Genomic DNA, 56,652 nt, shown 5'->3' with positions numbered 1-56,652 from the left:
GACCTGCTGGCGCCCAAGGTCGCCGCCTTCCTGGGTGCCAGAATGAGCCGGTGAGCACTGCGCGCGTCCAGTCGATCCACGTCTACCCCACGCACGGCGAGCCCGGGCAGGACCTCACCGCCGTCGAGGTCGGCGAGGCGGGCCTGGCCGGTGACCGGCCGAAGAAGGCGCCGGTCATGGTGCTGTCGCACGAGGACACCAGCGGGGCGCGTGCCAACTTCGTCGTCGGCCTCACCGCCGAGGAGCTGGCCGCGGCGATCGACGGCGTCATCGAGGTGGGCGAGGTCGAGCTGGCGGTCACCGGCACCGCGGGCACCTGCCCGGGTGTGTATGCCGCGGTGGGCCGCGGCGGGACCGTGCGCGTGGGTGACGTGGTCACCGTCCGAGAACCCGGGTGACGGGGCTTCCGACCGGGGCATAGTCTCGGGGTCGTGCCTTCGTTCATCGAGGTGGAACCGGGGAAGATCGTCCGACTGAGCGACGACCCATGGGTCGCGCACCAGCAGGGCGTGGCCCAGCTGGTGCGCAGCTACCGGGCCATCCCGGCAGGGCAGCCGGTGCGCCTCGCGAAGAGGACGTCAAACCTGTTCCGTGCGCGAACGGCGACCGACGTTCCCGGTCTGGACGTGAGCGGCCTCGGTGGCGTGATCGAGGTCGACGCCGACGCGCGGACTGCTGACGTGCAGGGGGTGTGCACCTACGAGGACCTGGTCGACGCCACGCTGCCCCATGGCCTTGCGCCACAGGTGGTTCCGCAGCTCAAGACCATCACGCTGGGCGGTGCCGTCACCGGTCTCGGCATCGAGTCGAGCTCGTTCCGCGCAGGCCTGCCGCACGAGTCGGTGCTCGAGATGGACGTCCTCACCGGCGCGGGTGAGGTGGTGACCGCCCGTCCGGACGGCGAGCACGCGGACCTGTTCCACGCCTTTCCCAACTCCTACGGCACGCTCGGCTACGCCACCCGCCTCAAGATCGCACTCGAGCCCGTCGAGCCCTACGTCTCCCTGCGGCACGTGCGGTTCCACGACCTCGAGACCCTCGTCTCCGCCATCGGTGACATCGCCCGCCGCGGGGAGCACGACGGCATACCGGTCGACTATCTCGACGGCGTCGTCTTCTCGGCCGCCGAGTCCTACCTGACGCTCGGCACCAAGACCGCCGTTCCCGGGCCCGTGTCCGACTACACGGGCCAACGCATCTACTACCGCTCGATCCAGCACGACTCGCCGCTGCCGAAGGTCGACCGGCTGACGACCCACGACTACCTGTGGCGCTGGGACACCGACTGGTTCTGGTGCAGCCGCGCGTTCGGCACGCAGAACCCCACGATCCGTCGGCTCTGGCCAGACCGCTGGAAGCGCTCGTCGTTCTACTGGAAGCTCGTCGCCCTCGACCGCCGCTACGACATCGCGGACAAGCTCGAAGCCCGCAAGGGGCAGCCGCCGCGCGAGCGGGTCGTGCAGGACATCGAGGTGCCGCTGGACCGCACCGCCGAGTTCGTCCACTGGTTCCTGCGCGAGATCCCGATCGAGCCGATCTGGTTGTGCCCCGTGCAAACTCGCGCCAGCTGGCCGCTCTACCCCCTCGAGCCCGGCGAGCTCTACGTCAACGTCGGCTTCTGGTCGACCGTGCCGCGCGACCCCGACGACCCGGCGGCCGCGAACAAGCTCATCGAGGACGAGGTCAGCGCCCTCCACGGACACAAGTCCCTCTACTCCGACGCGTTCTACGACGAAGAGACCTTCTGGCGCCTCTACGGCGGCGACGCGTATGCCGCAGTGAAACGCCGTTACGACCCCGACTCCCGACTCCTCGACCTCTACTCCAAGGCGGTGCGACGCAAGTGACGATCCTCAGGACCAACCGGAACGACTCCCAGCACGTGGAGCGCCTCTCAATGGCGCAGATCCTCGAAGCGGTCACCCCCGACAACGTGCCGTTCCGGTTCAGCGCCTACGACGGCTCGAGCACCGGTCCCGAGGACGCGACCTTCGGCATCAACCTGCGCACGCCGCGTGGCGCCAGCTACATCGCCACGGCTCCGGGCGACCTCGGCATGGCGCGGGCCTACATCGCCGGTGACCTCGACCTCGAGGGTGTCCACCCCGGCGACCCCTACCCGCTGCTCACCGCCATGGGCGACATGCACTTTGCGATGCCGCCGGCCCGCACCGTGGCCGCCATCGCCCGAAGCCTCGGCATCGACCTGCTCAAGCCGCCGCCGCCCCCGCCCCAGGAGGCGCTGCCGCGGTGGCGCCGCGTCGCAGAAGGCTTGCGGCACAGTCGAACTCGCGACGCCGACGCGATCCACCACCACTACGACGTGTCCAACCGCTTCTACGAGATGGTGCTCGGCCCGTCGATGACCTACACGTGCGCGTGCTACCCGACCGACAACGCCACCCTCGAGGAGGCGCAGGAGAACAAGTACCGCCTCGTCTTCGACAAGCTGCGGCTCAAGGAGGGTGACCGGCTCCTCGACATCGGCTCCGGCTGGGGCGGGATGGTCCGGTATGCCGCGCGGCGGGGTGTCCGGGTCATCGGCGCCACCCTGTCGCGCGAACAGGCGCAGTGGGCCCAGGACGCGATCCGCCGCGAGGGCCTGCAGGACCTGGCGGAGGTGCGGTTCAGCGACTACCGCGACGTCGCAGAAAGCGGCTTCGACGCCGTCTCCTCGATCGGCCTCACGGAGCACATCGGGGTGCGCAACTACCCGGCCTACTTCCGCTTCATCAAGGACCGGCTGCGCCCGGGCGGTCTCGTCCTCAACCACTGCATCACCCGCCCCGACAACCGGGGTCGGGCCAGCGCGGGCGCGTTCATCGACCGCTACGTGTTCCCCGACGGTGAGCTCACCGGCTCGGGCACGATCATCAGCTCGATGCAGGACGTCGGCCTCGAGGTGCGCCACGAGGAGAACCTGCGAGAGCACTACGCCAAGACCCTCGCCGGCTGGTGCCAGTACCTCGTCGACAACTGGGACGAGTGCGTCGCCGAGGTCGGCGAGGCCACGGCCCGCGTCTGGGGTCTCTACATGGCCGGCTCGCGAGTGGGGTTCGAGCGCAACGTGGTTCAGCTCCACCAGGTGCTGGCCGTCAAGCTCGACGGGCAGGGCAAGGCGGATCTGCCGCTGCGTCCGTGGTGGCAGGCCTGAGGTCGTGGAGCAGCGCGTCTCGCTGGTCACCCTGGGTGTTCGTGACCTCGAATGGTCCGAGCGGTTCTACGCCGACCTCGGCTGGCAGCGCGGCAACGACGCCGACGACGTCGTGTTCTTCCAGTGTGGCGGCCTCGTGGTCGCCCTGTGGGACAGGGACGCCCTGGCTTCCGACTCCGAGGTGGAGGACTCGGGCGGCTGGGGCGGGGTCACCCTCGCGCTCAACGTGCGCTCACCCGAGGAGGTCGACGAGGTCCTGGGCCAGGCCGTCGCGGCCGGTGCGGTGATCGGGCGCCCCGGCGAGGAGACCTTCTGGGGCGGTTACTCCGGCATCTTCATCGATCCGGACGGACACCCCTGGGAGGTCGCGCACAACCCGTTCTGGAGCATCACCGACGATGGTCGGACGCTGCTGCGCGACGAGTAGCCGCGTGCAGGGCACCCGCGGTCAGGCGACCCACTGACGGGTCGCCGCGGCATACGTGGCCAAGGCCAGGAGGGGCACGCAGGCGACGACGACCGCTCGCCAGGCCCACCGCGCGGCCCGGCTCTCGCCGAGGGTGGTCAGGGCGAGGTACACCGGGAACCACGTGAGCGCGTAGCGTCCCGCGGACACCCACAGGGTCGAGCAGAGGATGACGCCCACCGACGGCACGAGGAAGGCCGTCTCGGCCCAGCGTCGTTGCCACACCAACACGGCGATGACCACGATCCCGAGCAGGACCGCCGCGATGTCGCCGACGCGGGATGCAGCGAGGAACCACGAGTCCGTGGCCCCCACCTGCGCGACCGCGTGGGACAGCCCGGTCCATGGCGTGGCGAGGACCCGGCCCCACCCCAGGTGCTCGGCCTCGCGCCACGCGTTCCACGAGCCGGTGCGTGCGTGGAGGTAGGCCATGTAGCCCAGGACGGGCAGCGCCGGGACGGCGAGGGCAGGCAGGGTCGACCACCGCGGCCGTGCGACCGGGGTGTCACCATCCGCGCCAGCGCCCCACCGGGCCAGGGCCCACATCACGGCAAGGCCCAGGGCCACGAACAGGCCGTTGACCCGGACAGCCGACGCGCACGCGGCCAGGCTCGCCGCCCACCACCAGTGCCCGCGCCGGGCGAGCAGCCAGGCGCCGACGGCGAAGGCGAGGAACGTCGCCTCGGTGTAGACAGCCACGAGGAAGTACCCGAACGGTGCCAGGGCCAACAGGAGCACTGCGTGCCGCGCACTCACCGGCCCGCCCCGCGGGTCCTCGCGCACGAGCTGCCACAACAGGACCGCGGCCGCGGTGCCGGCGACGAGCGTGATGACGATGCCCGCCACGATCTGGCTGCCACCGACGAAAGGGGCCACCGCGGTGATCAGCAGCGGGTACCCGGGGAAGAACGCCTGGTCGCAGCACTCCAGCCCGGGCGGCAGGTAGCCGACGCTCGCGATCCGGGTGAAGTGGTAGCTGTCCCAGTACGCGAAGCGGTCGGCGACCCAGTTGCCGGAGGCGAGCGGGTGCACCTCCGGGCCGATGCCGGCGAGCCGCGCGATGACCAGCACCGCCACCATGAGGGTGAGGCGGGAGACCAGCCACGCCAACGCGACCCGGGCGCCCGGGCTGACTTTCCCCCACATGGGGGAAACCCTAGTGGGGGCGAGCGTGATGGCCGGTCAGCCGGCGACCGGCTCGAGCAGCTCGGTGCCGAGCCAGGAGGTGGGGATGCCGAACGCGTCCACGAGCGTCTGGGCGTGGGGCGCCAGCGCCGCACACAGGTCACCGACCGCTGCCCTCACCTGCTTGCTGCGCGCCGGCGTGATGCGTCCGTGCTCGAGGTGCCAGCCCTTGTGCGCCTCGATCGTCGAGAGGGCGTACAGGTCGCAGACCCGGCTCAGCATCTCGCGGGCGGGTGCGTCCTGGCAGCCGTCGATGGCGGCGACGAAGGACTCGAGGACCACCCGGTCGACGTGGGCGCGCGCGGCCTCCACGACGTGGTCCTGGCACTCGTTGAAGACGGCGAACAGGTCGGCGCCGGGCTTGCCGGCCTTGCGCAACCGGAGCGCAACGGTCTCCAGCAGGTGCCGCTCGCGGTCCTCGAACAGGTCGAGCTGCCAGCCGCGGTCGGTCGGGCCCTTGTCGCTGTCGCGTCCCGGGGCGGCGTCGATGAGCCGTTGCACCAGCCCGCGCGCGGCGGTGCGCTCCACGAGCTGGCCGGCGAACTGACGGGCGCCGAACTTCACCATGCCCAGGGTGTCGAGGTCGCCGAAGCTGTCGCGGTAGCTCGTCAGCAGGCCCTTGGCGACCAGCTGCAGCAGCACCGTGTTGTCGCCCTCGAAGGTGGTGAAGACGTCGGTGTCTGCCTTGAGCGCCGGCAGCCGGTTGACCGCGAGGTAGCCCGCGCCACCACACGCCTCACGGCACATCTGGATGGTCGCAGTGGCGTGCGACGTCGAGGCGACCTTGATGCCGGCGGCGCGCGACTCCAGCTCGCGCTGCTTCTCCTCGTCGAGCTGCTCAGCGCCCTGGATGTCGTGCATGAACGCGACGAGGTCGTTCTGCGCGAACTGCAGGGCGTAGGACGTGGCAAGGGCCGGCAGGAGCTTGCGCTGGTGCACGCGGTAGTCGAGCAGCCGCACCTCCTCGTCCCCGCCGGGCGCAGCGAACTGGCGCCGGTGCCCGGCATACGTCACCGCAAGGGTGAGGGCCGTGCGGGTCGCAGCACCGGCACCACCGGCGACGCTGATGCGTCCTCGGACGAGGGTGCCGAGCATGGTGAAGAACCGGCGGGTCTGGTTCTCGATGGGGGAGGTGTAGACGCCGTTCTCGTCGATGTCGCCGTAGCGGTTCAGGAGGTTGGTGCGGGGGACGCGCACCTCGTCGAACGTGAGCCTGCCGTTGTCGACGCCCAGCAGGCCGGCCTTGGCACCGCAGTCGCCGATCGTGACACCGGGCATGGGTGCGCCGCTCTCGTCGCGGATGGGCACGAGGACGCAGTGCACGCCGTGGTTCTCGCCGTCGACGACCAGCTGGGCGAAGACGGCGGCCATCCGGCCATCGCGAGCTGCGCCCCCGATGTAGTCCTTGCGGGCGGCCGGGGTGGGGGTGTGGACGACGATCTCGTCCGTGTCCTTGTCATAGGTGGCCGTGGTGCCGAGCGACTGCACGTCCGAGCCGTGGCCGGTCTCGGTCATCGCGAAGCACCCCGGGAGCGTGGCGTCGATGATCGAGGGCAGGTATGCCGTGTGGTGCCGCTGCGTGCCCAGGTTGCTGACCGCGCCCCCGAACAGGCCCCAGTGGACGCCGGCCTTCACCATGAGCGACAGGTCTGCGTGACCCACCACCTCGAACGCGGTGACAGACCCGCCGAGGTCGCCGGATCCGCCCTGTGCGACAGGGAATCCGCGTCGTGGGTGGTCGGTGGCGGCGATCTCCCGGACCTGCTCGGCGACCCGCGCGCGGTACTCGTCCATGGTCAGCTCCTTGGTGGGAGGCATGTACATGGCGGGGTCGAACTCGGTACGGGCCTCGTTCTTGAGGTCAGCCCAGCGGCCGTCGAGGGTGGTGCGAAGGGCGGTGGTGAGGTCGGTCATGGTGGTCAGTCCTTCGAGGGGGTCCAGGCGGTCGAGAGCCCGCTCCAGGCGAGGTCGGTCAGGTGGGTGGTGAGGGTGCTGCGCGTCATCGCGTCCGGGGCGGTGAGCCACTGGTCGGCGGCCGCGCGGACCATGCCGACGAGGCCAGCGGCCCAGACCGTTGCGGGTGCGGTGTCCTGGCCGCCCGCCTCCAGGGCGGTGGCGATGACGACGGACAGCTGGGCTGCGATGTGGTTGGTGACCGGGCTGGCGGGGTCGCCGTCGGCCGGGGTCTCGAGCAGGGGGGCGTTGACGACGAACCGGTAGACCTCGGGGTCCTTCTCCACGAGGCCGAGGTAGGCGTCGATCGAGGCACTGATCAGGCCGCGCGGGTCGCCGGGGGAGGCGGCGAGCTCGCCGTCGGCGGCGCCCATGGCCTTGCCCAGGTCGCGCAGGATGCGCGCGTCCACGCTCTCGCACACCGCGGCATACAGGCCCTGGCGGTCCGTGAAGTGGCGGTAGACCACGGTCTTGGACGTGCCGGCCTCGGCGGCGATGTCGTCCATGCCGACGGCGGCGCCGTGGTTGCGGATGGCGCGCAACGTCGCCTCGACGAGCTCGCGGCGCCGGCTGGCACGGTGCTCGTCCCAGCGGGTGCTGCGGCCGTCCTGCGACGGTGTGGTGGTCGTGCTCACAGCCCGGACAGTAGCAGGTACTGGGCGTACCTGCTACTGTCGGTATCGAATACGCGGACGGGCCGGGCGGCCCGACCTCACCCACCCGAGGAGCATCCAGTGGCCACGAGATCCACGCCGAGAAGCACCCAGCAGTCCAGCAGCGCGCCGCGTCGTGCAGCGGTGATCGGCGGTAACCGAATTCCCTTTGCCCGCGCCAACTCCACGTACTCGCACGCCTCCAACCAGGACATGCTGACGGCCACGCTCGACGGCCTCGTGGCGCGGTTCGGGCTGGCAGGGGAGCAGGTCGGTGAGGTCGTCGCGGGCGCAGTGCTCAAACACAGCCGCGACTTCAACCTGACCCGTGAGTCGGTGCTCGGCTCGAGCCTCGCGCCGACGACACCCGCCTACGACGTCCAGCAGGCGTGCGGCACCGGGCTCGAGGCGGCCATCCTCGTCGCCAACAAGATCGCGCTCGGCCAGATCGACTCCGGCATCGCCGGTGGCACGGACACGGCGTCCGACGCGCCGATCGCCCTCAACGAGGGCCTGCGCCAGACGCTGCTGGCCGCCAACCGCGCCAAGACGCCGGTCCAGCGGGCCAAGGCCCTGACCGGGCTGCGGCCCAACCAACTCGTGCCCTCCATCCCGCAGAACGTCGAACCGCGCACCGGGCTGTCGATGGGTGAGCACATGGCCCAGACCGCCAAGCAGTGGGGCGTCAGCCGGGAGGCGCAGGACGAGATCGCGGCCGCGTCGCACCAGCACCTGGCGGCCGCCTACGACCGCGGGTTCTTCGACGACCTGCTGACGCCCTTCAAGGGACTCACCCGCGACCAGAACCTGCGACCCGACTCCTCCGTCGAGAAGCTCGCCAAGCTGAACCCGGTGTTCGGCAAGGGCCCCGACGCGACGATGACCGCCGGGAACTCGACCCCGCTCACCGACGGTGCGGCCGCGGTGCTGCTGGGCTCCGACGAGTGGGCGGCCGAGCGCGGGCTGCCCGTGCTGGCACACGTCGTCGACGCGCAGACGGCCGCGGTGGACTACGTCACGGGGCACGAGGGTCTGCTCATGGCACCGGCCTACGCCCTGCCCAAGCTGCTCGAGCGTCAGGGCATGAAGCTCCAGGACTTCGACCTCGTCGAGATCCACGAGGCGTTCGCCTCGACGGTGCTGTGCACGCTGGCCGCGTGGGAGAGCGAGGAGTTCTGCCGTGACCGGCTGGGTCTCGACGCTCCGATCGGCGAGCTCGACCGCAGCAAGCTCAACGTCAACGGTTCGTCGCTGGCGGCGGGGCACCCGTTTGCCGCGACCGGTGGGCGCATTGTCGCTTCCCTGGCAAAGGCGTTGCACGAGAAGGGATCTGGCGCGCGTGGCCTGATCTCGGTGTGCGCTGCTGGTGGGCAGGGCGTCATGGCGATCCTCGAGGCGGCCTGAGGTGGCCGGGGTGTACGCGGGGTTCGTGTCGAGCCCGATCGGGAAGAAGCTCGCGACGCAGCTGGGCCTGCCGCGCCCGGTGCGCCTGCGCCGGTATGCCGCAGACGCACCTCTCGTGGACGGTCCCGTCCTCGTGGCTGGGCTGGGCTCGGCGCCGATAGCGGCGCGGGTCCGTGACCTGCTCAAGGCGCAGGACGTCGACGTGGTCGGCGAGGTGGCCCAGGGTACGAAGCTGGGGGCGGTGGTCGTCGACCTGACCGAGGCGGCTACACCGGCCGACCTGGAGGTGCTCCGCTCCACGGTCGCCCCGACCCTTCGGTCCCTGCGCCCGAGCGCCCGCGTGGTCGTCGTCGGCCGGGACCCGCGTGACGCGGACGGGTTCGCCCAGTCGGCGGTTCGCCGGTCGCTCGAGGGCATCACGCGCTCGATCGGCAAGGAGCTGCGGGCAGGTGCGACCGCCAACCTGGTGCTGGTGCGCGATGGCGCCGACGGGGGCGTCGACTCGACCGTGCGGTTCCTGCTGTCGGGGCGGTCGGCGTACGTCGACGGCCAGGTGATCCGGGTCGGTGAGGGCACTCCGGCCGAACCGGCGGACTGGGCCGAGCCGTTGGCGGGCAAGGTGGCCGTCGTCACCGGAGCCGCACGAGGAATTGGCGCGTCGATCGCCGAGGTGCTTGCCCGGGACGGAGCCACCGTGGTCTGTGTCGATGTGCCGTCCGCGGGCGAGGCGCTGGCCAGGACGGCCAACAAGGTCGGTGGCACGGCGCTCCAGCTCGACGTCACGGCTGCGGACGCAGGCCGGCGGATCCTCGAGCACGCGCAGTCGCGACACGGCGGGCTCGACATCGTCGTGCACAACGCGGGCATCACCCGCGACAAGCTCCTCGCCAACATGGACGACTCGCGCTGGGCCTCGGTGCTGTCGGTCAACCTCGAGTCCATCCTGCGGATGAACGAGACCCTGTTGGGGGACAACGGCATTCGCGACGGCGGTCATGTCGTGCTCGTGTCGTCGATCGCCGGGATCGCCGGCAACCGCGGCCAGACCAACTACGCCGCCTCCAAGGCCGGGGTGATCGGGCTGGTCGACGCCATGTCCACGGACGAGCGTCTGCGCAAGCGCGGCATCACGGTCAACGCGGTCGCGCCCGGCTTCATCGAGACCGAGATGACCGCCAAGGTGCCGTTCGCCACGCGCGAGGTCGGCCGCCTGCTCAACTCGCTCAGCCAGGGTGGGCTGCCCATCGACGTCGCCGAGACGATCGCCTACTTCGGCCAGGACGCCAGCGCGGCGGTCAACGGCAACGTCGTCCGCGTGTGCGGCCAGAGCCTCCTGGGGGCCTGACCGTGCCTGAGTCGACATCGCGGGTCCTGACCGAATCGCCTTCTCTGGCACCACTGTTCGTCAAGGCCGCCCTGACCTCACGGGGACGGGGTGGGGCGCTGCCGGACACGGTCCTGCGTCGCGAGGCCGTGCAGGTGGACCGCGACCACCTGCTGGCGTACCAGCGGATCTGCCGGTTCACCGGCACCGACGTCCTGCCGCCCACCTACCCGCACGTGCTGGGGTTCCCGCTCCAGGTGTCGTTGATGAGCGGGCGCGACTTCCCGCTGCCACTGCCCGGGCTCGTGCACCTCGAGAACCGGATCGTGGTCCATCGGCAGCTGACGGCGGATGACCGGCTCGACATCTCGGTCCACGCCGAACAGCTCGCGTCGCACCCGAAGGGGCAGGTCGTCGACCTGGTCACCGAGGTCGACGTCGCGGGGCAGCGGGTCTGGGAGGGGCGCAGCACCTACCTGCGCCGCGGTCGCGGTGGCGACGACGCGGCATACCGGGAGAAGGCACCCGCCCTGCCGGACCGTCCGCCCGCTGCGGTGCTGCGGCTGCCCGAGGACCTCGGTCGGCGGTATGCCGCGGTGTCGGGTGACGTGAACCCGATCCACCTGCACCCGCTCACCGCCAAGGCGATGGGGTTCCCGCGCGCGATCGCGCACGGCATGTGGACGTACGCGCGGACGCTGGCCGCGTTGGGGCCCAAGGCAGTCGAGCCGGGGGAGTCGAGCGTGTGGTTCGGCAAGCCGGTGCTGCTGCCGAACACCGTCGAGGTCGTGGTCGACCCCGACGCGTCGCCACTGGTGGCAGGGCTCAGGTCGCGCAAGGACGCGTCGAAGGTGTTCCTGACACTGACCCTGTCGTGACGCTCAGCCGAGGGCGGCGACAGCTTCCGCGACAGGCACCTTGCCGCCGACCAGGTTGACCTGACGTCCCACGCCAGCACCCGTCGTCAGGAGGGCAGCCAGCACCGAGGCGACGTCGGCCCGTGCCACCGAGCCGCGTTCGGCCTCCTCGGTCAGCTCGACGAGGCCGGTGCCGTCGTCGTCGGTGAGGGCGCCGGGTCGCACGACGGTCCAGTCCAGTCCGACCCGGCCGCGCACATCGCGGTCGGCGTCGGCCTTGGCGCGCAGGTAGACCTGGAACACGTCGTCGGAGTCAGGGTCCGCGTCGTCGGCACCGATGGCCGAGACCATGACGTAGCGGCGGATGCCGGCCTGCTCGGCTGCGTCGGCCAGCTTGATCGCGCCGTCACGGTCCATCGAGTCCTTGCGGTCGGCGCTGCTGCCCGGTCCGGCCCCGGCCGCGAAGACGACCGCGTCGGCCCCACGGATCGCGGCGGCGACGTCCTCGGTGGGCGCGTGCTCGAGGTCGACGACCTCACCCCGGGCGCCGTTGCGCTCGAGGTCGGCGAGGTGGTCGGCGTTGCGTACCAAGCCAATTGGCTCGTGGCCCTGTTCGGCGAGCTGGCGCTCGAGCAGCTGGGCGATCTTCCCGTGTCCTCCGGCGATGGCGACGATCATGCGTCCTGTCTACCAACCCCGGTGGACTCTGGCGCGGCAGGCAGGGGAGTGCCGGTGAGCGAGCGGCCGTAGTAGCGGGAGGTGTCATGGATCGCGTAGTGGCCGAACCGCAGCGTCGGGGTGTAGCCCGCCGCCTGGTAGAGGGCGATCGCGTCGCGCTGCGCCGCTCCCGTCTCGAGCACGAGCAGCTCGACGCCCGCCTCCCGGGCGGTGCGCTCGAGCTCGGCGAGCACGCCCGCGGCATACCCACGCCTGCGAACCCGTGGACTCACGAACATGCGCTTGACCTCGGCGACCGGGGCGCCGAAGTCATCGGTGAGGTCGGGGCGGCTGCGCCACCCACCCATGGCGACGGGCTCACCCGCGACGGTCCCGAGGACGAACGCGCCGACCGGCGGCGCGAACTGCGCCGGCTCGAAGGGAGACTCGTCGGGCCCGCCGTAGATCTGCACGTAGTAGGCCTGTACCTCCTCGACGAGGGCGCCGACCCGGGTGTCGGTGAACGGCACCGGCTCGAGGACGAGGTCGGTGGCGGGGGTGGTCATGGCCACAGTCTGGCGCGTCGCCGTTGCCGGGCTGGCGAGCGGGGCCCTGGCGTGGTGTGGTCGAAGGATGGATTCGCGGCGGGAGACGGCCGTCATGCTGCTCAAGGCAGCGTTGGCGACCGTGGTGGCGTGGCAGTTCACCGTGCTGGTGTTGAAGAGTCCGCAGCCGTTCTACGGACCCATGGCAGCGCTGCTCGTCGTGGACAAGACGATCGTCCGGTCGCTGGGGGCGAGCGCACAGCGGCTGGGCGCCGTGGTGGTGGGCATGCTCGTCGCGTGGGCGGTCGGCTCCGCCGTCGGGGTGCACTGGTGGTCGATGCTGCCGGTGCTCGTCATCGCGCTGTTGATCGGACGGTGGCGACGCTTTGGCGAGCATGGCATCCAGGTGCCGGTCATGGTGCTGCTGTCGCTGCTGACGGCGGGTGGGACCGACACGCACTTCACCTACCTCACCATCGTCGAGACGTTGGTGGGCGGTGTGATCGGCGTCGTCACCAACGCCTTCGTCGCGCCGCCACTGCACGTGCGGCAGCCACGGGCGCAGCTGCAAGCCCTGACTCGACGGCTCGGAGAACTGTTGGGGCAGATGGCAACCGGGCTGCGCGAGGGCTGGGACGCCGAGGACGCGCACCGGTGGTACGACGAGAGTGCCGAAGCGATCCGGTGGGCGCCGCAGGTCCAGGGGGAGATCGAGACCGGGCGGGAGAGCACGCGGTTCAACCCGCGCGAGACCCTGTCGCGCCTCGACATCGACTGGGGTGGCTACGCCGACACAGCCGAGGCTGTGCGCCGCACCCAGTGGCAGATCTCTGGCGTGGCCCGCACCCTGGTCGACGCCGCGGACGACGAGCCCTGGCTGCCGCCGCCCTCGCAGGAGTTCCTCGACTCGTATGCCGCGGCTCTGGACCACATCGGCGTTGCGGTTGGGCACTTCGGCCTCGTCGAGGACTCGGAACGGGCCACGGTGCGCCACGAGCTGGTCGCGGCGTCGCGCATTCTCGACGACCTCGGCGACCGGGTTCGCGAGGCCCGGCTCGACGACCCCCGCGCGTGGCCGGCATACGGGGCGCTCATCGTCCACGGCAAGCGGCTCGCACGCACCCTCGACCAGCACCACGACAGGGCGGTCGTGCCCACCGACAGTGGCCCGATCCGTCAGGTCAGGCGATGGCGCACCCACACGCCGGGCTCGACGTAGACGGCGTGGTCGTGCTCGAGGCTCACATGGACGGGGTTGAGCGCGAACGGGACCACCACGTCCCCGGTGGTGTCGAAGGGGAGGCCGGTCCATTCGCGCCACTGCGCGAGGGTGCCCGAGATCGTCATGGCTCGCGGGCAGATGCCTTCGATCGTTGCGCCGGCACGGACGTGCAGGCGCAGCCACGGGTCCTCGGGGAGTCCGTCGCCGCGCACGCGGGTCGCGTAGTCGGTCATAGGAGTGTGCGGTTCGTGCGTCTTGAGACTGGGGCGCACGGGTGCGACGAGCTCGGTGAAGCCCAGTCGAATCGCGTTGCGGCGCTTGGCTTCGAGCATGATGGCGGCAAGGCCGGAGCCACGCCGGTCGGGCCTGATGGCCACCTCCAGAGCCGACAGGTGAGTGGGTCGGCGCTGAGCCAGGTCATCGTGCCAAGCCCACCGGATCACGCCATCCCAACCATCGTCGGGCAGGTGCGGGCGGCCCAGGCCCTCGCCCATCGCGAACGGGACGGAGCACGAACGCGCCACTGGGCGGTCCAGGTCGTGGGGTTCGAAGGCAAGGATGCAGAACTCGGGGTACCTCGTCGTGGCGCGCGAGTAGAACAGGTCGCTGACCGGGTCCTCCGTCATGAACCGCGGCCACAGGCCCTCGATGCCCCACATGCGGTCGGCGAGGTCGGGGCGCTCAGCCAGCGTGGTGATGAACAGGTCCGGCATGGGCCACAGGCTAGGTGCGAAAGCGCTTGGTGTGCCTGCCATTTCCGCGATGGCCTGGCTGCCTTGATGGCGGTTGACGGGGGCTGGGTTGGCGGGGCTGGGTTGGCGGGGGAAGGAGCACAGGCCGGGGCGGTCGGGTGCTTGGCGCGTGGTTGGCTTGCCGGGCGGGACTGGGTCACGGGCTCGCTGGCGCTTGCGACTCACGGGTGGCGCCGGTCCGGTCGCGGGCGCTGGGACGGAGGGGTGGTGGGCGATCGCGGTCCGTGGCTCACCGTTAGCCGTGTCCATCGGCTTGGTGGTTGGCCGGGTTTCAGGCGCCGGGGTGGACCGGCAGAATCGTGTGCTCAGCTCTTGCTCGTCCGTTGCCTTCCTCGTGCCCCGTCGGCTTGGTGGGTGGGCGGGTTTCAGGCGTTGGGGAGGACTGGCTGATCGGGCGCAGGTATGCCGCGTGGCCGGGTCTCGGCGCGGCGCACCTTGGGGTGTGGTTGGGCTGAAAAGGCGCTGGGGAGACCGGCTCATCGTGCGCGCTGCTGTTGCTGGTCCGTGCCCTCTTGCTCGTGGCGCGGCGGGCTTGGGTGCCGTGGCGTGCGTTCGTCGATGGGGGCCTTGCGCGGCCTTCGATGGCCATCGACTTTGTGAACGAATTCTCTTGGAAACACACAGGATTCGGTGTGGACAAGTTCTTGTCGCTGTCGGCGGGTCCGAGTACAATCGAACACATGATCGATATCGTGGAGCTGTTGCGGACGGTGAGCGCTGACGCTGCCCGTCTGGCGGATGCTCCACGGCGGGAGTCGATCGATGACTTCGTCCAGCTCGTCGGCGACACCCAGCGCCTGGTCAGCATGGTGCAAGCCGTGCAGACCCTGGCGATCGCGAACGTGTCCGCGATCGAGGACGTCGTCGACCCGGGCACCGGTGAGGTCGTCGAGCAGTTCCGCGGGTACGGCCACCACCGCATGGACGCCGCCGCCCTCGTCAGCGACGAGCTCGGCGTGACCGCCCGCGGTGCGGAGACCAGGGTCGGTGTCGCAGCCCAGCTGGCAGGGCGGTACCCGTGCGTGCTCGAAGCGATGGGTCAGGGCCGGATCGACCCGTACCGGGCCAGCATCATCGAACACGAACTGGCCGATGCCCCCGACAACGCCGTGGAGGCGGTGCTGGCCAAGATCGAACCCCACCTCGGCAAGGAGACCGGTGGGCGGTTGCGGCAACGCGTCCGCCGCGTCCTGGGACAGGTCGCGGCCGAGTTCCTGCGCCAGAAAGCCGCCCAAGCGCGTAAGGAGCGGTCGCTGCAGCGCTGGCCCGGTGACGGGCCCGGCGTCGACACCTGGGTCGCGTCGCTGCCGGCAGAGCAGTCACAGAAGGCGTGGTCCGCGATCGACTCCCTCGCCCGCGAGTACGTGCGCGCCGGACACAACACGTGCATCGAGCAGGCCCGGGCGGACGCGATGCTCGCGTTCATCGACGGCAACACCCGCGCCGAGTACGTCATCCAAGTCGCCGTGCCCGAGTCCCGCCTCAATGGTGCGCTGGCAAACGTCACCGAACGCCGCGCACGCCCGCACGCCACAGGTCAGCCGGCCACCAGCGCCGGTACGGACGGTGTGGTTGTCGGTGGCACCACCTCGACCACTGCAACTCAAGTCGGACGGGCCGACCGTGGCTTTGGTGCTGTAGCCGGCGCACGCAGCGGCCAAGGTGACGCCGTGCCGCCGCTCGTCGCATCGCCCGGCGCCGGCCAAGTCGGGAGTCCAAGGGTCACTGCCAGGAACGACGTCGACGCACACTCCACAACCGGCACGTCCATCGACGCGGTCGACACCACCGATCTCGATGCCTGGGTGCGGCAAGTACTACGCGACACCGGAATCGGCCAAACCTGCACCGCGACCCGGCCACCCCCACGCACAGGACCCCCAACCCTCACCGAACCCGACGACCGGACGCCCGGCGCTCGGATACCCGGCGCACAAGCCACTAGAGACAACACAATCGGCTTCGGCAACGACAACCGCAAGGCCAAGGGCAAGGGCCGCAAGAGGAAGAAGCTGCGTGCCACCGACCCGAGTGCACCCGCGACCGCAGATGGTCGACCGGTAGCGCTGCCGGCGCTGGCTCCTCGGCGGGTGCGGATCGACATCCTGCCCTGCGACGAGTCGACCGGCGCCTACACCTCCACCCCGGTCAGCAGCTGGACCATCACACCCACCCGTCAGGACCAGGCCGGTCGTGGCAGCGACCACGCCACCGCAATGGCAGCCACCAGCCGGAACGGCAACGCGGACTCGAGCGGAAACACCGGTGTGGCCGGCACGTCAGCGGTGGCCGGGATCGAGACAGCCTTCGCCACCGCGGTCGTGCGGCGGTGCGCGGTCCCAGAACCGGTCGTGATCGGGTACCGGCCCACCGAAGCCATGATCCGCACCGTCAAAGCCAGGGACGGGCACTGCCGGTTCCCCGGCTGCACCGTCGCCGCCACGTTCTGCGACTTGGACCACGTCACCCCCTGGCGTGAAGGCACCACCCTGACCCGGGTGAGCAACCTGATCTGCCTGTGCCGACGCCACCACCGCACCAAACAACTCCGCCGCTGGTCCGTACGCATGCTCCCCGGCGCCGTCGTCGAATGGACCGACCCCACCGGCCGCACCCGAACCACCCACCCGGTCGACCACCTGGACCCCGACCCCGAACCCTGGCTCGATGACGACGGCCAACCCCTCGCTGACGACACGGGCGCTGCAACAGACCGCCCGGTCGAGCTGCCCTCACTGCTCGACGAACACCTCGAGTACCTCACCGACCACCGCGAACGCTTCGGCCCCCAACACCGCAACCTGTTCGACGAGTACGGCAAACCCATCGGCCAACTGATCACCCCCGGCAGCCTGTGGACCGTCAACCTCACCGACGAATACGCCACCCACCTCGCGAGCCACCACCCCACCCGCCACCGGTCCAACGCCGACGACCCACCACCGTTCTAAGTAGGCGCCGCGCTGCGCCCCTGCGTCCACCCCGCGCCCACCCCCACCGGAACTGCGTCGCACCCGTGCGATGTCGGCCGATAGCATCGGTGAGGCCCGTGCGCGAGGTGCGCACGCGGCATACCGAGCAAGTCACCACGACAGAGCTCGGCACCGAACACCGAACCCAGGAGAAGCCAGCGTGTCTGCCCAGATCACCGTCAACGTCGCCGGAGACGAGCGATCGGTGCCGGAGCAGACGACGGCTGCCGACCTGTTCGGCGACGACCGTGCGGTACTCGTGGCCCGCGTCAACGGTGAGCTGCGCGACCTGGCCCACGTCCTGGCCGACGGCGACTCCGTCGAGCCCGTGACCGCGCAGGAGCAGGATGGCCTCGACGTCCTGCGGCACAGCGCCGCCCACGTCCTCGCGCAAGCCGTGCAGGAGGTCAACCCCGAGGCCAAGCTCGGCATCGGACCGCCCGTGCGCGACGGCTTCTACTACGACTTCGACGTCGACAAGCCGTTCGAGCCCGAGGACCTCAAGAAGCTCGAGAAGGTCATGCAGCGCATCGTCAACGAGGGCCAGACCTTCGTGCGCCGCGAGATCAGCGACGAGGACGCGCTCGTCGAGCTCAAGGACGAGCCCTACAAGGTCGAGCTGATCGGCCTCAAGGGCGGCTCCGCCGGCGACGCGGCCGAGGGCGCCGACGTGGAGGTGGGTGGCGCCCAGCTGACCATCTACGACAACCTGAAGAAGGACGGCGAACGCGCCTGGGGCGACCTGTGCCGCGGCCCGCACGTGCCGACCACCAAGGTCCTCGGCAACGCCTTCAAGCTCATGCGCAGCGGTGGCGCCTACTGGCGTGGCAGCGAGAAGAACCCACAGCTGCAACGCATCTACGGCACCGCGTGGCCGACCAAGGACGACCTCAAGGTCTACCTCGACCGGCTCGCCGAGGCCGAGAAGCGCGACCACCGCAAGCTCGGCGCCGAGCTCGACCTGTTCTCCTTCCCCGACGAGCTGGGCTCGGGCCTGCCCGTGTTCCACCCCAGGGGCGGCGTCATCAAGCGGGAGATGGAGGACTACGTCCGCCGGCGCCACATCGAGGAGGGGTTCGAGTACGTCGGCACCCCGCACATCTCCAAGGAGACCCTGTTCCACACCTCGGGTCACCTGCCGTACTTCGCCGAGGGCATGTTCCCGCCCTTCGACCTCGACGGCACCGACTACCGCCTCAAGGCGATGAACTGCCCGATGCACAACCTCATCTTCCGCTCCCGCGGCCGCTCCTACCGTGAGCTGCCGTTGCGGTTGTTCGAGTTCGGGTCGGTCTACCGCAATGAGAAGTCCGGCGTGGTCCACGGCCTCACCCGTGTGCGCGGCCTGACCCAGGACGACTCGCACTCCTACGTCACCCGCGAGCAGGCCGCGGACGAGATCAAGCACCTGCTCGACTTCTGCCTCGGACTCTTCCGCGACTTCGGCCTCGATGACTTCTACCTCGAGCTGTCGACCCGCGACGAGGAGGGCGAGAAGAAGGACAAGTTCATCGGCACCGACGAGCAGTGGGAGGAAGCCACGAGCATCCTCGAGCGCGTCGCCACCGAGTCCGGCCTCGACCTCGTCCCCGACCCCGGTGGCGCCGCCTACTACGGCCCCAAGATCTCGGTGCAGGCGCGCGACGCGATCGGCCGCACCTGGCAGCTCTCGACCATCCAGTACGACTTCAACCAGCCGCACCGGTTCGGTCTCGAGTACCAGGCGTCCGACGGCTCGCGCCAGGAGCCGGTGATGATCCACTCGGCCAAGTTCGGCTCCATCGAGCGGTTCATCGGCGTCCTCACCGAGCACTACGCCGGTGCCTTCCCGGTGTGGCTCAGCCCGGTGCAGGTCCTCGGCATCCCGGTTGCGGACGAGTTCAACGACTACCTCTGGGATATCCTGAAGCAGATGAAGGCCAAGGGAATTCGCGTCGAGCTCGACGAGAGCGACGACCGTTTCCCGAAGAAGATCCGTAACGGGTCCAAGTCCAAGGTGCCCTTCATTCTCATCGCCGGCGAGGAGGACCGCGCCAACAACGCCGTGTCCTTCCGTTACCGCGACGGCTCGCAGAAGAACGGCGTGCCGATCGAGGATGCGATCGCCGAGGTGCTCACCGCGATCGAGACCCGCGCCCAGGTCTGAGACAACATTTCGACGGTATGCCGCGTCTGCAGTAGTGAGGGCGGGCCGACGACCCGCCCCGCTACCGCAAGGGGGAAGCATGTCCCGCACGACCTTCCGCACCATCGGGGCGGCACTGCTCGCGACGGCCACGTTCGCCGGGGGAGCGACGAGCGCGTCGGCCGCACGCGGCATACCTGACGTCGCACCGGACACCATGGCGGGCCAGCCGATGCAGTACGACTTCGGCAACTACGCCAACACGCCCACGGCCACCGGTGCGCAGATCTGCGACCCGGCCAACGAGGGAGCCACCATGCCCCGGAACGGCCGGCAGTGGACGTACTACGACGGCACCAACTCGCTTGCGCAGCTCACCGCCGACCTCACCATCACCAGCTGGAAGAACGCCGAGGCCGCCCTCGCCGACGTCGCGGCCAACACCGGCATGTGCTCCCTCGACACCGGGTGGCGCACCGTCGCCTGGACCGGTCAGGACCCGAGCACGCACCTCCTGCTCACGAACGGCGACGACTACGCAGCCCTCGCCGTCGAGGGCAAGTACGTCGTGGCCGTCGTCGCCACCGACTGGGACGGCCGCACCGCCACGCTCGCCGAGGCGCGCGCCGCCGCGATCGACGGCGTCGAGGCCACCCTCGCGAACCTCTGAGGTATGCCGCGTGGCCGGATCGCCCCGGCCACGCGGCACCGGGGTGGGCATGGGGCGCCACCCGGCTGGGTAGGGTCGGGGCCATGAGCGGGGAGCCCGGGATCGAGACCGACGCCGACTTCGCGCGCGAGCCCGACGGCTTCGAGCGCCTGTGGACCCCGCACCGCATGGCCTACATCACCGGCGAGCGGCCCAGCGACCAGGCGGGGGAGGGCTGCCCGTTCTGCGCCGCCCCCACCAAGGACGACTCCGAGGGCCTCATCGTCCACCGCGGCGAGCACTGCTACGTCGTCATGAACCTCTTCCCCTACAACCCCGGCCACGTCCTCGTCTGCCCCTACCGCCACGTCTCCCTCTACGTCGACCTCACCGACGAGGAGACCGCCGAGTTCACGGCGCTCACCAAGCAGGTCATCGCAGCGATCGACGCCGCCAGCGCCCCGCACGGCTACAACATCGGCATGAACCAGGGTGCGGTCGCGGGCGCCGGGGTCCAGGCGCACCTGCACCAGCACGTCGTGCCACGCTGGGGTGGCGACTCCAACTTCCTGCCCGTCATCGCCCAGACCAAGGCGCTGCCGATGCTGCTCGAGGACGTGCGCACCCGACTCGTCGAGCACTGGCCGGGCTGACCGCCCAGCCTGATCTCCAGCCCCAACCGCCACACCTGACACCTCCGGTCACGCAGGTGCGTGAGTCGTAGCCCGATCGTGTCCCAGCCATGCCTTGCACGTGACCTGACCTGCATAGTTTCGCGACGCATGCGGAGGGTTCACCTGGGGACGGACGGACTGGCAGGGGTGCGGTGGCAGGTGTCACCGCTGGCGGATTTGGCCGCGCTCATGCGCCTGGGCGTCGCGGGCCAGCGTCACCCGGTCTTCGGCTGGGTCCGTCCTCGGGTATGCCGCGTGCTCGCCGACGCTCGGGCCGAACCCGTGCGCGTGCTGCTGCCCGAGCAGGGGCGGGGGCCGTTTCCGCTCGTGTCACCGCCCCCGTTGCGTGGACACGAGAGCATCGACGACGAGCTGGCGATCGTGGACGCGCTCGACCACGACGCCATCACGACCTCGTGCGAGTGGCTCGACCAGCCCGAGCCGGTGCGCCGCCGCCTCGACCCATGGGTCGAGGACGACAGCCTCGGGCACCGGCTCGCTGCGAGCCTGGCCTTCGTGTGGCGTGAGCTCCTGGCGAGCGACTGGGCCATGCTTCAGCGCCGCCTCGAACGGCACCTTGCCGACACGTCGATGTCGTTGGCTCGCAACGGAATGGCCGACACCCTGGCCCACCTGGCCCCCGGTATCGAATGGGTGCCGGGTGGCGACCTGCTGATCGACAAGCCGTGGCCGGGCGACTACGACGGCAGCACCAAGGACTTCGTCCTCATCCCCAGCCTGTTCGCCCTGGCCGAGCCGCTCACGGACTTCGACAACGACACCGCGCTGGTGCTCCAGTACGGCATCGGACCGGTGGACCACGCAGCCGACGCCCATGCCCTGACCGACGCGCCGGCGGCCAGCGCCCAGCTCATCGGGCGGACCCGGGCCGAGGTGCTCGACGCCCTGACCGAGCCTGGTACCACCTCACAGCTGAGCAGGCGCCTCGGCCTGCCCCTGTCGACGGTGTCGACGCACCTGGGCGTGCTACGACGCGCCGGTCTGGTGACCCGCCGCCGGGAGGGCCGCTCGGTCGTCTACCACCGGTCCGCGTGGCGGGTCGCGTCGTTCGAGGCGGGCTGAGCGGCCACGCACGCGGTCGCGGACCGAGCCGAGCCGTTCGAGCGGCAGGAAGGCGAAGAGGCACACCACCAACGGCAGGAAGTGGATCTTGAGCATGACGTAGGTGCTCAGGTGGAAGCCCGCCCAGAAGAGCAACGCGGCATACAGTGCTCTTCCCTTGAGCCACAACAGGATTGGCGCGCAGAACTCGGCGATGAGCACGGTCCACTGCAACGCGTGGGTGAGCGCCGGGTGAGAGCCCACCCATGGCCCGATGCCGTTCGGGCGGCGGGTGAGTGCCCAGATCAGCGTCGCGCCGTTGGCCCAGCCCCACCCGCCGAACCGCATCTTCGCCCAGGCCGACAGGGCGTAGATCGACACGGCCCCGATCTGGACCATCCGGATCGCCCACCCGGCGGCCTCCGACCGTACGTCGACGTCACGGGTGCTGGCCCGTCCGACGGTCGGCAGCACGAACAACGCCACCATGAGGGCGAAGTGGTCGTGGTCGACCTTGGAGTAGGCGAACGCGTTGCTCACCCAGTCGAGCATCCCGACCGCGCAGACGAACCCGGCCAGCCGCGGCAGCTTCCCGAACGCCGCCACCGCGGAGCTCACGAGGATCACGACGAGCAGCACCCGGACATACGTGTGCGACGGCGCCGGCATGCCGAGCAGCGACCGCACGGCCAGCCCGCGGTAGAGGCTCGGTGGCACGTCCCCGTGGGGAATCGGGTCCGTGACGATCCACAGCACGTCGAGCCACACGAAGGGATAGATGATCCGGCGCAACCAGGCGACCCGCGCCAAGGGCAGGGTGGGTGCGAGGAACGAGCGGAGCGCGTTCACCTGGTCACCGCGCGTCCTGGGGTATGCCGCTGGGCTGCGGGTCGAGCGGGTCGACGACGTTCCACGTCGCGAGGGTGAGGACGGTCTCGGACCGCGTCCGGATGTCGCGCTGGGTGTTGCGCAGCCAGATCGTCCGGTATGCCGCCTCGTCCGGCAGCCGGCGGCGGTGCAGCACCGCGACGTCCTGCAAGAGCCCGGGGTTGTTGACGATTCGCGGCGCCTGGCCCTCGATCTCGGACCGCTCGATGCCGATCTTCTCCTTGGACAGCGGCACCCGCACCACCTCACCGTCGACGGTGAGCGCATCCATCGTCAGCGAGTTGATGACGCCGTCGTTCTTCACCGAGAACGCGTACTGCGACATGGGCGCAAACGGCCACCAGCCGTCGTTGCCGACCAGCGTGCCCAACGCCACCGTCACGACCACGGCGAACGTCACGACGAGCCGCCACCCCACGGCATACCAAGGGAGGCTGCGTGACCCGGCCCCCGTCATGGCGCCCATGCTGACACACTGGTGGCCATGATTTCCGGCCCCACACACCGCAACCCCGACGGGCCGGTGCTCATCTTCGACGGCGACTGCGGCTTCTGCACGACCAGCGCCCGGTTCGCCGGCCGGTGGGTCGACCGCAAGGGCCGTTACGCGCTGCGGCCGTGGCAGGAGCTCGACCTCGCGCCCTACGGACTGACCGAGGCCGACTGCATCGAGGCGGCGCAGTTCGTGCGGGCCGACGGGAGTGTGCACCCCGCCCAGTTCGCCATCGCCGAGGGCCTCGCCCACGGCGCACCCGCATGGCGCCCACTCGGGTGGCTGGTCAGGGCACCGGGCATCAGCTGGGTGGCCGGCAAGGTCTACACCTGGGTCGCTGACCACCGGTACCAGCTGCCCGGGGGCACGCCGGCCTGTGCGCCGAAGCAGCCGAGCAGCGCCGCTTAAGTAGGCTGGCGCCACCATGCTCAACAAGTACGCGCGCGCCTTCTTCACCAAGGTCTTCACCCCCGTCGCCCGGGCGTTGCTCAAGGCCGGCATCAGCCCCGACGTCGTGACGATCGTCGGTACCCTCGGCGTCTGCGTCGGCGCCCTGGCGTTCTACCCGCGGCACTCGTTCTTCTGGGGCACCGTCGTCATCACGCTCTTCGTCTTCAGCGACACCGTCGACGGCGTCATGGCGCGCATGTCCGGGCGCTCGGGCAAGTGGGGTGCCTACCTCGACTCGACCCTCGACCGGGTCGGCGACTCGGCGATCTTCGGTGGGCTCGTCCTCTGGTATGCCGGCGGGGGAGACGACTTCCTCATGGCCGGGCTGGCGTTGGCGTGCCTCATCCTCGGCAGCGTCGTGTCGTATGCGAAGGCGCGCGCGGAGGGCCTCGGCTTCACCGCGAACGTCGGCATCGCCGAGCGCGCTGACCGCCTCGTGGCCGTGCTCGTGACGACCGGCCTCGTGGGCCTGGGGCTGCCCGAGGTGGTGCTGACCGTCGTGCTCGCCCTGCTGGCCGTGGCCAGCCTCATCACCGTGGTGCAGCGGATGCTCATGGTCCGTCGCCAGGCGCTGGCCGAGACCGCCTGACCCGTGCCCTCGCTTCCCGACGTCCTCGCGGTGGGCGGCTACCGCCTCGGCTGGTCGGCCGTGCGACGCCTGCCCGAGCGCGCGGCATACCGGCTCTTCGACGGCATCGCCGACCTCACCGTCGCCCGCGGCGGCAAGGGCGTGCAGCGGCTGCGCGCCAACTACGCCCGGGTGCGCCCGGAACTCGACGACACCGCACTCGACGCCCTCGTCAAGGACGGCATGCGGTCCTACCTGCGCTACTACTGCGAGGCGTTCCGGCTGCCCGACCGCACGCCCGCAGAGCTGGAGGCCGCGGTCCGCGTCGAGGGTGACGGACCCGTCCGTGCCGAGCTCGCGGCGGGGCGACCCGTCGTCTGCTTCCTCGGGCACCTCGGCAACTGGGACCTCGCGGGGGCGTGGGGCACCCGCGCCATCGGCCCGGTCGTCACCGTGGCCGAGCGCCTCAAGCCCGAGGAGGTGTATGCCGAGTTCCTGGCTTTCCGGGAGTCGCTCGGCATGACGATCCTGCCGCTGACCGGTGGGGGAGACGTGTTCGCGCAGCTGCGAGGGCACCTGGCCGAGCCCGTGCTCATGCCGCTGCTCGCCGACCGTGACCTCACGGACCGCGGCATCGAGGTCGACCTGTGCGGGAACCGCTCGAAGATGGCCGCCGGGCCGGCCGCCCTGTCGTTGGCGTCCGGTGCGGCGCTGTTCCCGGTCACGATCCGCTACGAGCGGGTCGAGGGGTCCAGCTGGCGGCACCGGATCGTCATCACCTTCCACGACCGGGTCGAGCCGCCCACCACGGGGACGACCCGCGAGAAGGCGACGGCCATGACCCAGCGGTGTGCCGACGCGCTGGGCGGCGCGATCCGCGAGCACACGGCCGACTGGCACATGATGCAGCGGGTGTTCGTCTCATGAGGATCGGCATCGTCTGTCCCTACTCCTTCGACGTGCCCGGGGGAGTGCAGTTCCACGTGCGCGACCTGGCCGAGCACTTCCTCGCCGAGGGTCACGAGGCGTCGGTGCTGGCGCCGGCCGACGAGGACACCCCTCTGCCCGACTACGTCGAGTCCGTGGGACGAGCGGTCCCGGTGCGCTACAACGGCTCGGTCGCGCGGCTCAACTTCGGCCCCGTGACCGCGTCGCGGGTCAGCCGGTGGCTCGAGCAGGGCGACTTCGACGTGCTGCACATCCACGAACCAGTCACGCCCAGCATCTCGCTGCTGGCCCTCTGGTCGGCCGAGGGGCCCATCGTGGCGACCTTCCACACGAGCAACCTGCGCTCGCGCGCCATGCAGGCGGCATACCCGCTCCTGCGACCCAGCCTCGAGAAGATCAGCGGGCGCATCGCGGTCTCCGAGGACGCGCGCCGCACGGTGACCACGCATCTCGGGGGTGACGCGGTCGTGATCCCCAATGGTGTCAACGTCGCTCGCTTCGCCGAGGCCCCTGTCAACCCATCGTGGCAGGGCACACCCGACGCGCCGACGCTGGCCTTTCTCGGCCGGATCGACGAGCCACGCAAGGGCCTGCCCGTGCTGGCCGCCGCGATGCCCGCAGTGCTCGACCGGCACCCCGGCACACGGCTGCTGGTCGCCGGACCGGGTGACGTCGCCGCCGCGCGCGAGCGGATGGACGCACGCGTCGCCGCGGCCACCGACTTCCTCGGCATGGTGTCCGACGACGACAAGGCCAGCCTGCTCGCCTCCGTCGACGCCTACGTCGCACCGCACACCGGCGGTGAGTCGTTCGGCATCGTGCTCGTCGAGGCGATGAGCGCCGGCGCCCCGGTCGTGGCGAGCGACCTGCCGGCCTTCGTCCGTGTGCTCGACGGCGGGCGCGCCGGCGTGATGTTCGCGAACGAGGATGCGCGTGACCTCGCGGGCAAGCTTGGCGACCTGCTGGCCGACGGGCCGGAACGCGAACGTCTCTGTGCCGTCGGCCAGCGCCGCGCCGAGGTGTTCGACTGGTCGGTCGTCGCCGCCGACGTCATGGCCGTCTACGAGACGGTCACCCACTCCACGCAGGAGCCCAGGGCCAGCAGCGCCGGGGAGACGCGGTGGACCCGGCTGCTGCGCGGACGACGGGCGGGTGAGGCGTGATGGACGCAGTGACCTGGGGTGTGGTCGTCGTCGCGGTGCTCCTCGGCGTCGCGTGGTACCTGTCCTACAGCGCAGCCCGGTTGGACCGTCTGCACACGCGGGCCGAGGGCGCCCTGTCGGCCCTCGACGCCCAGCTGGTCCGCCGCGCCGAGGCGACCCTCGAGCTGGCCAACTCCGGGGCGCTCGACCCGGCCAGCGCGCTGCTCCTCGCCGGCGTGGCGTCGGAGTCGCTGGAGGCGCACAACGACCGGGCGCTGGAGCACGACCTGCTCGACGGCCTGACCTTCGGCGACCGGGAGGTGACCGAGAGCGGCGTCACCGAGGCCCTTCAGGTGGCCCTCACCCCCGAGGCCGTGGCGCAGGTTCGCGCCGATGGTGACGGTCCGGGGGCCGTGGCGCTGCAGCGAGTCGAGGCCGCCGGGGTCCGGGTGCAGCTGGCCCGGCGCTTCCTCAACGACGCGGTCAAGGACGTCCAGCGGGTGCGCCGCAAGTGGCTCGTGAAGTGGTTCCGGCTGGCTGGGCACGCCCAGCTGCCCAGCACGGTGGAGTTCGACGACGACCTGCCCCCGGCCCTGCGGGATTGACGCAGCGCCGCGGCTCTACCATGGACCCCGAAGCGCGTCCCCTGCGCTGCGCCCTGCACACATCTGGAGCTCCTGCCATGTCCGCCGACGTCACCACCCCCGCCAACGAGGCCACCACCGGCACCCCCACCACCGGCACCCAGCGCGTCAAGCGCGGCATGGCCGAGATGCTCAAGGGCGGCGTCATCATGGACGTCGTCACCCCGGAGCAGGCCAAGATCGCCGAGGACGCCGGCGCCGTCGCCGTCATGGCGCTCGAGCGGGTGCCCGCCGACATCCGTGCCCAGGGCGGCGTCTCGCGCATGTCCGACCCCGACATGATCGACGGCATCATCGAGGCCGTCTCGATCCCGGTCATGGCCAAGGCCCGCATCGGCCACTTCGTCGAGGCTCAGGTGCTGCAGTCGCTCGGTGTCGACTACATCGACGAGTCCGAGGTCCTGACCCCGGCCGACTACACCAACCACATCGACAAGTGGGCGTTCACCGTGCCCTTCGTCTGTGGCGCGACCAACCTCGGCGAGGCGCTGCGTCGCATCACCGAGGGAGCGGCGATGATCCGCTCCAAGGGCGAGGCCGGCACCGGCGACGTCTCCAACGCCACCACCCACATGCGCAAGATGCGTGACCAGATCCGCTGGCTCGCGGGTCTGCCCGAGGACGAGCTCTACGTCGCCGCCAAGGAGCTCCAGGCTCCCTACGACCTCGTCAAGGAGGTCGCCGAGAAGGGCAAGCTACCCGTCGTCCTGTTCACCGCGGGTGGCATCGCCACCCCCGCCGACGCAGCGATGATGATGCAGCTGGGCGCCGAGGGCGTGTTCGTCGGCTCCGGCATCTTCAAGTCCGGCAACCCCGCCCAGCGCGCCGAGGCGATCGTCAAGGCGACCACGTTCTTCGACGACCCCGACGTGATCGCCAAGGTCTCGCGCGGCCTCGGTGAGGCCATGGTGGGCATCAACGTCGACGAGATCCCCGAGCCGCACCGGCTGGCCGAGCGCGGCTGGTGACCACGGACACGGCGCAGGGGTAGTCCGTGTTCACCCTGACTGCCGGCATCACCTGGCTGATCGGCATGGTCCCGTTGCTGGTCGCCGGAGGGATCCTGCTCGCCTACTTCCTCAGCCGCCGCCCGCGGGTGCCGGCCAGCACCCAGCAGGCCATGGTCGCCGCCGGCTTCGACCCGACGCGTCCACCCGCGACCCCGGTGGGGCAGTGGTTCGCCGAGGTCACCCCGCAGGGCTCGTTACCTCTCACGAGTGGTCGACGCGGCACCGTCCGCGTCGAGAACGGCTGGCTCGGCTTCCACGAGGGCGGCGCGGCCCAGCCCACCTGGATCGTCCCGGCGAACCAGGTCCAGGCTGGCAAGAACAGCATGCTCGCCCAGTCCGAGGTCTGGCTCGTGTCGCCGACGACGGGACGGGTCAACCTCACCGTGAGCCACGAGCACATCAACCGGTTCATGGACAACGACTTCAAGGACCTGCGCGAGCGCCGGTATGCCGACGAGTTCCTCTGGGTGCTGGCGCAGTCCGGTGCAGTGGTCATCCCGGGGTAAGTGCCCCGGGGGACGGGGACCATGCCTCAGCGCGCCGTGACCCCTCGTCCGGCCGGGCTGGTGTCCGGCAGGGTCATGAGCAGCACCGGCAGCAGGTCGTCGGGCAACCACCACGGGCGGGCCTCGCCGATGACCTGCCACCCCCGGGCCCGGTAGAAGGCCACCGCGTCGGCCGACTCCTGCACCACGTCGAGCACAGGGGCCCGACCTGACGCGCGGATGAACGCGACGGCCGCGTCGAGCAGGGCGGTGCCGATGCCACGCCCGGCAAGGGTGTGGTCGACGAACAGGACCGACACGGCGGCAAGCTCAGCGAGCGGACGCCCCGTGCCGAGGCTCCACCCGTCAGCCTCGACGCCGTCCCCGGCGCCCGTCACCGACACGTGACCGGCCAGGCGCTGCGTGCCGATGGCGGCGTCCTCGACCTCGGCGACCCAGGCGCCCAGCTCACCCTCCCGGACGAGGAAGTCCTCGACGGGGAAGGGGAGCGGCCAGCGCTGCGGGTAGCCGGAGGCGGGCTGCTGCGCGGCGAGCACGTCCGCGAGGCCCGGCAGGTCGGCCGGCAGCCGAGGTCGCACGATCACACCCGTGAGACTAGGACGGCCGGCACGGGGCGTGGGCAAGGGGTTTCCGCGTCCCGTGCCGACCGCTTGCACCGACGTGTCCGAGACGGGGTGAGGTAGCGACCAGGGGTGAGGGTTGGATCTCGTCGCCACCTCCGGGACACCGTCGGGCTCGCATCGACGGTAGCCGCGTCGGGCCCGCGGGCTGCATCCTGGTACGGAATCGGACCCAACAGACAATTACGTCAAGGAAGTCCACAGCCCTCGGGCTGCCAGGCGACACCCACGAGGCCGGGACCGAAGTCGCTGACCACGTGGTGCACGCGTGCCCGTTCGTCGAGCTGCACGGCGCGCCGCACCTTCCTGCCCTTGTACTCGGAGAACTCCTCGACGGCGGCGGGCGGGCGCTGCGGGTCGAAGTTGACCTGGATCGAGCACTCGCGGATCCGGCGGGCCGCGATGTGGCGGACGACGTGCTCGGAGACGTGCCGCGCCAGGTCGATCCGGAACTCCAGCACCGCCGTGTCGGAGCGTTCCAGCGGCCGGTCCAGCACCAGCTCGGCCGCAAAGGTCTCGTCTTCGGGGCGGCTCGACACCCGCCCCACCCGGCAGCCCGTCAGCGCGGTGATGACGTGGTCGCCCTGCGGCCGCTCGAGGCTCACCACGACGGGCATGGCGCTGACCGGGCCCAGCGCGCGGAAGACGGCCCGCTGGTGGATCGAGCGCATCAGGCCGTCGCCGTCGACCGTGACGATGGCCTGGTGCACCAGCCGCGCGAGCTCGGTCGGTGGCGGGCAACCCACGTCCATCCGCACCGTGAGCAGGTCGCGGCCATGCGGGTCGAGTGCCCCCATGTCCGCCTCGGCCCTCGGACCGACCCGGGTCGACGGCCCGAGCCGGCGGTAGAGGTCGCCACGAGGGAGCCGGAGCAGGAGCTCGAGCCGGTCGAGGGCGAGCAGCGAAGCCTGGCGCTCCGGGCGCGCGGTCCCGGACCTCCAGTGGGACAAGGTGGCGAGCGACACCGGGTGACCGATCTCGGCCAACGCCCGTTGCAGGGTGCTCAGGCTGACTCCAGCCCGTTCGATCGCCAGCGCGAGCGCATCCGCGAAGGAGAGGTCATCTGGCAGGGGATGACCGGCATCGACCGGTGGCGCGCTCGGGTGGTCGACGGCGAGCGATCTGCTGCCGCCGGGCCGCGTTGCCCCTGCGTTCATCCATCCATGGGTACCACCCGCCCCCGCCCGCGACAATGCGACTCCAAACGCTTAACGGCCGCGGCATACGATCGCGCCGTGAGCAGCGCGCCGACGATCGGGATCCTCGCCGTCCAGGGCGACGTGCGTGAGCACGTGTATGCCGTGGAGGACGCCGGCGCGCGGGCCCTCACCGTGCGTCGTCCCACCGAGCTGGAGGCGGTCGACGCGCTGATCGTGCCGGGTGGCGAGTCCACGACGATGGACAAGCTGGTGCGGGCCTTCGACCTCTACGCCCCGCTCCGCTCGCGGCTGGACCACGGGATGCCCGCCTACGGCTCCTGCGCCGGCATGATCATGCTCGCCGACCGCATCGCCGACGCCCGTCCCGACCAGCAGACCCTGGGTGGCATCGACATGACGGTGCGCCGCAACGCCTTCGGGCGGCAGGTGGACTCCTTCGAGGAGGACCTGCACATCCGCGCCATCGGCGGCACCCCGATGCGCGCCGTGTTCATCCGCGCGCCGTGGGTCGAGGAGGTCGGCGACGGCGTCGACGTCCTGGCCCGCGTGGAGGACGGACCGGCCGCCGGTAGGATCGTCGCCGTTCGTCAGGGGTCCCTCGTGGCCACCTCCTTCCACCCGGAAGTGACCGGTGACCACCGGTTCCACCAGTTGTTCGTCGAGATCGTGAGAGGCAACGCATGAGCGGCCACAGCAAATGGGCCACCACCAAGCACAAGAAGGCTGCCATCGACGCCAAGCGCGGCAAGCTCTTCGCCAAGCTCATCAAGAACATCGAGGTGGCTGCCCGGCAGGGTGGCGGTGACCCGACGGGCAACCCGACCCTCTACGACGCCATCCAGAAGGCGAAGAAGTCGTCGGTCCCCAACAACAACATCGACAACGCGGTCAAGCGCGGCTCGGGGGCGACCGCCGGTGGCGCCGACTGGGAGAACATCACCTACGAGGGCTACGCCCCCGGTGGTGTCGCACTGCTCATCGAGTGCCTCACCGACAACCGCAACCGCGCCGCCGCCGAGGTGCGAACCGCGTTGACCCGCAACGGCGGCCAGCTCGCCGACCCCGGCTCGGTGGCCTACGTCTTCAACCGCAAGGGCGTCGTGCTGGTGCCCAAGTCGGAGAAGTCCGAGGACGACATCCTCGAGGTGGTCCTCGACGCCGGCGCCGAGGAGGTCAACGACAACGGTGACACCTGGGAGATCGTGTCCGAGGCCACCGACGTCGTCGCTGTCCGCACCGCGCTCCAGGACGCGGGCATCGACTACGACTCGGCCGAGGCCTCGTGGGTGCCCAACCTCCAGGTGCCGCTCGACGCCGAGGGCGCCCGCAAGATGATCCGCGTCATCGAGGCCCTCGAGGACTCCGACGACGTGCAGGACGTCTTCGCCAACGGCGACATCCCCGACGACGTCCTCGCCGAGCTCGAGAACGACGACTGAGCACGGGTATGCCGCGCAGCCCGCTTCGCGTGTTGCTGCGGGGGAGCGCGACTCGCGGTTGCTAGCGTTTGGGCCGAACACCTGTTCGGTTGCGAAAGGTTGCGTGAGACGTGCGTGTACTCGGGGTCGACCCCGGCCTCACCCGCTGTGGCATCGGCGTCGTCGAGGGCGGCCGCGGCCGGCAGGTCCAGCTCGTCGCGGTCGGCGTGGTCCGCACGCCACCGAGCGAGCCGACCCCGCACCGGCTGGTCTACCTCCAGGACGAGCTCGAGCGCTGGCTCGACCGCTACCAGCCGGAGGCGATCGCGCTCGAGCAGGTATTCGCCGACGTCAACGTCGCCAGCGTCATGACCACCGCCCACGCGTCGGCGGTGACGATGCTCTCGGCGCAGCGACGCGGCATACCGGTCACGCTCCACACGCCCACGTCGGTCAAGGCCGCGGTCACCGGCTCAGGTCGTGCCGAGAAGCCCCAGGTCACCGCGATGGTGACCCGCATCCTGCGCATGTCCGCCGCGCCCAAGCCGGCCGACGCGGCCGACGCACTCGCCCTCGCCATCTGCCACCTGTGGCAGGGCGCGGCGGCGAACCGGCTCGCCGACGCGGCCCGCACCGAGCAGGCCCGCCTCAAGGCGGTGTCCCGGTGATCGCCTCGGTCCGCGGACCCGTGCGGCACATCGGTCTGGACCGCGTCGTCGTCGAGGTCGGGGGAGTCGGGATGCTCGTCCACACGACCCCGGCCACGGCCTCCGCACTGCACCTGGGCAGCGAGACCGAGCTGTCGACGACCCTGGTGGTGCGCGAGGACTCGTTGACGCTGTTCGGGTTCGGCTCGGCCGACGAGCGCGACATCTTCGAGCAGGTGCAGACGGTCTCCGGCGTCGGCCCACGCATCGCCCTCGCCATGCTCTCCGTCCTCGCTCCGGACCGGCTGCGCGCGGCCGTCAGCGGCAACGACCTCGCGACGCTCACCAAGGTGCCGGGCATCGGCAAGAAGGGCGCCGAGCGCATCGTCCTGGAGCTGCGTGACAAGCTGGGTATGCCGTCCGGCGCGGCTGCCGCGGACACCGCACCCGCCGCGGGTGCGGCACCGGCCGCCGCCTGGCGCGACCAGGTGGCCGAGGCCCTCGTCGGGCTGGGCTACTCGGCCAAGCAGGCCGACGACGCCGTGGGCAAGGTCGCCGACACGGTGGATGAGTCGGCGGACGTGTCGACACGGCTGCGGGCAGCGCTGCGTGAGCTGGGGCCCCGGTGAGCGACGGCTACTCCTCTGAGATGCACGACGGCGACGTGTTCGGCGACCGCGAGCGCGACGAGTCCTACGACGCCACGGCCCGCGTGGTCGACGCCCAGGGTGACGCCGACGAACGCACCGTCGAGGCGGCCCTGCGTCCGCGTCGCCTGGCCGAGTTCGCCGGGCAGTCGCGGGTGCGCGACCAGCTGTCCCTGGTGCTGGAGGCAGCGCGCCGGCGCGGCACGCCACCGGACCACGTGCTGCTCTCGGGCCCGCCGGGTCTCGGCAAGACGACCCTGGCCATGCTCATCGGCTCCGAGCTCGAACGCCCGATCCGCATCACCAGCGGCCCGGCCATCCAGCACGCCGGCGACCTCGCCTCGGTCCTGTCCTCGCTGATGGAGGGCGAGGTGCTGTTCCTCGACGAGATCCACCGGATGTCGCGGTCGGCCGAGGAGATGCTCTACCTCGCCATGGAGGACTTCCGCGTCGACGTGATCGTCGGCAAGGGCCCGGGCGCGACCGCCATCCCGCTGGAGCTGCCCCCGTTCACCGTCGTCGGCGCGACGACGCGCGCGGGCCTGTTGCCGGCGCCGTTGCGCGACCGGTTCGGGTTCACCGGGCACCTCGACTTCTACGCCGTCGACGAGCTCGAGACGATCCTGGCGCGGTCGGCCGGGCTGCTCGAGGTTGCCGCCGATGCGGCCGGCATCAGCGAGATCGCGCGTCGCTCGCGCGGCACACCGCGTATCGCCAACCGGCTGCTGCGGCGGGTGCGCGACTGGGCGCAGGTGCACGGGCGCGACGTCGTCGACGAGGAGGCCGCGCACGCCGCGCTGGCGCTGTTCGACGTCGACGACCTCGGCCTCGACCGGCTCGACCGGGCCGTGCTCGACGCGTTGTGCCGCCGCTTCGGCGGCGGGCCCGTGGGCCTGTCGACGCTTGCCGTCGCCGTGGGGGAGGAGGCCGACACCGTCGAGACGGTCGCCGAGCCGTTCCTCGTGCGCGAAGGCCTCATCACCCGCACGCCCCGCGGCCGCGCCGCCACGGCTCTGGCCTGGCAGCACCTCGGCCTCACCCCGCCACGGGGCGCCGACGTGCAGACGCCGTTGCCGCTCGACGGCGAGGGCCGCTTCGGCGACTGAGGCACCCGCGTGACCACGCGGCATACCCGCGGATTGGAACGTGGCATCGGTGAGGCGCGTTGGTCGGTATGCCGTGTGTCACCTACACTCGGGCGGTCGCCCAGACCGGCGCGGCCTCTCCACCTGCCCTGAAGGACCATGACATGAATGGCGGCTCGTCCGCGTCCAGCCTGCTCATCTTCCTCCTGCCGGTGGCCCTGATCATCTTCATGGTGTTCAGCCAGCGCCGTCGGCAGCGCGAGGTGCAGAACCTGCAGGCCGGCCTCGCCGTCGGCGACGAGGTGTGCACGACCTCGGGCCTCTTCGGGCGGATCATCGCGCTCGACGACGCCGCCGTCACCCTCGAGGTCTCCCCGGGCGTCCAGGTCCGCTTCGACCGGCGCGCGATCGGCACCAAGACGCCGCCCGCCACGCCGACGAACGCCACCGACACCACCAGCACCGACTAAAGGCCTTTGCCCGTGGCAATCAACCCGTACAAGCGCAAGCCCCTCAAGGTCCTTGCGACTCTCGCCGGCATCTTCGTGGTCCTCGCCGGACTGCTCGTCGGCTCCAACGTCTGGGGCTCGGGCAGCTACGCGCCCAAGCTCGGGCTCGACCTCGAGGGCGGCACCCAGATCGTGCTGCAGCCCAAGCTCGTGGGCGACCAGAAGGTCACCGCCGAGCAGCTCGACCAGGCGCGCGGCATCATCGTCCAGCGCATCGACTCCAACGGCGTGTCCGGCGCCGAGGTCACCACGCGCGGCGGCGAGAACATCGTCGTCAGCATGCCTGGTGAGCCGTCCAAGCAGGACGAGGACGCCATCCGCCGCTCGAGCCAGATGCAGTTCCGCGGCGTGCTCGCGGAGGCACCGGGCACCAACCAGCCAGTCCCGACCGGGACCACGAGCGGCACCACGACGGGCAAGCCCACGGGCACGGCGACCGGCAGCGCCACGGGCACGCCCAAGCCCAGCGCCACTGCCTCGGCCTCGACCACCGGTGCCGGCAGTGCCGTGCCGCAGGCGTTCGTCCGCAGCACCACCCCGCCGCCGACGCCTGCCGCGACCAAGCCGTCGGGCACCGCGACGACCAGCGCGCCGAACACCGGCAGCTCGGCGCCGAAGGACCCGAACGACCTGGCGTGGATCACCCCGGAGATCAGCCAGCAGTTCCAGGCGCTCGACTGCGCCAAGCCGGGCGTGCTCGACGGTCTGGTCAACGACCCGAAGAAGCCTCTGGTCACCTGCGGTGACAACGGCAACAAGTACGTCCTCGGCCCGGTCATCGTCGGCGGTGACCAGATCAAGAACGCCCAGGCCGGTTACCAGCCGCTGTCCAACGGTCAGCCCTCGAGCACCGTCGAGATCCAGCTGTCGTTCAAGGGCGAGGGCACCAAGGCCTACGCCGACGCCAGCAAGCGCATGGTGAGCCTGCCGACCCCGCAGAACCAGATGGCTGCGGTGCTCGACAACCAGGTCATCGTCGCGCCGTACTTCCAGTCCGCGATCCTCGACGGCAACGCCAGCATCACCGGCAGCTTCACCATCGAGAGCGCCCGCGACCTCGCCAACCAGCTGAAGTTCGGTGCGCTGCCGATCTCGTTCACCCTCCAGACCCGTGAGCAGATCAGCCCCACGCTCGGCACCGAGCAGCTGCGCATGGGTGTCATCGCCGGCCTCGTCGGCCTGCTGCTCGTCGGCATCTACTCGCTCATCCAGTACCGCGCGCTCGGTCTGGTCACCCTCGCGTCGATCGCGATCGCCGGCATCCTGACCTACCTCACCATCACCATCCTCGGGTGGTCGCACAACTACCGGCTCGACATGGCCGGCGTGACGGGTCTGGTGGTCGCCATCGGAGTCACGGCCGACTCGTTCATCGTCTACTTCGAACGTATCCGTGACGAGGTCCGCGAGGGCCGGCCGTTGCGGGCCGCGGTCGAGACCGGCTGGAGGCGCGCCCGGCGCACGATCCTCGTCGCCGACGGCGTGAACTTCCTCGCTGCCGTGGTGCTCTACTTCCTGGCGTCGTCCGGCGTGCGCGGCTTCGCGTTCACGCTCGGCCTCACGACGCTGATCGACATCCTCATCGTGTTCCTGTTCACCCACCCGCTCGTCGGCCTGCTCGCGGAGACCAAGTTCTTCGGTGGCGGCCACAAGTGGTCGGGCCTCAGCCCGGAGCGGCTCGGCGCCAAGGTGTCGCCGCGCTACGTGGGGCGTGGACGGTTCGCCGCACCGGCCGTCTCGATGGCGAAGGGAGGTGCCCGGTGATCAACTTCGCCCAGCTCGGCAACGACCTCTACACGGGCAAGCGCTCGATCGGGTTCATCAGGAACCGCAAGCGCTGGTACCTCATCTCGGGTGTCCTCACCCTCATCGCCCTCGTGGGCCTGCTCGTCTTCAAGCTCAACCTGGGCCTGGAGTTCACCGGTGGCTCGGAGTTCCGCGTCGCCGCCGGCAACCAGAGCACGTCGAGCTACGAGAGCCGGGCCACGGACGCCGTCCACACGGTTGTCGCGACCCAGGACGCGAACGTCACCAAGCTGGGCGCCAGCACCATCCGCGTCCAGACCGAACAGCTCAACGACGCACAGTCCGCCGACGTGCGGCAGGCGCTGGCCACCGAGTTCAAGGTGCCGGTGACCAACGTCAACGCCAACTTCATCGGGCCCTCGTGGGGTGCCTCGGTGAGCCAGCAGGCGTTGCGGGCGCTCATCGTCTTCCTCGTGCTGACGATGATCGTCATGGCGATCTACTTCCGCACCTGGAAGATGGCGCTGGCGGCCCTGGCCGCGATGATCCACGACATGGTGATCACCGTCGGCATCTACGCCCTCACCGGGTTCGAGGTGTCGCCGGCGACGATGATCGGCTTCCTCACCGTCCTGGGCTACTCGCTCTACGACACCGTGGTCGTCTTCGACAAGGTGCGTGAGAACACTCAGGAGGCGTTCGCCGGCAAGCGGGTCACCTACGCGCAGGCCGTCAACCAGACCGTGGTCCGGTCGATCAACACCACGGTCGTGGCGTTGCTGCCGACCCTCGCGGTTCTGCTCGTGGGCTTCGCGACGATCGGGCCGGGCACCCTGCTCGACCTGTCCCTCGTGCTGTTCATCGGTATGGCGGTCGGTGCGTACTCCTCGATCTTCATCGCCACCCCGCTGCTGGTCACGCTGCGCGCCAAGGAGCCCGCCGTGGTCGCCCTCGACAAGGCGGCCGAGCGCTACCAGCAGCGTCACGGCGCCCCGACGTCGCACGACATCGCTCCCGGTGTCGAGCACGACGACGAGGGTGGCGTGGTGACGTCCGATGGTGACGCCGCAGGCGACACCGGGCGCGAGAAGGTTGCCACGGCAGTGCGCACGGCGGCACCGGCGCGCGAGACGCACCGCTACGCCTCGTCCGGTCCGCGCAACCAGCCCAAGCGCCCGCCGAAGTCGCGTCGCTGACCGGCGCCACGCGGCATACCTGATGAGCACCCTCACCGAACGCGTCACGGCGACCCTGCGCGACATCCCCGACTTCCCGGCGACGGGCGTGGTGTTCAAGGACATCACGCCCGTGCTGGCCGACGGCCAGCTGTTCGCCGACGTCCTCGGTGACATGGCGCAGCGCTGGCGTGGCCAGGTCGACGTCGTGACCGGCATCGAGGCGCGCGGGTTCGTCTTCGGCGCCGCCCTCGCCCTCGAGCTGGGCACCGGTTTCGTCCCGATCCGCAAGGCGGGCAAGCTGCCCGGGCCGACCGTGGCCCTGTCCTACGACCTCGAGTACGGCAGCGCCACCATCGAGGTGCACGACGACTCGTTCCACCCCGGGCAGCGGGTCCTGGTCGTCGACGACGTACTCGCCACCGGCGGCACCGCCGAGGCCGCCTGCCGTCTCGTCGAGCAGCTGGGCGCGACCGTCGTGGCCTTCGAGACCCTCGTCGAGCTGGCGTTCCTGCACGGCCGGGACCGCCTGACCGGGCGCGATGTCCGCACCCTGGTCGTCGTGGACGGGGAGTGAGACGTAGGCTCTGTGCATGACTGAGGACGTCGTCACCGGGCCCATCGGCACCGGCACGTCCTCGGCCAGCAGGGTCCGCGCCCGGCTCGCGCGCTTCGGGTCCAGGGGTACCCCCAGCAACCCGGTCCTGGAGCCACTGCTCCAGACGGTGCGAGCCACCCACCCCAAGGCCGACCTCGACGTCATCGAGCGCGCCTACGTCGTCGCCGAGGAGGCCCACCGGGGCCAGAAGCGCAAGTCCGGCGACGCGTACATCACCCACCCGCTCGCGGTGACGACCATCCTCGCCGAGCTGGGCATGACCCCGCCCACCCTCGCGGCCGCGCTGCTGCACGACACGGTCGAGGACACGGCATACAGCCTCGCCCAGCTGGAGAAGGACTTCGGCTCCGAGGTCGCGATGCTCGTCGACGGCGTCACCAAGCTCGACAAGGTGACGTACGGCGACGCCGCGCAGGCCGAGACCGTCCGCAAGATGGTCGTGGCGATGTCGCGCGACATCCGCGTGCTCGTCATCAAGCTTGCGGACCGGCTGCACAACGCCCGCACGTGGCGCTACGTCTCGGTCGAGTCGGCGCAGCGCAAGGCCCGCGAGACCCTCGAGATCTACGCGCCGCTGGCCCACCGGCTCGGCATGAACACCATCAAGTGGGAGCTCGAGGACCTCTCGTTCGCGACGCTCTACCCCAAGGTCTACGACGAGATCGTGCGGCTCGTGGCGGAGCGTGCGCCGGCGCGTGAGGAGTTCCTTGCCGGGGTGCGCGAACAGGTCGGCACCGACCTGAAGTCCGCCAAGATCAAGGCCACGGTCACGGGCCGGCCTAAGCACTACTACTCCGTCTACCAGAAGATGATCGTGCGCGGCCGCGACTTCGAGGACATCTACGACCTCGTCGCGGTGCGCGTGCTGGTCGACTCGGTGCGTGACTGTTATGCGGCGCTCGGCGCCTTGCACGCGCGGTGGAACCCCCTGCCCGGGCGGTTCAAGGACTACATCGCGATGCCGAAGTTCAACATGTACCAGTCCTTGCACACCACCGTGATCGGCCCGCAGGGCAAGCCGGTCGAGATCCAGATCCGCACCCACACCATGCACCGTCGGGCCGAGTACGGTGTCGCGGCGCACTGGAAGTACAAGGAGGACGCGACCGCGGCGGCGGGCGCGGGCACCAGGGACGGCGAGACCGGCCCCATCAACGACATGGCGTGGCTGCGCCAGCTGCTCGACTGGCAGAAGGAGACCTCCGACCCGGGAGAGTTCCTCGACTCGCTGCGGTTCGAGATCAACGCGCGCGAGGTCTACGTCTTCACCCCCAAGGGTGAGGTCGTGGCGCTGCCGGCCGGGGCGACGCCGGTCGACTTCGCCTACGCCGTGCACACCGAGGTCGGGCACCACTGCATCGGCGGGCGGGTCAACGGCCGCCTCGTGCCGCTGGAGTCGACGCTCGAGAACGGCGACGTCGTCGAGGTGCTCACCTCCAAGGCCGACGGGGCCGGACCCTCGCGTGACTGGCTGACGTTCGTGAAGTCCCCGCGGGCGCGCAACAAGATCCGCCAGTGGTTCTCCAAGGAGCGCCGCGAGGAGATGATCGAGACCGGCAAGGACGCCATCGCCAAGGCGATGCGCAAGGAGGGCCTGCCGCTCACGCGCCTGCTCACAGTCGAGACCCTGACCGGTCTCGCCTCCGAGCTGCGTTACCAGGACATCGATGCGTTGTATGCCGCGGTGGGCGAGGGGCACGTGTCCGCCCAGCACGTGGTGGGTCGCCTCGTGGCGTCGCTCGGCGGCGAGGAGGGTGCGTCCGAGGACCTGGCCGAGGCGACGACCCCGACCCGCACGCGGTCGATGCGGCGGCGGTCGGGCGACCCGGGCGTGGTCGTCGTCGGCACGGCTGACGTGTGGGTGAAGCTGGCCCGCTGCTGCACCCCGGTGCCGGGCGACCCGATCATGGGGTTCATCACGCGGGGCAACGGTGTCTCCGTGCACCGCACCGACTGCACCAACGCCGAATCCCTTCTGTCCCAACCGGATCGGATGATCGAGGTCGAGTGGGCGCCGTCGGCGGCGTCGGTGTTCCTCGTGCAGCTCCAGGTCGAGGCGCTCGACCGCAACCGGCTCCTGTCGGACGTCACGCGGGTGCTGTCCGACCAGCACGTCAACATCCTGTCGGCGTCGGTGCAGACCTCACGCGACCGGGTGGCGATCAGCAAGTTCACCTTCGAGATGGGCGACCCCGGCCACCTCGACCACGTCATCAACTCGGTGCGCAAGATCGACGGCGTGTTCGACGTCTACCGCATCACCGGCACCAAGGCGACCGCGCCGAAGGCCTAGCCTCCGAACTCGTCGAGGTTGCCGCGGGCCTGGGCGAGCCACTGCTCCTGCGCCTCGAGCTTGGCCTGGGCGTCCTTGACCTTCTTGTCGTTGCCGGAGGCCTGCGCCTTGGCGACGTCGTCGCGCAGGGACGCCACGGACGCCTCGAGCTGGTCGACCATCGACTGGGCGCGGGCAGCCACCTCGGGGTTGGTCTGCTTCCACCGCTTCTCGTCGGCGTCGCGGACGGCCTGCTCGACGCGCCGCATGCCCTTCTCCATGCGGTCCACGTCTGCGCGGGGGACCTTGCCAGCGGCGTCCCACTTGTCCTGGACGGCGCGCAGTGCGGTCTTGGCGGCCTCGAGGTCGGTGATGGGCAGGATCGCCTCGGCCTCCTTGAGCAGCTCCTCCTTCACCACGAGGTTGGCGCGGAACTCCTCGTCCTCCTTGGCCGCGACCTCGTCCTTGGCGTTGAAGAAGGTGTCCTGCGCGGCCTTGAACCGCTCCCACAGGGCGTCGTCGTCGGCGCGGGACGCGCGTCCGGCCTTGCGCCAGCGGTCCATGAGCCGCTTGTAGGCGCCCGCGGTGGGACCCCAGTCCTTGCTGGACGCGAGCGCCTCAGCCTCCTTGACGAGCTCCTGCTTGAGCGCCTTGGCCTCGGCCTGTGTGCCCTCGAGCTGGGCGAAGTGGACCCGCCTCGACTTGTCGAAGGAGTTGCGGGCAGAGGAGAACCGCTGCCACAGCGCACCCTCGGTCTCACGGTCGAGCCGGGCTCCGCTGCGCTGGTGCTTCTTCCACTCCTCGAGCAGCTCGCGCATGCGGGCGCCGCTGGCCTTCCACTGCACCTTGTTCTCGGGCTGGGCGGCGATCTTCTCGGCCTCGGCGACGATCGTCTCGCGCTCGGTCGCGGCCGCGGCCCGTGCGGCGGTCCGCTCGGCGGCCTCGGTCTCGCGCCGGGTGGCCACCTCGCCCTCGATCTGGGTGACGAGCGCGTCGAGGGCGGCGAGGTCACCGACGACGTTCGCCTCGGCGATGTGCTCGCGCAGCTTGGCCAGGCCGTCCGTGGCGTCCTTGGCGGACAGGTCCGTGCCGGTCAGGCGCTGGTGCAGCAGGTCGGCCGACGCGTAGAGCTCGTCGTACTTGCGGGCGAAGTAGTGCAGCGCCTCCTCGGGGGTCGCGTCGGGGTAGGCGCCGACCTCCCGCTCGCCGTCCGCGGTCCGGACGAACACCGTGCCGTCCTCGGCCACGCGCCCGAACGACTCGGCCGGGGGGCCGCTGGGCGTGTTGGGCGTCAGCGTGGGCTGCGGTGCGTGGGCGACCTTGCGCACCGCCGCGGGCGTGGCTCCGGGAGGCGGACCGGGCTTCGGCGGGGTGGGCTTGGGCGTCTGCTCGGTCACGTCAGGCCTTCTTCTCGGTCACAGCAACCGTGAGGATGCTGATGGGTGCGTTGGGGGCGCCGTCACCGGCACCACCAGCCGCACCTGCTGCGGCGATCTTCTCGACAATATCCAAACCCTTGGTGACCTTGCCGAAGATGGAGTAGCCACCGCCCTCGGTGGGCAGCTTGGTGTCCTTGTAGACGATGAAGAACTGGTCGGCATTGGAGTTCGGGTCCTGCGTGCGCGCCATGGCCAGGGTGCCGGTCGGGTAGGTGCCGTCCTTGGGCGCGTTCTCGATGCCGAAGCTGTAGCCGGGGCCCTGGCCGGTGCCGCCCGCCGGGTCGCCGCACTGGAGCACGAAGATGCCGGAGGTGGTCAGCCGGTGGCAGGGCGAGTCCTTGAAGTAGTTCTGCCGGGCCAGCTGCACGAACGACGCCACCGTCTGCGGTGCCTTGGCGCCGTCGAGCTCGAGGGTGATGTCGCCACAGTTGGTGCTGACGACGGCGTTGTAGGTCTTGCCTGCCGCGGTCTTCTTGTCGGGCAGCTTCAGCTGGGCCTTGGTGCCGGGGACGGCCGGGGCGGGCTTGCAGCCCGCGACGGCGGCGGTGGTCGCCGAGGGCGTCGGCTGGCTCGAGGTGGTGCCTCCCGCGGCGGGGGTGGGGCTGTCGTCGCCGGACATCTTCGTGGCGATGACGACGAAGGCCGCGACGACCACGAGCACGGCGGCCACCACGGCGGCGACCTGCTTGTTGCGTGCTGCCTCGGCCTGCTTGGCGGCGATTTTCGCGTCGAGCCTTTCCGCCCGTCGGCGTGCGCGTGCCCGCTCCTGCTCCTTGGTCACCAGTGCTCCCGATCGTCGATGGCAAGTGGGTATGCCGTGTGGTCGCCCGTCGAGGGCGGCCGTCGTGGGCGACAGTCTAGGCAGGGCGCCTTGGACCCAGCCGGTCGTCCGGCACCGGCACCAGCTCACCGGCGAGCCACAGCGGTTGCTGGTCGAGCTGGTGCGGGTCGCCGGTGCGGCCCACGGCGCCGTGTGGCACGACCCACCGGCTGCGGGACCGGTCCGACAGGTCCCACACGTACCGCGCCGCCGGCCCCTGGACCGCGACGTCGTCGGCATCAGGCAGCGACGACGTCGCGAGGACGCAGTCGCGGTCGCCGGAGACGCTGACGTGCTCGGCTGGGGGCTCGCCGGGCGCCACGACCACCACCGCGGCCAGCCGGTGCCGCTCACCCCAGGTGCCCTCGTGGGCCGCGGCTGCCTCGAGCCCCGCCGCCAGTGCGGCTTCCACGTCGAAGCCCGCTGGCGGGTCGTCGAGGAGCGCCTCGAGCCGCTGCAGCACCCGGGAGCCCACGGACATCCACGGCGCGAAGACCGTAGGCAGGTCACCCGCCACCAAAGGGGCCAGGAGCGGATGGGCGCAGAGGTCACGGAGCACGGCGGCCCGCCACGCGGCATACCTGCCCGCCTGCACGCTGTCGGCATCCATCCGCGCGTCCCAGGCGAGCAGCTCCTCCCGCAGGCCTTCGGCAGCGGGGGAGAGCCCGGCGAGGTGCCGGGTGCGCGCGAGGAGGCGGGGGGCGGGGGAGTGGAACGTGTCCATGTGTATGCCGCGGTGGTCGTCGACGTCGAACGTCGCCTTCCCGGCCAGGAGGTCGGCGATGCGGTCGACCCGCGCGTCCGAGGCGAAGTCACGACCGTGTGGCGAGGTCAGCGCGGAGGAGTGGTTGGCGTGGACGGCGACGTCGTCCACGGGCGCCCGACCGTGTTCCGCCCAGCCGGTCCACTCGTGCCCCGGCTCCCACGCTGGCACGGGACCTTCGCGGTTGTCGTTGTGCCGCAACGGAACCCGGCCTGCCGTGAGCTCGACGACCCGTCCGGTGTCATCGGCGGTGAGGACGGCGTTGACGGGTTCGACCCAGCCCGCCCAGGCGGCCTCGACGTCCTGCGTCGACCGGGCGCGCAGCAGCGCGAGGGCGGAGGCGATGCCGGTGTCGAGCAGCACGCGCGGGGCCATGCGCACCGAGAGCGCGCGGTCCTCGTCGGGGCCGCCGACCACGACGCAGCCCCGCGCGGTCTCGACGATCTCGACGGTGACGGGCACGCCGCCCGCGACCGTCACCGTCTCGATCCGGGTGTCGGCAGGTGCCCAGCCATCCGGACCACGGGCCTCGAGCCCGTGGTTACTGCGGCGCAGGTCCTCGACATACACGTCGTGGCAGTCGGCCATCGCGTTGGTGATGCCCCAGGCAACGGGTCCGGCGTGGCCGAAGTGCGGCACACCCGGCACCCCGGCGAAGGCGAAGCCGACCACATCGAAGTCGGGACAGGCGAGCCGCACCTGCTGGTAGACGCCGGGCAGCTCGATGGTGCGATGCGGGTCTCCGGCGACCATCGGCAGCCCCGTGGCGGAGCGGACGCCCGCGACGGCCCAGGCGTTGCTGCCGCCGGCGGGCCCGTCGCCGTCGCCGCTGCCGGGTGCGGCGTCGAGCAGCTGGCGGGCGGCAGGGCTCACCCGGCGCACGTGGTCGCGCCACAGCTTGGCCGGCAGGCTGCCGAACAGCACGTGCTGCAGCAGCAGCGTCGACAGTGGCGTCCACGGCTGCCATGGCTCCGGCTCGACCTCGAGCGCGGCCAGCTCGGGGGTCTGCGCCGTTGCCTCTGCGAGCCCCGCCGTCACCCCGTCCGCGTAGGCCGTGACCCAGGCCCTGGTCTCGTCGTCGAGCCGCTCGTGCGCGCGGCGGGCCGTGTCCTCGAGCCGCGCCTGCCGGGCGAACACGTCGGCCGACACCCAGTTGTGGCCGAGGTGCTGCGCCATCCGGCCCTCGCTGCGCCAGCGCAGCGTCGTGAGCTGCCAGGCCCGGTCGAGCGCGGTGACCCAACCGTGCAGCCGGGACAGGGTGATGACGTCGGGCGCCCACAGCTGCGGGACGCCCCAAGGGTCGCGGACCACCGTCGGACCGGTCATGGTCGGTGACGCTAACCCACCAGGTGGCTGGCTAGAGTCGCGAGGGTGCTGACGTTCGCGTTCCCCGGCCAGGTCATCGACGCCAACTGCTACGTCATCGCCCCGGCAGTGGGCGAGGAGTGCCTCATCGTCGACCCGGGCATCGGTGTGGAAGAGACCCTGCGCGAACTGCTCACCGAGCACCGCCTGCGCCCGGCTGCGGTCCTGCTGACCCACGGCCACCTCGACCACGTCTACTCGGTGACGCCCGTCTGCGGAGGCGACACCGCGGCATACATCCACGCGGACGACGCCTATCGCCTCAAGGACCCCCTGGCCCTCATCAGCCCGCCGCTGCTGGCCATGGTGGAGCAGCAGTTCGGGCGCAAGGCGACGTGGAAGGAGCCCGAGCACGTCGTCGACGTCCGTGACCACGAGCGGCTCTCGCTCGCCGGCCTCGACGTGGAGGTGCTGCACGCGCCCGGGCACACCGAGGGCTCGGTGCTCTTCCGTATGCCGTCCGTGCCGGACGGCGTGTCCGACCAGGTCGACGTGGACTCGACCGTGATCTCCGGCGACGTGCTGTTCGCCGGCGCCATCGGCCGCACCGACCTGCCCGGTGGCAGCGACGCGGCGATGCAGCGCTCGCTGCGCGACGTCGTCCTGCCCCTGCCGGACACGACGCTCGTGCTGCCAGGGCACGGGCCGGCGACGACGATGGACCGTGAGCGGGCGACCAACCCCTACCTGCAAGGATTGACCGCGTGAAGATCAGCCCGATCAGCGGTTTCCCCGAGTACCTCCCGTCCCAGCGCATCGTCGAACAGCACTTCCTCGACGTCATCCGCGAGACGTTCGAGCTGCACGGGTACCCCTCGATCGAGACGCGGGCGGTCGAGCCCGTCGAGCGGCTGCTCGGCAAGGGCGGCGACGCGGACAAGGAGATCTACGGCATCCGGCGGCTCGCGGCCGACGAGGCGACGGCGGCTGCGGACTCCGAGCTGGGGTTGCACTTCGACCTCACCGTGCCGTTCGCGCGCTACGTGCTCGAGAACGCCGGGCACCTGTCGTTCCCGTTCCGCCGCTACCAGATCCAGAAGGTGTGGCGCGGCGAGCGGCCGCAGGAGGGCCGCTACCGCGAGTTCACCCAGGCCGACATCGACGTCGTCGACGTGGGCGAGCTGGCGCCGCACTTCGAGGCCGAGATGCCGCTGGTCATCGCCGAGGTCTTCCGCAAGCTGCCGATCCCGCCGATGGTGATCCAGGTCAACAACCGCAAGATCCCCGAGGGCTTCTACCGCGGCATCGGCATCGAGGACGTGGCCGGCACGCTGCGCATCGTCGACAAGCTCGACAAGATCGGCCCGGACAAGGTGGCCGAGCAGCTCGTCGCCGCCGGGTGCACGCCCGAGCAGGCGCAGCAGTGCCTCGCGCTGGCCGGGATCCGTTCTGCCGACCTGTCCTTCGTCGAGCAGGTGCGGGCGCTCGGGGTCTCGCACCCCACGCTCGACGAGGGGCTCGACGCGCTCGCCGCCGTGATCCGCGCGGGCATGGACAACGCGCCCGGCGCCATGGTCGCGGACCTCAAGATCGCCCGGGGCCTCGACTACTACACCGGCACCGTCTACGAGACCCAGCTCGCCGGCTACGAGTCGTGGGGCTCGTTCTGCTCCGGCGGGCGCTACGACTCGCTCGCCTCGGACGGGAAGACGACCTACCCCGGGGTCGGCATCTCGATCGGTGTCTCGCGCCTGCTCGGGCTGCTGCTGTCCAAGGGGCTGGTCACCGCCTCGCGCTCGACCCCGGCGGCCGTCCTGGTCGCCGTCAACGACGAGGAGTCACGCCCCACCTCGGTGGGCATCGCCACGGCGCTGCGGCAGCGCGGCATACCGTGCGAGGTCGCACCCAAGCCGGCCAAGTTCGGCAAGCAGATCCGGTATGCCGAGCGGCGTGGGATCCCGTACGTCTGGTTCCCGGGTGCGGCCGAGTCCGGGGGCGACCAGGTCAAGGACATCCGCTCGGGCCAGCAAGACGACGCCGACGCATCGACGTGGCAGCCGCCCGCCGAGGACCTCAGGCCGCAGGTGACGGCGGGCGCAGACCCGAGTCCTTGAGCTCCAGCAGGGCCAGGGCCCGGATGACGGCGGGGTCGCCGCGTCGCCACGCGCCGGTGGGGTCGTCGGAGACGTCGGCGATCTTGCGCATCGGCTGACGCGCCATGGCCCGCAACGCGAAGAGGTCGAGGTCGGCCGCTGCGTCGATGAAGCGCTGAGCCGCGCTGGCCCGTCGCACGAACCGGCCCCGCAGCAGCAGCCACACCAGCCCGACGATGACGATCGGCACGAGGGCGGTGACCCAGCCGAGCAGGTTCGCGAGCTTGGTGACCGAGTCGACGAGGTCGGTGCCCGCTTGCTCGATCGTCGTCCCGGCCCCACCGGCGGTGCGGAACGGTCCGGCGATCTTGTCGCCGACCAGGGGGACGTCGCTCACCCGGTCACCCGCACTGGTCATCTGGTCGCGGAACCCCGTGCCCGCGCTCTGCAGCTTCCGCCCCGGCGCGGCCAGCTCCATCGTCGTGTCGTGGACCAGGCGGCCCACCCAGGCCCAGAGGCACACCCACGCCACCATGGCGACGTCGGCGAGGATCTGCATGGTGCGGCGGCCCGGCAGGTCTGCGTAGAGCTTCATGGCGCCTACACTCCCACCGTGCCTGCCACGACCGCGCTCCACCGGGCCGTGCAGGACTGGCTCGGCCACCTCCAGGTCGAGCGCGGCGCCAGCGACAACACCCTCAAGTCCTACCGGCGCGACCTCGCCCGCTACACGGCATACCTGTCCGGTCGTGGCGTGAGCGACCCGGGCGACGTCACCGAAGCCCACGTCACCGACTTCCTCGCGGCGCTGCGCGAGGGCAGCGCAGACCACCCGCCGCTCGCGGCGTCGTCGGCAGCCCGCACCCTCGTCGCGGTGCGCGGCTTCCACAAGTTCCTCGCGCTCGAGGGTGAGGTGGGCACCGACCCGGCCGCCTCGGTCAGCCCACCCAAGCCGCCCTCGCGCCTGCCCAAGGCGATCGGCATCGACGAGGTGGAGCGCCTCCTCGACGCCGCCAGCCTCGGCGACACGCCGGTCTCGCTGCGTGACCGCGCCCTGCTCGAGGTCCTCTACGGCTGCGGGGCGCGCATCAGCGAGGCCGTCGGCCTCGACCTCGACGACATCGACACCGACGAGGGGGTCGTGCGGCTCTTCGGCAAGGGGCGCAAGGAGCGCATCGTCCCGCTGGGCTCGTATGCCGCGGCGGCGCTGTCCGCCTACCTCGTGCGTGGGCGTCCGGCCCTGTCGACCGGGGGCAAGGGGACGCCCGCGGTGTTCCTCAACCAGCGGGGGAACCGCCTGTCGCGCCAGTCGGCGTGGGCGGCGCTGCGGCAGGCGGCCGACCGGGCCGGGCTCGCCGGTCACCTGTCGCCGCACACGCTGCGGCACTCGTTCGCCACCCACCTGCTCGAGGGCGGCGCCGACGTCCGCGTCGTCCAGGAGCTGCTCGGGCACGCCTCGGTGACGACCACCCAGATCTACACGCTCGTGACCGTCCAACGGCTCCGCGAGGTCTATGCGCAGGCCCACCCGCGCGCCCGCTGAGCAGAGCGCGAACCGGGCGAATCACGCTGATAGGGTCGGTGCGATCAGCGAGAGGCTGACCGACGAACGCCAGCGCACCGGGAGTGAAACGACAGTGGACCCTGAGGTGACCACGACCCCGATCCCGTCGGAGGTCCCCGCGGACGCCGCGTCGTCGAGCAGTGACCACCTGCCCGGCACCGAGGGCGCCGGAGCCGGCCAGATCGGGCCCACCGGTCGGCCGCTGCCCGACTTCCCCGAGCCGGCGAAGCTCGCCAGCCACGGCCCGGCCCGCATCATCGCCATGTGCAACCAGAAGGGTGGCGTCGGCAAGACCACGACCACCATCAACCTGGGCGCCGCGCTCGCCGAGGTGGGCCGCAAGGTGCTGCTCATCGACTTCGACCCGCAGGGCGCCCTGTCCGTGGGGCTGGGTGTGCGCGCCAACGAGCTCGACGTGACCATCTACAACCTGCTCGTCGAGCGGGGCCACGACGTGCGCGACGTCATCCAGCACACCACCATCGACGGCCTCGACGTCGTGCCGGCCAACATCGACCTGTCGGCCGCGGAGGTGCAGCTCGTCGGCGAGGTCGCCCGCGAGCAGATCCTCGCCCGGGTGCTGCGGCCCGTGCTCGACGACTACGACGTCATCCTCATCGACTGCCAGCCGTCGCTCGGCCTGCTCACCGTCAACGCGCTCACGGCCGCCCACGGCGTCGTGATCCCGCTCGAGACCGAGTACTTCGCGATGCGCGGTGTGGCGCTGCTCATCGACACGATCAACAAGATCACCGACCGGCTCAACCCGCGGCTTCAGATCGACGGCATCCTCGCGACGATGTTCGACTCCCGCACCAACCACTCGCGCGAGGTCGTCGCGAGCGTGGTCGACCACTTCGGTGACCAGGTGTTCCACACCGTCATCAGCCGCACGGTCAAGTTCCCCGACGCGTCCCTCGCAGCCGAGCCGATCACGACCTACGAGTCCTCGCACAGCGGTGCCGCGGCATACCGCCAGCTCGCCCGCGAGCTCATCGCGCGGGGCGGTGCGGCCTGACCGCCGTGACCGAGGTGGCTGCCGAGGTGCCCGAGGAGTCCGCACCCACGATCACGCCGGGAGGCGTCATCACCCGGCGCGGTTCGTCGACCCCGTTCGAGGTGCACCTCGACGTGTTCTCGGGGCCGTTCGAGTTGCTGCTCGGCCTCATCAGCAAGCACAAGCTCGACATCACCGAGATCGCCCTGGCCAAGGTGACCGACGAGTTCATCGCCCACATCAAGGCCGCGCAGGCGGCAGACACCGACTGGGACCTCTCCCAGGCCTCGGAGTTCCTGCTCATCGCCGCCACCCTGCTCGACCTCAAGGCGTCCCGACTGCTGCCGCAGACCGGGCCGCAGGACGAGGAGGACCTCGCCCTCATCGAGGCGCGCGACCTGCTGTTCGCCCGGCTGCTGCAGTACCGCGCGTTCAAGGACATCGCGTTCAACTTCGGTGAGCGGATGACCACGATCGGGCGGATGACCGCGCGGCAGGCCGGGATCGAGCCGCAGTTCGCCAAGCTGCTGCCCGAGCTGGTCATGGGCATCACGCCCGAGCAGCTGGCGATGATCGCGGCCAAGGCGATGACGCCGAAGGTGCCGCCGTCGGTCGGTCTGGACCACCTGCACGCCCCGCAGGTCAGCGTCCGCGAGCAGGCCGGCATCATCGGGCAGCGGCTGCGGCGGGAGCGGGTCACGTCGTTCCGCTCGCTCGTGGCCGACGCCGACAACACGCTCGTGATCGTCGCGCGGTTCCTCGCACTGCTCGAGCTGTTCCGCGAGGCGGCGATCGCCTTCGAGCAGGCCGAGGCGCTCGGTGAGCTGACCGTGCGCTGGACCGGCACGGACGACGGCGACATCGAGGTCAGCGACGAGTTCGACGAGGGCGACGCCAGCGACACACAGGAGAACACCGACGATGAGTGAGCCCCAGGCGCAGGTCGAGGAGACCGCCCCCGACGAGGTGGTGCCGGAGGAACAGATCGCCTTCGACGTGGGCGAGTTCCCCGGTGGTGCGCGTTCGGCCATCGAGGCGGTGCTCATGGTCGTCGACGAGCCGGTCACCGACGTGGCCCTGGCGTCGGCGCTCGAGCTGCCGGTCGAGGACGTGCGGGGTCACCTGGCCGAGCTGGAGGAGGAGTATGCCGCGCAGCAGCGCGGCTTCACCCTGCGCCAGGTCGCGGGTGGCTGGCGCGTGTACAGCCGCAGCGACTACGCGCCGGTGGTGGAGAAGTTCCTCCTCGACGGCCAGCAGGCCAAGCTCACCCAGGCGTCGCTGGAGACGCTCGCCGTCATCGCCTACCGCCAGCCGATCTCGCGGTCGCGGGTCAGCGCTGTGCGCGGCGTCAACGTCGACGGCGTGGTGCGCACCCTGCTCACCCGTGGGCTGATCGAGGAGCTGGGCGCCGAGGGTGAGGGCGGCGCGGTCCTCTACGGCACCACCGACTACTTCCTCCAGCGCCTCGGGCTCCAGTCGCTGGACGAGCTGCCGGCCCTGGCGCCATACCTGCCCGAGGTCGACGTGCTCGACGAGATCGCAGAACAGGGACGCGGATGACACCCCCGAAGAACCGCGGCAACGGCCAGCCCCGCCGCCCGGCCCGGCCCACGGCAGCCCGCTCGGGCAAGCCGGCCCGGCCCCAGCGCGGCGGCTCCGGCACGACCAAGCGCAGCCAGCCCACCCGCACGCCGCGAGAGGCACCCAAGCCGGACATCGACGTGCACGACCCCGACGGCATACGCCTCCAGAAGCTGCTCGCCGCAGCGGGAGTCGGGTCGCGGCGCGTGTGCGAGAACCTCATCGCCGACGGCCGGGTCGAGGTCGACGGGCAGGTCGTGACCGAGCTGGGGGTGCGCATCCGCCCCGACCAGGTCGTCCACGTCGACGGCGTCCGGGTGCAGCTGGACGAGTCGCGCCTCTACTTCGCGTTCAACAAGCCGCTCGGGGTCGTCACGACGATGAGCGACGAGCTGGGCCGCATCAACATCGGCGACTACGTCGGCAACCGAGAGCAGCGGCTGTTCCACGTCGGCCGGCTCGACGCCGACACCGAGGGCCTGCTGCTGCTCACCAACGACGGCGACCTCGCCCACCGGCTCCAGCACCCGCAGTACGGCGTCCTCAAGACCTACCTCGCCCAGGTGCCCGGCCCGCTGCCGCGCGACCTCGGCAAGCGGCTGCGCGAGGGCGTGCAGCTCGAGGACGGTCCGGCGTCGGTCGACTCGTTCCGTGTCGTGGACTCCCAACCGGGCAAGGCGCTGGTCGAGGTGGTGCTCCACGAGGGGCGCAAGCACATCGTGCGCCGGCTGCTCGACGCCGTGGGGCACCCGGTGCTGTCGCTCGTCCGCACCCAGGTCGGGCCGATCCGGCTCGGCGACACCAAGCCCGGCAAGATGCGCAAGCTCACGTCCAAGGAGGTCGGCGAGCTCTACTCGTCCGCGGGCCTGTGAGGTCGCTCGATAGCCTTCGGGCGTGACCACCCGCGTACGCATCGTCGGCACCGGCCTCATCGGCACGAGCCTGGGCATCGCCCTGAGCCGGGCCGGGTATGCCGTGTCGCTGAGTGACCCGTCGCCGACCGCCGTCGCGTTGGCACGTGACCTCGGTGCGGGTTCCGTTGCGGCGCAAGGTGACCCAGACGCTGGCGAGCCCGATGTCGTGGTCGTCGCCGCACCGCCCGACGTGGCGGGGGGCGTCGTCGCCGACGAGCTGGCCGCGTGGCCGCGCGCGGTCGTGACCGATGTCGCGTCGGTCAAGGTCGCGGTGCTCGAGGACGTCCGGTCCCGTGGCGCAGACCTGAGCCGGTATGCCGGCTCGCACCCGATGGCCGGTCGCGAGCGTTCCGGCGCGGTCGCCGCGCGTGGTGACCTGTTCGACGGCCGGGCGTGGGTCGTCGTGCCGCACGAGGACTCCTCGCCCGAGGCCGTCGCGGTCGTCCAGGAGCTCGCACGAGCCGCCGGGGGCACGGTGTCGACGATGAGCCCGGCCGAGCACGACGCCGCCGTCGCGGTGGTCTCGCACGTTCCGCAGCTCGCGTCCTCCCTCGTCGCCAGCCGCCTTCGCGACCTCACCGACCCCGCAGTTTCGTTGTCGGGACAGGGAATTCGTGATGTCACGCGGATCGCGGCCAGTGACCCGCAGCTGTGGACCCAGATCTTGGCCGGCAACGCACCGGCGGTGCGCACCGTCCTGGCCGAGATGCGTGACGAGCTCGCGGAGGTGATCGCTGCCCTCGACACGCTCGCCGACGGTGACGGCATCGGTGCCCGCGAGGTCCTCGCCCGCATCGTGTCCCACGGCAACGCCGGCCATGCGCGGATCCCGGGCAAGCACGGTGCCGCGCCCACGGCATACACCGTCGTCACGGTCCTGGTCCCCGACGAACCGGGCGAGCTCGCCCGGCTGCTCCACGACGTCGGCGACGCCGGCGTCAACCTCGAGGACCTGCACCTCGAGCACGGCCTCGGCCAGCCGTTCGGGCTCGCCGAGGTCTCCGTGCTCCCGTCCGTCGCCGAGCGGCTGGGGGAGGAGCTGCAGGCCCGGGGTTGGAGACTGCACGGGTGAGAAGCGTTGCAGCGCGGGTGTTCTGGGCCCTCGTGGTGGTCTATGCGGTCCTGGTCGTCGGCACGTTCCTGGCGATGCCGACGCGCGTGCCGCAGCACTGGAGCGGTTCTGGCGTCGCCGACCGCTGGGGCAGTCGCTGGGAGTCGCTCGCGATGCTCGTCCTGCTGGGGGTCCTGATGGTGGCCATCTTCGGGTTCCTCGCGGGCCGGTTGTCGCTCACGTCCCCGTGGGTGAACCTGCCGCACAAGGACTACTGGACGACGCCGGAACGGCTGCCGCAGGCGCGGGCGATGCTGCGGCGCGACCTCTACGTCCTCGGAGCCATCGTCTTCGTGCTCCTCTGCTCGATCCCGCCGACGATGCTGGTGGCCAGCAGGGCGGCCGACTCCCGGCTGCCTGCGTGGTCGGTCGTCGTCATGCTCGCCAGCCTGGTGGCGGTGGTGGGGTATGCCGCGTGGATGGTGCTGGGGCGGTGGCGTCCCCCGGCGGGCGTGGGTCACCGTTAGGCTGCTCCGCCATGAGTTCAGAGCACCTGGTGATCGCCGTCGACGGCCCCTCCGGCTCGGGGAAGTCCAGCGTCTCCCGGGCAGCCGCCCATGCGCTCGGCGTCGGCTACCTCGACACGGGCGCGATGTACCGCGCCGTGACCTGGTGGTGCCTGGAGGAGGGGGTCGACCTCGAGGACCGCGACGCGGTGGCGCAGGCTGCGCGTGACATCCCGTTGGAGATGGGCACGGACCCGAGCACCCCGAGCGTGCGGGTGAGCGGTCGCGAGATCGAGGAGGACATCCGCACCACCCGCGTCTCCGAGGTGGTGTCGAAGGTCGCGACGAACACTTCCGTCCGGCCGGTGCTCCAGCAGCTGCAACGGGACCTCATCGCCGAGATCGCCGGGCGCACGGGGGGCGTCGTCGCCGAGGGCCGCGACATCACGACGGTCGTCGCACCCGACGCGGACGTGCGGGTGCTGCTCACGGCGAGTGTCGAGGCGCGGCTGCGGCGCCGCTCCAAGGAGCTGCACGGCGCCGACCACGACGACGCGGTGGAAGCCACCCGCGACCAGATCGTGCGGCGTGACGCCGACGACTCGACGGTGTCGGAGTTCACCGAGGCCGCGGAGGGCGTGACCCTGGTCGACACCTCCGACCTCGACTTCGAGCAGAGCGTCCAGGCGTTGCTCGACGTGGTGCGGCGAGTCGCGCCGGACAAGGTCCCCGCGTGAGCGATGTCGCTGCGCCCACGCCGGCGTGGCGGGCACGGATCAACATGGTCGTGGGCTGGCCGCTGTTCCACGCGCTCTACCGGGTGGCGGTGATCGGGCGGGACCGCGTGCCGCGCACCGGGCCGGTGGTGTTCGTGGCCAACCACGTCGGGTTCCTCGACGGACCCATGCTGCCCGGGCTCGCGCCGCGACCCACCGCCGTGCTCATCAAGCGGGAGATGTTCAAGGGGCTGCTCGGCCGGTTCCTGACCTTCATCGGCCACATCCCGGTGACCCGCGGCGCCGGTGACCGCGCGGCCCTCATGGCGGCCGTCTCGGTGCTGCAGGCCGGGGGAGCCGTCGGCATCTTCCCCGAGGGCACGCGCGGGCGCGGCGACGTCGCAGCCGTCCAGCAGGGGGCCGCCTGGCTCGCCCAGCAGGGTGGGGCGCGGGTCGTGCCGGTCGCCTTCCTCGGCACGCGGGCGACCGGGGCCAGCAAGGGCTCGCTGCCTCGGCTGCGCAGCCGCATGGTCGTGGAGTTCGGCGCGCCGCTCGACCTGGTGGCCGCTCCCGGGGCCAGCGGTCGGGAACGGCTGGCTGCAGCCACCGAGCAGGTCCGGGTCGCGCTGGCCGAGCACGTGCGGGAATCGCAGCAACGGCACCAGGTGTTTCTCCCCGAGGACGACGGCTGAGTGCCGAGCCGGTCGGTCGCACCCGCCACAGTGCGCGACAATGTGTGCCGGCCACGCGGCATACCTGCAAGTCGTGGTCGGCACCACCCACTCACACCAAACGTTTCGAGGCCCCCGTGACCGAGCACCAGACCGACGACTCCGCGGTCGAGCGCGCCCTGCGCGCCGGCCTGGAGGACTTCGACCTCAGCGACGAGGACCGTGCGCTCCTCGAGGAGGCGGCGGAGGGGAAGGGGCCGGGCTTCGAGGACGGGCCGCGACCGGTCGTCGCCGTCATCGGCCGCCCCAACGTCGGCAAGTCCACCCTCGTCAACCGCATCCTGGGTCGGCGCGAGGCTGTCGTCGAGGACGTGCCCGGCGTGACCCGCGACCGGGTGGCGTACGACGCCGAGTGGTCGGGCCGCGAGTTCACCCTCGTCGACACCGGCGGCTGGGAGGTCGACGCCACCGGTATCCACCTGCGCGTCGCCGAGCAGGCCGAGATCGCGGTCGAGCTGGCCGATGTCGTGATGTTCGTGGTCGACGCCACCGTCGGCGCAACCGACGACGACGAGGCCGTGGTCAAGCTGCTGCGCAAGTCGGGCAAACCCGTCGTGCTCGTCGCCAACAAGGTCGACGACGAGCGCACGGAGGCCGACGCTGCGTCGCTGTGGAACCTCGGGCTGGGCCAGCCGTGGCCGGTCTCCGCGCTGCACGGCCGGGGGAGCGGTGACGCCCTCGACGCGCTGCTCGAGGTGCTGCCGGACGTGTCGTCGGTGGGCGGCGCCTACCAGCGCGGGGGGCCGCGCCGGGTGGCGCTGATCGGGCGCCCCAACGTCGGCAAGTCCTCGCTGCTCAACAAGCTGGCCGGCTCGGAGCGGGTCGTCGTCGACAACGTCGCCGGCACCACGCGTGACCCGGTGGACGAGTACATCGAGCTCGGCGGCAAGACCTGGCGGTTCGTCGACACGGCCGGCATCCGGCGGCGGGTGCACCAGACGCGCGGTGCCGACTTCTACGCATCGCTGCGCACCCAGACCGCGCTGGAGAAGGCCGAGGTCGCGGTCGTGCTCATCGACGCCGGCGAGTCGATCGCCGAGCAGGACATCCGCGTCGTGCAGCAGGTCATCGACTCCGGCCGCGCCCTCGTCATCGCCTACAACAAGTGGGACACCCTCGACGAGGAGCGTCGCTACTACCTCGAGCGCGAGATCGAGCGCGAGCTCGTGCAGGTGCCATGGGCGCCGCGGGTCAACATCTCCGCCAAGACCGGTCGGGCCGTCGACAAGCTCGTCCCCGCGTTGGAGAAGTCGCTCGACTCGTGGGACCAGCGCATCCCGACCGGGCGGCTCAACGCCTTCCTCGGCGAGATCGTGGCCGCCCACCCGCACCCGGTGCGCGGTGGCAAGCAGCCCCGGATCCTCTTTGCCACGCAGGCCTCGACGCGGCCGCCGCGGTTCGTGGTGTTCGCGTCGGGGTTCATCGAGGCCGGCTACCGGCGCTTCCTCGAGCGCAAGCTGCGCGAGGAGTTCGGCTTCGAGGGCACGCCCATCGAGGTGTCGGTCCGCGTGCGCGAGAAGCGCCGCCGCAAGTGAGTCGGCGCACGGCATACCGATTTCAAGCGTGGGTATGCCGTGCGCTAATGTTTCGTTCGCTCCGCCGGGCCCTCGGGTTGGTGGGGAAAGCCACGGGCTGTGGCGCAGCTTGGTAGCGCACTTGACTGGGGGTCAAGGGGTCGCAGGTTCAAATCCTGTCAGCCCGACTCGACGAAGGGCCGGAAACCGCGAAGCGGTTCCGGCCTTCGTCGTTGTCGGGCGTTGCGCGAGGCTGGCGGCCAGGAGGCAAGCAGCTCAGACCCAGCGGCCGCGGCGTCCGTCCTTCAGGTCCCCGAGCATGGGTTGGTGTGGGCCGAAGAGGGGACTGGGCAGCTCATCCAGGTCGAACCAATCGAGCTGCACCGTTTCCGAACCGTCAACCGACAGGCTGCCACCCACCTGGGTGGCGATGAGCATCACGACGACGGACTGGACG

General features: G+C 70.9%; 58 protein-coding genes and 1 tRNA gene (2 of these 59 cut by a window edge). 44 read left to right on the top strand and 15 right to left on the bottom strand.

Features of this window, described 5'->3' with window-relative positions:
- The 5 genes in view from phaZ to HJG52_RS03520 are tightly spaced (at most 33 nt apart) and all read left to right on the top strand, a layout consistent with a single transcriptional unit that may run on beyond the window.
- Window positions 1–54, top strand: partial view of a poly(3-hydroxyalkanoate) depolymerase gene (gene phaZ, locus HJG52_RS03540; protein ID WP_171242147.1) — the 3' portion only. The gene continues 768 nt to the left of window position 1, outside the view; 54 of the gene's 822 nt are visible here — the last part of the coding sequence; the start codon falls outside the window, past its left edge; its stop codon occupies window positions 52–54.
- Window positions 51–398 (top strand): MOSC domain-containing protein, encoded by a 348-nt coding sequence (locus tag HJG52_RS03535; protein WP_171242146.1) that lies wholly within the window; start codon window positions 51–53, stop codon window positions 396–398. Before phaZ ends, HJG52_RS03535 begins: the two co-directional genes overlap by 4 nt.
- A gap of 33 nt (window positions 399–431) precedes the next feature.
- Window positions 432–1,847 carry an FAD-binding oxidoreductase gene (locus HJG52_RS03530; RefSeq protein ID WP_346767548.1) on the top strand — a complete coding sequence of 472 codons (1,416 nt, stop codon included), beginning with the start codon at window positions 432–434 and terminating at the stop codon, window positions 1,845–1,847.
- Window positions 1,844–3,154: a class I SAM-dependent methyltransferase gene (locus HJG52_RS03525; RefSeq protein ID WP_346767547.1), complete on the top strand. Its 1,311-nt coding sequence runs from the start codon at window positions 1,844–1,846 to the stop codon at window positions 3,152–3,154. Before HJG52_RS03530 ends, HJG52_RS03525 begins: the two co-directional genes overlap by 4 nt.
- A 4-nt stretch (window positions 3,155–3,158) precedes the next feature.
- On the top strand, window positions 3,159–3,581 hold the full coding sequence (locus HJG52_RS03520; protein WP_171242145.1) for a VOC family protein: 423 nt from the start codon (window positions 3,159–3,161) through the stop codon (window positions 3,579–3,581).
- Window positions 3,582–3,602: 21 nt separating this feature from the next.
- Here the strand turns inward: HJG52_RS03520 and HJG52_RS03515 are convergent, their stop codons facing one another.
- The 3 genes from HJG52_RS03515 to HJG52_RS21525 are packed head-to-tail and all read right to left on the bottom strand — an operon-like array spanning window position 3,603 to window position 7,393.
- Entirely contained in the window at window positions 3,603–4,766 is a 1,164-nt protein-coding gene (locus HJG52_RS03515; RefSeq protein WP_171242144.1) for a mannosyltransferase family protein, read from the bottom strand.
- A gap of 36 nt (window positions 4,767–4,802) precedes the next feature.
- Window positions 4,803–6,719 carry an acyl-CoA dehydrogenase family protein gene (locus HJG52_RS03510; RefSeq protein ID WP_171242143.1) on the bottom strand — a complete coding sequence of 639 codons (1,917 nt, stop codon included), beginning with the start codon at window positions 6,717–6,719 and terminating at the stop codon, window positions 4,803–4,805.
- A 5-nt stretch (window positions 6,720–6,724) separates the two neighbouring features.
- The gene (locus tag HJG52_RS21525) at window positions 6,725–7,393 is read right to left on the bottom strand and encodes a TetR family transcriptional regulator (protein WP_171242142.1); all 669 of its coding nucleotides are present in this window, start codon (window positions 7,391–7,393) and stop codon (window positions 6,725–6,727) included.
- 99 nt (window positions 7,394–7,492) lie between these two features.
- Between HJG52_RS21525 and HJG52_RS03500 the strand changes: the two genes are divergently transcribed.
- From HJG52_RS03500 to HJG52_RS03490, 3 genes are read left to right on the top strand one after another with little or no spacing between them, the layout of a single operon-like run.
- Entirely contained in the window at window positions 7,493–8,815 is a 1,323-nt protein-coding gene (locus HJG52_RS03500; protein WP_171242141.1) for an acetyl-CoA C-acetyltransferase, read from the top strand.
- Between the two features lies 1 nt (window position 8,816).
- Window positions 8,817–10,160, top strand: coding sequence for a 3-oxoacyl-ACP reductase (locus tag HJG52_RS03495; protein ID WP_171242140.1), 1,344 nt, complete (start codon window positions 8,817–8,819; stop codon window positions 10,158–10,160).
- A gap of 2 nt (window positions 10,161–10,162) precedes the next feature.
- Window positions 10,163–11,017 carry a MaoC/PaaZ C-terminal domain-containing protein gene (locus tag HJG52_RS03490; protein WP_346767546.1) on the top strand — a complete coding sequence of 285 codons (855 nt, stop codon included), beginning with the start codon at window positions 10,163–10,165 and terminating at the stop codon, window positions 11,015–11,017.
- A 3-nt stretch (window positions 11,018–11,020) separates the two neighbouring features.
- On the opposite strand, the gene HJG52_RS03485 is transcribed toward HJG52_RS03490, so the two are convergent.
- Both HJG52_RS03485 and HJG52_RS03480 read right to left on the bottom strand, forming a co-directional pair.
- Complete coding sequence (locus HJG52_RS03485; RefSeq protein WP_171242139.1) at window positions 11,021–11,674, bottom strand: SDR family oxidoreductase; 654 nt, start codon at window positions 11,672–11,674, stop codon at window positions 11,021–11,023.
- Window positions 11,671–12,219 carry a GNAT family N-acetyltransferase gene (locus HJG52_RS03480; protein ID WP_171242138.1) on the bottom strand — a complete coding sequence of 183 codons (549 nt, stop codon included), beginning with the start codon at window positions 12,217–12,219 and terminating at the stop codon, window positions 11,671–11,673. The genes HJG52_RS03485 and HJG52_RS03480 overlap by 4 nt, the downstream gene beginning before the upstream one ends.
- A 67-nt stretch (window positions 12,220–12,286) precedes the next feature.
- Here HJG52_RS03480 and HJG52_RS03475 point away from each other — a divergent pair, with 67 nt between their 5' ends.
- Window positions 12,287–13,417, top strand: a complete 1,131-nt coding sequence (locus HJG52_RS03475) for an FUSC family protein (RefSeq protein ID WP_171242137.1) — start codon at window positions 12,287–12,289, stop codon at window positions 13,415–13,417.
- On the opposite strand, the gene HJG52_RS03470 is transcribed toward HJG52_RS03475, so the two are convergent.
- Window positions 13,375–14,133 carry an N-acetyltransferase gene (locus tag HJG52_RS03470; RefSeq protein WP_171242136.1) on the bottom strand — a complete coding sequence of 253 codons (759 nt, stop codon included), beginning with the start codon at window positions 14,131–14,133 and terminating at the stop codon, window positions 13,375–13,377. The genes HJG52_RS03475 and HJG52_RS03470 overlap by 43 nt on opposite strands.
- 719 nt (window positions 14,134–14,852) lie before the next feature.
- On the opposite strand from HJG52_RS03470, the gene HJG52_RS03465 reads away from it, so the two are divergent.
- The 5 genes from HJG52_RS03465 to HJG52_RS03445 all read left to right on the top strand — a co-directional run bounded on the left by HJG52_RS03465 (window position 14,853) and on the right by HJG52_RS03445 (window position 21,675).
- Window positions 14,853–17,123 (top strand): HNH endonuclease signature motif containing protein, encoded by a 2,271-nt coding sequence (locus HJG52_RS03465; protein ID WP_171242135.1) that lies wholly within the window; start codon window positions 14,853–14,855, stop codon window positions 17,121–17,123.
- A 181-nt stretch (window positions 17,124–17,304) separates the two neighbouring features.
- Window positions 17,305–19,290, top strand: coding sequence for a threonine--tRNA ligase (thrS, locus tag HJG52_RS03460; RefSeq protein WP_171242134.1), 1,986 nt, complete (start codon window positions 17,305–17,307; stop codon window positions 19,288–19,290).
- Between the two features lie 79 nt (window positions 19,291–19,369).
- Window positions 19,370–19,939, top strand: coding sequence for a hypothetical protein (locus tag HJG52_RS03455; RefSeq protein ID WP_171242133.1), 570 nt, complete (start codon window positions 19,370–19,372; stop codon window positions 19,937–19,939).
- Window positions 19,940–20,022: 83 nt separating this feature from the next.
- Window positions 20,023–20,571, top strand: coding sequence for an HIT family protein (locus tag HJG52_RS03450; protein WP_171242132.1), 549 nt, complete (start codon window positions 20,023–20,025; stop codon window positions 20,569–20,571).
- A 129-nt stretch (window positions 20,572–20,700) separates the two neighbouring features.
- On the top strand, window positions 20,701–21,675 hold the full coding sequence (locus HJG52_RS03445; RefSeq protein WP_171242131.1) for an ArsR/SmtB family transcription factor: 975 nt from the start codon (window positions 20,701–20,703) through the stop codon (window positions 21,673–21,675).
- On the opposite strand, the gene HJG52_RS03440 is transcribed toward HJG52_RS03445, so the two are convergent.
- Together HJG52_RS03440 and HJG52_RS03435 are read right to left on the bottom strand one after the other, a co-directional pair.
- Window positions 21,580–22,503, bottom strand: coding sequence for an HTTM domain-containing protein (locus HJG52_RS03440; protein WP_206069870.1), 924 nt, complete (start codon window positions 22,501–22,503; stop codon window positions 21,580–21,582). The two genes, HJG52_RS03445 and HJG52_RS03440, sit on opposite strands and share 96 nt — an antisense overlap.
- Window positions 22,504–22,507: 4 nt before the next feature.
- Complete coding sequence (locus HJG52_RS03435) at window positions 22,508–23,008, bottom strand: hypothetical protein (protein WP_171242130.1); 501 nt, start codon at window positions 23,006–23,008, stop codon at window positions 22,508–22,510.
- An 18-nt stretch (window positions 23,009–23,026) separates the two neighbouring features.
- On the opposite strand from HJG52_RS03435, the gene HJG52_RS03430 reads away from it, so the two are divergent.
- The 7 genes from HJG52_RS03430 to HJG52_RS03400 all read left to right on the top strand — a co-directional run bounded on the left by HJG52_RS03430 (window position 23,027) and on the right by HJG52_RS03400 (window position 28,303).
- Window positions 23,027–23,443 carry a thiol-disulfide oxidoreductase DCC family protein gene (locus HJG52_RS03430; protein ID WP_171242129.1) on the top strand — a complete coding sequence of 139 codons (417 nt, stop codon included), beginning with the start codon at window positions 23,027–23,029 and terminating at the stop codon, window positions 23,441–23,443.
- A 16-nt stretch (window positions 23,444–23,459) separates the two neighbouring features.
- Complete coding sequence (gene pgsA / locus HJG52_RS03425) at window positions 23,460–24,074, top strand: phosphatidylinositol phosphate synthase (protein WP_171242128.1); 615 nt, start codon at window positions 23,460–23,462, stop codon at window positions 24,072–24,074.
- Between the two features lie 3 nt (window positions 24,075–24,077).
- A complete protein-coding gene (locus tag HJG52_RS03420; RefSeq protein ID WP_171242127.1) occupies window positions 24,078–24,980 on the top strand; it encodes a phosphatidylinositol mannoside acyltransferase in 903 nt (300 codons plus the stop codon).
- Complete coding sequence (locus HJG52_RS03415) at window positions 24,977–26,164, top strand: glycosyltransferase family 4 protein (protein WP_171242126.1); 1,188 nt, start codon at window positions 24,977–24,979, stop codon at window positions 26,162–26,164. The genes HJG52_RS03420 and HJG52_RS03415 overlap by 4 nt, the downstream gene beginning before the upstream one ends.
- Window positions 26,164–26,748 (top strand): hypothetical protein, encoded by a 585-nt coding sequence (locus HJG52_RS03410; RefSeq protein WP_171242125.1) that lies wholly within the window; start codon window positions 26,164–26,166, stop codon window positions 26,746–26,748. The genes HJG52_RS03415 and HJG52_RS03410 overlap by 1 nt, the downstream gene beginning before the upstream one ends.
- Window positions 26,749–26,825: 77 nt before the next feature.
- Complete coding sequence (gene pdxS, locus HJG52_RS03405) at window positions 26,826–27,755, top strand: pyridoxal 5'-phosphate synthase lyase subunit PdxS (RefSeq protein ID WP_171242124.1); 930 nt, start codon at window positions 26,826–26,828, stop codon at window positions 27,753–27,755.
- 26 nt (window positions 27,756–27,781) lie between these two features.
- Complete coding sequence (locus HJG52_RS03400; protein ID WP_171242123.1) at window positions 27,782–28,303, top strand: hypothetical protein; 522 nt, start codon at window positions 27,782–27,784, stop codon at window positions 28,301–28,303.
- A gap of 26 nt (window positions 28,304–28,329) precedes the next feature.
- On the opposite strand, the gene HJG52_RS03395 is transcribed toward HJG52_RS03400, so the two are convergent.
- A complete protein-coding gene (locus tag HJG52_RS03395; protein ID WP_171242122.1) occupies window positions 28,330–28,887 on the bottom strand; it encodes a GNAT family N-acetyltransferase in 558 nt (185 codons plus the stop codon).
- A gap of 224 nt (window positions 28,888–29,111) precedes the next feature.
- A complete protein-coding gene (locus HJG52_RS03390) occupies window positions 29,112–30,080 on the bottom strand; it encodes a hypothetical protein (protein ID WP_171242121.1) in 969 nt (322 codons plus the stop codon).
- 78 nt (window positions 30,081–30,158) lie between these two features.
- On the opposite strand from HJG52_RS03390, the gene pdxT reads away from it, so the two are divergent.
- From pdxT to HJG52_RS03340, 10 genes are all read left to right on the top strand, one after another.
- On the top strand, window positions 30,159–30,767 hold the full coding sequence (gene pdxT, locus HJG52_RS03385; RefSeq protein WP_346767545.1) for a pyridoxal 5'-phosphate synthase glutaminase subunit PdxT: 609 nt from the start codon (window positions 30,159–30,161) through the stop codon (window positions 30,765–30,767).
- Complete coding sequence (locus HJG52_RS03380) at window positions 30,764–31,522, top strand: YebC/PmpR family DNA-binding transcriptional regulator (protein WP_171242119.1); 759 nt, start codon at window positions 30,764–30,766, stop codon at window positions 31,520–31,522. The genes pdxT and HJG52_RS03380 overlap by 4 nt, the downstream gene beginning before the upstream one ends.
- 110 nt (window positions 31,523–31,632) lie before the next feature.
- Window positions 31,633–32,169 (top strand): crossover junction endodeoxyribonuclease RuvC, encoded by a 537-nt coding sequence (ruvC, locus tag HJG52_RS03375; RefSeq protein WP_171242118.1) that lies wholly within the window; start codon window positions 31,633–31,635, stop codon window positions 32,167–32,169.
- On the top strand, window positions 32,166–32,777 hold the full coding sequence (ruvA, locus tag HJG52_RS03370; RefSeq protein ID WP_171242117.1) for a Holliday junction branch migration protein RuvA: 612 nt from the start codon (window positions 32,166–32,168) through the stop codon (window positions 32,775–32,777). The genes ruvC and ruvA overlap by 4 nt, the downstream gene beginning before the upstream one ends.
- 20 nt (window positions 32,778–32,797) lie before the next feature.
- Window positions 32,798–33,901: a Holliday junction branch migration DNA helicase RuvB gene (gene ruvB, locus HJG52_RS03365; RefSeq protein WP_171243044.1), complete on the top strand. Its 1,104-nt coding sequence runs from the start codon at window positions 32,798–32,800 to the stop codon at window positions 33,899–33,901.
- A gap of 143 nt (window positions 33,902–34,044) precedes the next feature.
- Window positions 34,045–34,350, top strand: coding sequence for a preprotein translocase subunit YajC (gene yajC / locus HJG52_RS03360; protein ID WP_171242116.1), 306 nt, complete (start codon window positions 34,045–34,047; stop codon window positions 34,348–34,350).
- Window positions 34,351–34,362: 12 nt separating this feature from the next.
- A complete protein-coding gene (gene secD, locus HJG52_RS03355; RefSeq protein WP_346767544.1) occupies window positions 34,363–36,153 on the top strand; it encodes a protein translocase subunit SecD in 1,791 nt (596 codons plus the stop codon).
- Entirely contained in the window at window positions 36,150–37,331 is a 1,182-nt protein-coding gene (gene secF / locus HJG52_RS03350; RefSeq protein ID WP_346767543.1) for a protein translocase subunit SecF, read from the top strand. The genes secD and secF overlap by 4 nt, the downstream gene beginning before the upstream one ends.
- A gap of 22 nt (window positions 37,332–37,353) precedes the next feature.
- Complete coding sequence (locus HJG52_RS03345; RefSeq protein ID WP_171242115.1) at window positions 37,354–37,887, top strand: adenine phosphoribosyltransferase; 534 nt, start codon at window positions 37,354–37,356, stop codon at window positions 37,885–37,887.
- A gap of 16 nt (window positions 37,888–37,903) precedes the next feature.
- Window positions 37,904–40,222 (top strand): RelA/SpoT family protein, encoded by a 2,319-nt coding sequence (locus HJG52_RS03340; protein WP_171242114.1) that lies wholly within the window; start codon window positions 37,904–37,906, stop codon window positions 40,220–40,222.
- On the opposite strand, the gene HJG52_RS03335 is transcribed toward HJG52_RS03340, so the two are convergent.
- From HJG52_RS03335 to HJG52_RS03325, 3 genes are all read right to left on the bottom strand, one after another.
- On the bottom strand, window positions 40,219–41,598 hold the full coding sequence (locus HJG52_RS03335) for a DUF349 domain-containing protein (protein ID WP_171242113.1): 1,380 nt from the start codon (window positions 41,596–41,598) through the stop codon (window positions 40,219–40,221). The two genes, HJG52_RS03340 and HJG52_RS03335, sit on opposite strands and share 4 nt — an antisense overlap.
- 1 nt (window position 41,599) lies before the next feature.
- Window positions 41,600–42,421: a peptidylprolyl isomerase gene (locus tag HJG52_RS03330; protein ID WP_171242112.1), complete on the bottom strand. Its 822-nt coding sequence runs from the start codon at window positions 42,419–42,421 to the stop codon at window positions 41,600–41,602.
- Between the two features lie 76 nt (window positions 42,422–42,497).
- Window positions 42,498–44,549, bottom strand: a complete 2,052-nt coding sequence (locus HJG52_RS03325) for a penicillin acylase family protein (protein WP_171242111.1) — start codon at window positions 44,547–44,549, stop codon at window positions 42,498–42,500.
- Between the two features lie 45 nt (window positions 44,550–44,594).
- Here HJG52_RS03325 and HJG52_RS03320 point away from each other — a divergent pair, with 45 nt between their 5' ends.
- Complete coding sequence (locus HJG52_RS03320; protein ID WP_171242110.1) at window positions 44,595–45,296, top strand: MBL fold metallo-hydrolase; 702 nt, start codon at window positions 44,595–44,597, stop codon at window positions 45,294–45,296.
- On the top strand, window positions 45,284–46,642 hold the full coding sequence (hisS, locus tag HJG52_RS03315; RefSeq protein WP_430413332.1) for a histidine--tRNA ligase: 1,359 nt from the start codon (window positions 45,284–45,286) through the stop codon (window positions 46,640–46,642). The genes HJG52_RS03320 and hisS overlap by 13 nt, the downstream gene beginning before the upstream one ends.
- Here hisS and HJG52_RS03310 read toward each other — a convergent pair.
- Window positions 46,602–47,216 (bottom strand): hypothetical protein, encoded by a 615-nt coding sequence (locus HJG52_RS03310; RefSeq protein ID WP_171242108.1) that lies wholly within the window; start codon window positions 47,214–47,216, stop codon window positions 46,602–46,604. The two genes, hisS and HJG52_RS03310, sit on opposite strands and share 41 nt — an antisense overlap.
- An 18-nt stretch (window positions 47,217–47,234) precedes the next feature.
- Between HJG52_RS03310 and xerD the strand changes: the two genes are divergently transcribed.
- From xerD to HJG52_RS03255, 11 genes are all read left to right on the top strand, one after another.
- Entirely contained in the window at window positions 47,235–48,164 is a 930-nt protein-coding gene (gene xerD / locus HJG52_RS03305; protein ID WP_346767542.1) for a site-specific tyrosine recombinase XerD, read from the top strand.
- Window positions 48,165–48,270: 106 nt separating this feature from the next.
- The gene (locus HJG52_RS03300; RefSeq protein WP_430413322.1) at window positions 48,271–49,203 is read left to right on the top strand and encodes a ParA family protein; all 933 of its coding nucleotides are present in this window, start codon (window positions 48,271–48,273) and stop codon (window positions 49,201–49,203) included.
- Window positions 49,204–49,208: 5 nt separating this feature from the next.
- The gene (locus tag HJG52_RS03295; RefSeq protein WP_171242107.1) at window positions 49,209–50,111 is read left to right on the top strand and encodes a segregation/condensation protein A; all 903 of its coding nucleotides are present in this window, start codon (window positions 49,209–49,211) and stop codon (window positions 50,109–50,111) included.
- Window positions 50,104–50,742, top strand: a complete 639-nt coding sequence (gene scpB / locus HJG52_RS03290; RefSeq protein WP_171242106.1) for an SMC-Scp complex subunit ScpB — start codon at window positions 50,104–50,106, stop codon at window positions 50,740–50,742. Before HJG52_RS03295 ends, scpB begins: the two co-directional genes overlap by 8 nt.
- Window positions 50,739–51,635 (top strand): pseudouridine synthase, encoded by an 897-nt coding sequence (locus tag HJG52_RS03285; protein WP_171242105.1) that lies wholly within the window; start codon window positions 50,739–50,741, stop codon window positions 51,633–51,635. The genes scpB and HJG52_RS03285 overlap by 4 nt, the downstream gene beginning before the upstream one ends.
- 22 nt (window positions 51,636–51,657) lie before the next feature.
- Complete coding sequence (locus HJG52_RS03280; protein WP_171242104.1) at window positions 51,658–52,749, top strand: prephenate dehydrogenase; 1,092 nt, start codon at window positions 51,658–51,660, stop codon at window positions 52,747–52,749.
- Window positions 52,746–53,255 carry a DUF1648 domain-containing protein gene (locus tag HJG52_RS03275; protein ID WP_171242103.1) on the top strand — a complete coding sequence of 170 codons (510 nt, stop codon included), beginning with the start codon at window positions 52,746–52,748 and terminating at the stop codon, window positions 53,253–53,255. Before HJG52_RS03280 ends, HJG52_RS03275 begins: the two co-directional genes overlap by 4 nt.
- Before the next feature lie 11 nt (window positions 53,256–53,266).
- Window positions 53,267–53,971: a (d)CMP kinase gene (gene cmk, locus HJG52_RS03270; protein WP_171242102.1), complete on the top strand. Its 705-nt coding sequence runs from the start codon at window positions 53,267–53,269 to the stop codon at window positions 53,969–53,971.
- The gene (locus HJG52_RS03265; RefSeq protein ID WP_171242101.1) at window positions 53,968–54,642 is read left to right on the top strand and encodes a 1-acyl-sn-glycerol-3-phosphate acyltransferase; all 675 of its coding nucleotides are present in this window, start codon (window positions 53,968–53,970) and stop codon (window positions 54,640–54,642) included. The genes cmk and HJG52_RS03265 overlap by 4 nt, the downstream gene beginning before the upstream one ends.
- A gap of 116 nt (window positions 54,643–54,758) precedes the next feature.
- Entirely contained in the window at window positions 54,759–56,216 is a 1,458-nt protein-coding gene (gene der / locus HJG52_RS03260; RefSeq protein WP_171242100.1) for a ribosome biogenesis GTPase Der, read from the top strand.
- A 93-nt stretch (window positions 56,217–56,309) separates the two neighbouring features.
- A tRNA-Pro gene (locus tag HJG52_RS03255) sits at window positions 56,310–56,383 on the top strand.
- Between the two features lie 88 nt (window positions 56,384–56,471).
- On the opposite strand, the gene HJG52_RS03250 is transcribed toward HJG52_RS03255, so the two are convergent.
- Window positions 56,472–56,652: the 3' portion of an NUDIX hydrolase gene (locus HJG52_RS03250; protein WP_171242099.1), read on the bottom strand. It continues 296 nt past the right edge of the window; 181 of the gene's 477 nt are visible here — the last part of the coding sequence; the start codon falls outside the window, past its right edge; it ends in the stop codon at window positions 56,472–56,474.

Source organism: Knoellia koreensis (genome assembly GCF_013041615.1).
Lineage (GTDB): Bacteria > Actinomycetota > Actinomycetes > Actinomycetales > Dermatophilaceae > Pedococcus > Pedococcus koreensis.
This window is presented reverse-complemented; position numbering and strand designations above follow the sequence as displayed.

Excerpts from the sequence above, each read along its gene's own strand:
- HJG52_RS03515 (WP_171242144.1), bottom strand. The coding sequence starts at position 4,766 with ATGTGGGGGAAAGTCAGCCCGGGCGCCCGGGTCGCGTTGGCGTGGCTG.
- HJG52_RS03510 (WP_171242143.1), bottom strand. The coding sequence starts at position 6,719 with ATGACCGACCTCACCACCGCCCTTCGCACCACCCTCGACGGCCGCTGG.
- HJG52_RS03485 (WP_171242139.1), bottom strand. The coding sequence starts at position 11,674 with ATGATCGTCGCCATCGCCGGAGGACACGGGAAGATCGCCCAGCTGCTC.
- HJG52_RS03480 (WP_171242138.1), bottom strand. The coding sequence starts at position 12,219 with ATGACCACCCCCGCCACCGACCTCGTCCTCGAGCCGGTGCCGTTCACC.
- HJG52_RS03475 (WP_171242137.1), top strand. The coding sequence starts at position 12,287 with ATGGATTCGCGGCGGGAGACGGCCGTCATGCTGCTCAAGGCAGCGTTG.
- HJG52_RS03470 (WP_171242136.1), bottom strand. The coding sequence starts at position 14,133 with ATGCCGGACCTGTTCATCACCACGCTGGCTGAGCGCCCCGACCTCGCC.
- HJG52_RS03465 (WP_171242135.1), top strand. The coding sequence starts at position 14,853 with ATGATCGATATCGTGGAGCTGTTGCGGACGGTGAGCGCTGACGCTGCC.
- HJG52_RS03455 (WP_171242133.1), top strand. The coding sequence starts at position 19,370 with ATGTCCCGCACGACCTTCCGCACCATCGGGGCGGCACTGCTCGCGACG.
- HJG52_RS03450 (WP_171242132.1), top strand. The coding sequence starts at position 20,023 with ATGAGCGGGGAGCCCGGGATCGAGACCGACGCCGACTTCGCGCGCGAG.
- HJG52_RS03445 (WP_171242131.1), top strand. The coding sequence starts at position 20,701 with ATGCGGAGGGTTCACCTGGGGACGGACGGACTGGCAGGGGTGCGGTGG.
- HJG52_RS03435 (WP_171242130.1), bottom strand. The coding sequence starts at position 23,008 with ATGGGCGCCATGACGGGGGCCGGGTCACGCAGCCTCCCTTGGTATGCC.
- HJG52_RS03430 (WP_171242129.1), top strand. The coding sequence starts at position 23,027 with ATGATTTCCGGCCCCACACACCGCAACCCCGACGGGCCGGTGCTCATC.
- pgsA (WP_171242128.1), top strand. The coding sequence starts at position 23,460 with ATGCTCAACAAGTACGCGCGCGCCTTCTTCACCAAGGTCTTCACCCCC.
- HJG52_RS03415 (WP_171242126.1), top strand. The coding sequence starts at position 24,977 with ATGAGGATCGGCATCGTCTGTCCCTACTCCTTCGACGTGCCCGGGGGA.
- HJG52_RS03410 (WP_171242125.1), top strand. The coding sequence starts at position 26,164 with ATGGACGCAGTGACCTGGGGTGTGGTCGTCGTCGCGGTGCTCCTCGGC.
- pdxS (WP_171242124.1), top strand. The coding sequence starts at position 26,826 with ATGTCCGCCGACGTCACCACCCCCGCCAACGAGGCCACCACCGGCACC.
- HJG52_RS03390 (WP_171242121.1), bottom strand. The coding sequence starts at position 30,080 with ATGAACGCAGGGGCAACGCGGCCCGGCGGCAGCAGATCGCTCGCCGTC.
- HJG52_RS03380 (WP_171242119.1), top strand. The coding sequence starts at position 30,764 with ATGAGCGGCCACAGCAAATGGGCCACCACCAAGCACAAGAAGGCTGCC.
- ruvB (WP_171243044.1), top strand. The coding sequence starts at position 32,798 with ATGCACGACGGCGACGTGTTCGGCGACCGCGAGCGCGACGAGTCCTAC.
- yajC (WP_171242116.1), top strand. The coding sequence starts at position 34,045 with ATGAATGGCGGCTCGTCCGCGTCCAGCCTGCTCATCTTCCTCCTGCCG.
- HJG52_RS03345 (WP_171242115.1), top strand. The coding sequence starts at position 37,354 with ATGAGCACCCTCACCGAACGCGTCACGGCGACCCTGCGCGACATCCCC.
- HJG52_RS03340 (WP_171242114.1), top strand. The coding sequence starts at position 37,904 with ATGACTGAGGACGTCGTCACCGGGCCCATCGGCACCGGCACGTCCTCG.
- HJG52_RS03325 (WP_171242111.1), bottom strand. The coding sequence starts at position 44,549 with ATGACCGGTCCGACGGTGGTCCGCGACCCTTGGGGCGTCCCGCAGCTG.
- HJG52_RS03310 (WP_171242108.1), bottom strand. The coding sequence starts at position 47,216 with ATGAAGCTCTACGCAGACCTGCCGGGCCGCCGCACCATGCAGATCCTC.
- scpB (WP_171242106.1), top strand. The coding sequence starts at position 50,104 with ATGAGTGAGCCCCAGGCGCAGGTCGAGGAGACCGCCCCCGACGAGGTG.
- HJG52_RS03285 (WP_171242105.1), top strand. The coding sequence starts at position 50,739 with ATGACACCCCCGAAGAACCGCGGCAACGGCCAGCCCCGCCGCCCGGCC.
- cmk (WP_171242102.1), top strand. The coding sequence starts at position 53,267 with ATGAGTTCAGAGCACCTGGTGATCGCCGTCGACGGCCCCTCCGGCTCG.